57 protein-coding genes and 1 tRNA gene (1 of these 58 running past the window's edge) are annotated in these 54,241 nt (G+C 72.2%); 28 read left to right on the top strand and 30 right to left on the bottom strand.

What is annotated here, in order from left to right; genetic code table 11:
* Positions 1–64: 64 nt before the first annotated feature.
* Positions 65–697 (top strand): histidine phosphatase family protein, encoded by a 633-nt coding sequence (locus ASF37_RS05505; protein ID WP_055962107.1) that lies wholly within the window; start codon positions 65–67, stop codon positions 695–697.
* 15 nt (positions 698–712) lie between these two features.
* Here the strand turns inward: ASF37_RS05505 and ASF37_RS05500 are convergent, their stop codons facing one another.
* Positions 713–1,198 (bottom strand): cell division protein CrgA, encoded by a 486-nt coding sequence (locus ASF37_RS05500; RefSeq protein ID WP_082480632.1) that lies wholly within the window; start codon positions 1,196–1,198, stop codon positions 713–715.
* A gap of 56 nt (positions 1,199–1,254) precedes the next feature.
* Between ASF37_RS05500 and ASF37_RS05495 the strand changes: the two genes are divergently transcribed.
* On the top strand, positions 1,255–1,998 hold the full coding sequence (locus ASF37_RS05495; RefSeq protein ID WP_082506415.1) for a DUF881 domain-containing protein: 744 nt from the start codon (positions 1,255–1,257) through the stop codon (positions 1,996–1,998).
* A gap of 7 nt (positions 1,999–2,005) precedes the next feature.
* Here ASF37_RS05495 and pknB read toward each other — a convergent pair whose 3' ends face one another.
* Genes pknB through ASF37_RS05465 form a run of 6 tightly spaced genes read right to left on the bottom strand, consistent with a single transcriptional unit; the run spans position 2,006 to position 9,165 of the window.
* Positions 2,006–3,778, bottom strand: a complete 1,773-nt coding sequence (gene pknB / locus ASF37_RS05490; protein ID WP_056579420.1) for a Stk1 family PASTA domain-containing Ser/Thr kinase — start codon at positions 3,776–3,778, stop codon at positions 2,006–2,008.
* Between the two features lie 27 nt (positions 3,779–3,805).
* Positions 3,806–5,275 carry a penicillin-binding protein 2 gene (locus ASF37_RS05485; protein ID WP_055962097.1) on the bottom strand — a complete coding sequence of 490 codons (1,470 nt, stop codon included), beginning with the start codon at positions 5,273–5,275 and terminating at the stop codon, positions 3,806–3,808.
* Positions 5,272–6,651, bottom strand: coding sequence for an FtsW/RodA/SpoVE family cell cycle protein (locus ASF37_RS05480; RefSeq protein ID WP_055962094.1), 1,380 nt, complete (start codon positions 6,649–6,651; stop codon positions 5,272–5,274). The genes ASF37_RS05485 and ASF37_RS05480 overlap by 4 nt, the downstream gene beginning before the upstream one ends.
* Before the next feature lie 3 nt (positions 6,652–6,654).
* Positions 6,655–7,950 (bottom strand): PP2C family serine/threonine-protein phosphatase, encoded by a 1,296-nt coding sequence (locus tag ASF37_RS05475; protein WP_082506414.1) that lies wholly within the window; start codon positions 7,948–7,950, stop codon positions 6,655–6,657.
* 4 nt (positions 7,951–7,954) lie between these two features.
* On the bottom strand, positions 7,955–8,443 hold the full coding sequence (locus tag ASF37_RS05470; RefSeq protein WP_055962090.1) for an FHA domain-containing protein: 489 nt from the start codon (positions 8,441–8,443) through the stop codon (positions 7,955–7,957).
* Positions 8,443–9,165 (bottom strand): DUF3662 and FHA domain-containing protein, encoded by a 723-nt coding sequence (locus ASF37_RS05465; RefSeq protein ID WP_055962086.1) that lies wholly within the window; start codon positions 9,163–9,165, stop codon positions 8,443–8,445. The genes ASF37_RS05470 and ASF37_RS05465 overlap by 1 nt, the downstream gene beginning before the upstream one ends.
* Positions 9,166–9,457: 292 nt before the next feature.
* Here ASF37_RS05465 and ASF37_RS05460 point away from each other — a divergent pair.
* A tRNA-Leu gene (locus ASF37_RS05460) sits at positions 9,458–9,540 on the top strand.
* A 242-nt stretch (positions 9,541–9,782) separates the two neighbouring features.
* Positions 9,783–9,953 carry a hypothetical protein gene (locus ASF37_RS05455; protein ID WP_156364908.1) on the top strand — a complete coding sequence of 57 codons (171 nt, stop codon included), beginning with the start codon at positions 9,783–9,785 and terminating at the stop codon, positions 9,951–9,953.
* Positions 9,954–10,094: 141 nt separating this feature from the next.
* Here ASF37_RS05455 and ASF37_RS17095 read toward each other — a convergent pair whose 3' ends face one another.
* The 5 genes from ASF37_RS17095 to ASF37_RS05435 form a co-directional block, all read right to left on the bottom strand.
* Positions 10,095–10,256 carry a hypothetical protein gene (locus ASF37_RS17095; protein ID WP_156364909.1) on the bottom strand — a complete coding sequence of 54 codons (162 nt, stop codon included), beginning with the start codon at positions 10,254–10,256 and terminating at the stop codon, positions 10,095–10,097.
* Between the two features lie 67 nt (positions 10,257–10,323).
* Positions 10,324–10,632, bottom strand: a complete 309-nt coding sequence (locus ASF37_RS05450) for a hypothetical protein (RefSeq protein WP_055966044.1) — start codon at positions 10,630–10,632, stop codon at positions 10,324–10,326.
* A gap of 12 nt (positions 10,633–10,644) precedes the next feature.
* Positions 10,645–11,037: a universal stress protein gene (locus ASF37_RS05445; protein ID WP_055961890.1), complete on the bottom strand. Its 393-nt coding sequence runs from the start codon at positions 11,035–11,037 to the stop codon at positions 10,645–10,647.
* A complete protein-coding gene (locus ASF37_RS05440) occupies positions 11,034–11,690 on the bottom strand; it encodes a class I SAM-dependent methyltransferase (RefSeq protein WP_056579418.1) in 657 nt (218 codons plus the stop codon). The genes ASF37_RS05445 and ASF37_RS05440 overlap by 4 nt, the downstream gene beginning before the upstream one ends.
* Positions 11,691–11,715: 25 nt before the next feature.
* Positions 11,716–12,096, bottom strand: a complete 381-nt coding sequence (locus ASF37_RS05435) for a DoxX family protein (RefSeq protein WP_056557299.1) — start codon at positions 12,094–12,096, stop codon at positions 11,716–11,718.
* A gap of 243 nt (positions 12,097–12,339) precedes the next feature.
* Between ASF37_RS05435 and ASF37_RS05430 the strand changes: the two genes are divergently transcribed.
* Positions 12,340–12,960 carry a LysE family translocator gene (locus ASF37_RS05430; protein ID WP_055966039.1) on the top strand — a complete coding sequence of 207 codons (621 nt, stop codon included), beginning with the start codon at positions 12,340–12,342 and terminating at the stop codon, positions 12,958–12,960.
* A 3-nt stretch (positions 12,961–12,963) separates the two neighbouring features.
* Here ASF37_RS05430 and ASF37_RS05425 read toward each other — a convergent pair whose 3' ends face one another.
* Positions 12,964–13,437, bottom strand: a complete 474-nt coding sequence (locus tag ASF37_RS05425) for an NUDIX domain-containing protein (protein ID WP_055961884.1) — start codon at positions 13,435–13,437, stop codon at positions 12,964–12,966.
* An 85-nt stretch (positions 13,438–13,522) separates the two neighbouring features.
* Between ASF37_RS05425 and ASF37_RS05420 the strand changes: the two genes are divergently transcribed.
* From ASF37_RS05420 to ASF37_RS05415, 3 genes are all read left to right on the top strand, one after another.
* Positions 13,523–14,443, top strand: coding sequence for an NADP-dependent oxidoreductase (locus ASF37_RS05420; protein ID WP_200914466.1), 921 nt, complete (start codon positions 13,523–13,525; stop codon positions 14,441–14,443).
* 121 nt (positions 14,444–14,564) lie between these two features.
* Entirely contained in the window at positions 14,565–14,732 is a 168-nt protein-coding gene (locus tag ASF37_RS17090; RefSeq protein WP_156364910.1) for a hypothetical protein, read from the top strand.
* A gap of 118 nt (positions 14,733–14,850) precedes the next feature.
* Positions 14,851–15,162, top strand: a complete 312-nt coding sequence (locus ASF37_RS05415) for a DUF4235 domain-containing protein (RefSeq protein WP_055966037.1) — start codon at positions 14,851–14,853, stop codon at positions 15,160–15,162.
* A gap of 85 nt (positions 15,163–15,247) precedes the next feature.
* Here the strand turns inward: ASF37_RS05415 and ASF37_RS05410 are convergent, their stop codons facing one another.
* Positions 15,248–15,808, bottom strand: a complete 561-nt coding sequence (locus tag ASF37_RS05410; protein WP_055961876.1) for a DJ-1/PfpI/YhbO family deglycase/protease — start codon at positions 15,806–15,808, stop codon at positions 15,248–15,250.
* 32 nt (positions 15,809–15,840) lie between these two features.
* Positions 15,841–16,137: a WhiB family transcriptional regulator gene (locus ASF37_RS05405; protein ID WP_055961873.1), complete on the bottom strand. Its 297-nt coding sequence runs from the start codon at positions 16,135–16,137 to the stop codon at positions 15,841–15,843.
* Positions 16,138–16,422: 285 nt separating this feature from the next.
* On the opposite strand from ASF37_RS05405, the gene ASF37_RS05400 reads away from it, so the two are divergent.
* From ASF37_RS05400 to ASF37_RS05390, 3 genes are all read left to right on the top strand, one after another.
* The gene (locus ASF37_RS05400; RefSeq protein WP_200931183.1) at positions 16,423–17,301 is read left to right on the top strand and encodes a MerR family transcriptional regulator; all 879 of its coding nucleotides are present in this window, start codon (positions 16,423–16,425) and stop codon (positions 17,299–17,301) included.
* A gap of 37 nt (positions 17,302–17,338) precedes the next feature.
* Positions 17,339–18,142: a crotonase/enoyl-CoA hydratase family protein gene (locus tag ASF37_RS05395; protein ID WP_055961864.1), complete on the top strand. Its 804-nt coding sequence runs from the start codon at positions 17,339–17,341 to the stop codon at positions 18,140–18,142.
* A gap of 89 nt (positions 18,143–18,231) precedes the next feature.
* Positions 18,232–18,993, top strand: a complete 762-nt coding sequence (locus ASF37_RS05390) for a class I SAM-dependent methyltransferase (protein WP_055961861.1) — start codon at positions 18,232–18,234, stop codon at positions 18,991–18,993.
* A gap of 78 nt (positions 18,994–19,071) precedes the next feature.
* Here ASF37_RS05390 and ASF37_RS05385 read toward each other — a convergent pair whose 3' ends face one another.
* Both ASF37_RS05385 and ASF37_RS05380 read right to left on the bottom strand, forming a co-directional pair.
* The gene (locus ASF37_RS05385) at positions 19,072–20,202 is read right to left on the bottom strand and encodes a glycerophosphodiester phosphodiesterase (RefSeq protein WP_056557083.1); all 1,131 of its coding nucleotides are present in this window, start codon (positions 20,200–20,202) and stop codon (positions 19,072–19,074) included.
* 62 nt (positions 20,203–20,264) lie between these two features.
* Entirely contained in the window at positions 20,265–20,792 is a 528-nt protein-coding gene (locus tag ASF37_RS05380; protein WP_055961854.1) for a TetR/AcrR family transcriptional regulator, read from the bottom strand.
* 146 nt (positions 20,793–20,938) lie between these two features.
* On the opposite strand from ASF37_RS05380, the gene ASF37_RS05375 reads away from it, so the two are divergent.
* A complete protein-coding gene (locus tag ASF37_RS05375; protein WP_055961851.1) occupies positions 20,939–22,513 on the top strand; it encodes an MFS transporter in 1,575 nt (524 codons plus the stop codon).
* Between the two features lie 19 nt (positions 22,514–22,532).
* Entirely contained in the window at positions 22,533–24,122 is a 1,590-nt protein-coding gene (locus ASF37_RS05370; RefSeq protein WP_056579409.1) for an FMN-binding glutamate synthase family protein, read from the top strand.
* Positions 24,123–24,142: 20 nt separating this feature from the next.
* Here the strand turns inward: ASF37_RS05370 and ASF37_RS05365 are convergent, their stop codons facing one another.
* On the bottom strand, positions 24,143–25,036 hold the full coding sequence (locus ASF37_RS05365) for a LysR family transcriptional regulator (RefSeq protein WP_082506481.1): 894 nt from the start codon (positions 25,034–25,036) through the stop codon (positions 24,143–24,145).
* Between the two features lie 72 nt (positions 25,037–25,108).
* Here ASF37_RS05365 and ASF37_RS05360 point away from each other — a divergent pair, with 72 nt between their 5' ends.
* A complete protein-coding gene (locus ASF37_RS05360; RefSeq protein WP_082495320.1) occupies positions 25,109–26,005 on the top strand; it encodes an EamA family transporter in 897 nt (298 codons plus the stop codon).
* Positions 26,006–26,042: 37 nt separating this feature from the next.
* Here ASF37_RS05360 and ASF37_RS05355 read toward each other — a convergent pair whose 3' ends face one another.
* The gene (locus ASF37_RS05355) at positions 26,043–26,591 is read right to left on the bottom strand and encodes a TetR/AcrR family transcriptional regulator (RefSeq protein WP_056580430.1); all 549 of its coding nucleotides are present in this window, start codon (positions 26,589–26,591) and stop codon (positions 26,043–26,045) included.
* 46 nt (positions 26,592–26,637) lie between these two features.
* Between ASF37_RS05355 and ASF37_RS05350 the strand changes: the two genes are divergently transcribed.
* From ASF37_RS05350 to ASF37_RS05335, 4 genes are read left to right on the top strand one after another with little or no spacing between them, the layout of a single operon-like run.
* Positions 26,638–28,263, top strand: a complete 1,626-nt coding sequence (locus ASF37_RS05350) for a carboxyl transferase domain-containing protein (RefSeq protein ID WP_056579405.1) — start codon at positions 26,638–26,640, stop codon at positions 28,261–28,263.
* Between the two features lie 7 nt (positions 28,264–28,270).
* Positions 28,271–30,142 carry a biotin carboxylase N-terminal domain-containing protein gene (locus ASF37_RS05345; protein WP_056579403.1) on the top strand — a complete coding sequence of 624 codons (1,872 nt, stop codon included), beginning with the start codon at positions 28,271–28,273 and terminating at the stop codon, positions 30,140–30,142.
* Positions 30,139–31,098: a hydroxymethylglutaryl-CoA lyase gene (locus ASF37_RS05340; RefSeq protein ID WP_235499954.1), complete on the top strand. Its 960-nt coding sequence runs from the start codon at positions 30,139–30,141 to the stop codon at positions 31,096–31,098. The genes ASF37_RS05345 and ASF37_RS05340 overlap by 4 nt, the downstream gene beginning before the upstream one ends.
* Before the next feature lie 56 nt (positions 31,099–31,154).
* Positions 31,155–32,579 (top strand): NAD(P)/FAD-dependent oxidoreductase, encoded by a 1,425-nt coding sequence (locus ASF37_RS05335; protein WP_056557096.1) that lies wholly within the window; start codon positions 31,155–31,157, stop codon positions 32,577–32,579.
* Here the strand turns inward: ASF37_RS05335 and ASF37_RS05330 are convergent.
* A complete protein-coding gene (locus ASF37_RS05330) occupies positions 32,576–34,150 on the bottom strand; it encodes a methyltransferase domain-containing protein (protein ID WP_056579402.1) in 1,575 nt (524 codons plus the stop codon). The two genes, ASF37_RS05335 and ASF37_RS05330, sit on opposite strands and share 4 nt — an antisense overlap.
* A gap of 65 nt (positions 34,151–34,215) precedes the next feature.
* Here ASF37_RS05330 and ASF37_RS05325 point away from each other — a divergent pair, with 65 nt between their 5' ends.
* Positions 34,216–34,785, top strand: coding sequence for a helix-turn-helix domain-containing protein (locus tag ASF37_RS05325; protein WP_056579400.1), 570 nt, complete (start codon positions 34,216–34,218; stop codon positions 34,783–34,785).
* An 18-nt stretch (positions 34,786–34,803) separates the two neighbouring features.
* Here the strand turns inward: ASF37_RS05325 and ASF37_RS05320 are convergent, their stop codons facing one another.
* Entirely contained in the window at positions 34,804–35,802 is a 999-nt protein-coding gene (locus ASF37_RS05320) for a DMT family transporter (RefSeq protein ID WP_056557105.1), read from the bottom strand.
* A gap of 39 nt (positions 35,803–35,841) precedes the next feature.
* Between ASF37_RS05320 and ASF37_RS05315 the strand changes: the two genes are divergently transcribed.
* Both ASF37_RS05315 and ASF37_RS05310 read left to right on the top strand, forming a co-directional pair.
* Entirely contained in the window at positions 35,842–36,381 is a 540-nt protein-coding gene (locus ASF37_RS05315; protein WP_056579397.1) for a CGNR zinc finger domain-containing protein, read from the top strand.
* Positions 36,378–36,998: a GyrI-like domain-containing protein gene (locus ASF37_RS05310; RefSeq protein WP_056579396.1), complete on the top strand. Its 621-nt coding sequence runs from the start codon at positions 36,378–36,380 to the stop codon at positions 36,996–36,998. Before ASF37_RS05315 ends, ASF37_RS05310 begins: the two co-directional genes overlap by 4 nt.
* 101 nt (positions 36,999–37,099) lie before the next feature.
* Here the strand turns inward: ASF37_RS05310 and ASF37_RS05305 are convergent, their stop codons facing one another.
* Entirely contained in the window at positions 37,100–37,780 is a 681-nt protein-coding gene (locus ASF37_RS05305) for an EcsC family protein (protein ID WP_055961816.1), read from the bottom strand.
* A gap of 77 nt (positions 37,781–37,857) precedes the next feature.
* Here ASF37_RS05305 and ASF37_RS05300 point away from each other — a divergent pair, with 77 nt between their 5' ends.
* From ASF37_RS05300 to ASF37_RS05290, 3 genes are all read left to right on the top strand, one after another.
* Positions 37,858–38,817, top strand: coding sequence for a phosphotransferase (locus ASF37_RS05300; RefSeq protein ID WP_055961813.1), 960 nt, complete (start codon positions 37,858–37,860; stop codon positions 38,815–38,817).
* A 17-nt stretch (positions 38,818–38,834) separates the two neighbouring features.
* Positions 38,835–39,524, top strand: a complete 690-nt coding sequence (gene aat / locus ASF37_RS05295; RefSeq protein WP_082482085.1) for a leucyl/phenylalanyl-tRNA--protein transferase — start codon at positions 38,835–38,837, stop codon at positions 39,522–39,524.
* An 85-nt stretch (positions 39,525–39,609) separates the two neighbouring features.
* Complete coding sequence (locus ASF37_RS05290) at positions 39,610–39,882, top strand: HU family DNA-binding protein (protein WP_200914486.1); 273 nt, start codon at positions 39,610–39,612, stop codon at positions 39,880–39,882.
* A 111-nt stretch (positions 39,883–39,993) separates the two neighbouring features.
* On the opposite strand, the gene ASF37_RS05285 is transcribed toward ASF37_RS05290, so the two are convergent.
* A complete protein-coding gene (locus ASF37_RS05285; protein ID WP_235493094.1) occupies positions 39,994–40,299 on the bottom strand; it encodes a rhodanese-like domain-containing protein in 306 nt (101 codons plus the stop codon).
* A gap of 117 nt (positions 40,300–40,416) precedes the next feature.
* Between ASF37_RS05285 and ASF37_RS05280 the strand changes: the two genes are divergently transcribed.
* The gene (locus tag ASF37_RS05280) at positions 40,417–40,860 is read left to right on the top strand and encodes an ATP-binding protein (RefSeq protein ID WP_162239939.1); all 444 of its coding nucleotides are present in this window, start codon (positions 40,417–40,419) and stop codon (positions 40,858–40,860) included.
* A 47-nt stretch (positions 40,861–40,907) separates the two neighbouring features.
* Positions 40,908–41,753 (top strand): DUF5926 family protein, encoded by an 846-nt coding sequence (locus tag ASF37_RS05275; RefSeq protein ID WP_056579394.1) that lies wholly within the window; start codon positions 40,908–40,910, stop codon positions 41,751–41,753.
* 10 nt (positions 41,754–41,763) lie between these two features.
* Here the strand turns inward: ASF37_RS05275 and ASF37_RS05270 are convergent, their stop codons facing one another.
* The gene (locus ASF37_RS05270) at positions 41,764–42,219 is read right to left on the bottom strand and encodes a hypothetical protein (protein ID WP_055961790.1); all 456 of its coding nucleotides are present in this window, start codon (positions 42,217–42,219) and stop codon (positions 41,764–41,766) included.
* 135 nt (positions 42,220–42,354) lie between these two features.
* Between ASF37_RS05270 and ASF37_RS05265 the strand changes: the two genes are divergently transcribed.
* Together ASF37_RS05265 and ASF37_RS05260 are read left to right on the top strand one after the other, a co-directional pair.
* Complete coding sequence (locus ASF37_RS05265) at positions 42,355–43,857, top strand: cytosine permease (protein WP_056579392.1); 1,503 nt, start codon at positions 42,355–42,357, stop codon at positions 43,855–43,857.
* Entirely contained in the window at positions 43,854–44,375 is a 522-nt protein-coding gene (locus ASF37_RS05260) for a cysteine hydrolase family protein (protein WP_056579390.1), read from the top strand. Before ASF37_RS05265 ends, ASF37_RS05260 begins: the two co-directional genes overlap by 4 nt.
* Before the next feature lie 3 nt (positions 44,376–44,378).
* On the opposite strand, the gene ASF37_RS05255 is transcribed toward ASF37_RS05260, so the two are convergent.
* The 6 genes from ASF37_RS05255 to ASF37_RS05230 all read right to left on the bottom strand — a co-directional run.
* Positions 44,379–45,569, bottom strand: a complete 1,191-nt coding sequence (locus ASF37_RS05255) for an arginine deiminase (RefSeq protein WP_056557119.1) — start codon at positions 45,567–45,569, stop codon at positions 44,379–44,381.
* A gap of 249 nt (positions 45,570–45,818) precedes the next feature.
* Positions 45,819–47,153 carry an HNH endonuclease signature motif containing protein gene (locus ASF37_RS05250; protein WP_056579387.1) on the bottom strand — a complete coding sequence of 445 codons (1,335 nt, stop codon included), beginning with the start codon at positions 47,151–47,153 and terminating at the stop codon, positions 45,819–45,821.
* Positions 47,154–47,316: 163 nt separating this feature from the next.
* The gene (glgB, locus tag ASF37_RS05245; protein ID WP_082506410.1) at positions 47,317–49,221 is read right to left on the bottom strand and encodes a 1,4-alpha-glucan branching protein GlgB; all 1,905 of its coding nucleotides are present in this window, start codon (positions 49,219–49,221) and stop codon (positions 47,317–47,319) included.
* Between the two features lies 1 nt (position 49,222).
* A complete protein-coding gene (locus tag ASF37_RS05240; protein ID WP_162237324.1) occupies positions 49,223–50,650 on the bottom strand; it encodes an aminoglycoside phosphotransferase in 1,428 nt (475 codons plus the stop codon).
* Positions 50,647–52,380 (bottom strand): maltose alpha-D-glucosyltransferase, encoded by a 1,734-nt coding sequence (treS, locus tag ASF37_RS05235; protein WP_200931209.1) that lies wholly within the window; start codon positions 52,378–52,380, stop codon positions 50,647–50,649. Before treS ends, ASF37_RS05240 begins: the two co-directional genes overlap by 4 nt.
* A 151-nt stretch (positions 52,381–52,531) precedes the next feature.
* Positions 52,532–54,241, bottom strand: the 3' portion of a protein-coding gene (locus tag ASF37_RS05230; protein ID WP_055961763.1) for a maltotransferase domain-containing protein. It continues 261 nt past the right edge of the window; the window shows 1,710 of its 1,971 coding nt (coding positions 262–1,971); its start codon lies off the right edge, out of view — the gene reads right to left on this strand; its stop codon occupies positions 52,532–52,534.

Here is a 54,241-nt window from a genome sequence, read left to right as displayed (position 1 = left end):
GGCCCACTTCGCAGCGCAAGTCACCCGGGCGGCTCCCGGCCCGCCGACCCGCTAGCCTTCCGAGGTGGGCGCCCTCCATCTGATCCGGCACGGCCAGGCCTCCTTCGGCAGCGACGACTACGACCAGCTGTCCGAGCGCGGCACCCGACAGGGCTCCTGGCTCGGCATGGCGTGGGAGGCGTCGGGCTTCCGCCCCGACTGGTCGGTGGCGGGGTCCATGAAGCGGCACGCCCAGACCGCGGTGGCCGCGCTCGACGCGATCGACGGCGACCTGTACGACGTCGACGCCGGCTGGAACGAGTACGACCACCTGGCGCTCGCCGGCATGGACGTCACCCCGACGACGGACCTGCGCGCCTTCCAGCAACAGCTCGACGCCGCCCTGGGTGCGTGGGTGAGCGGGGCGCCGTCGTCGGTGGAGACGTTCGCCGAGTTCTCCGAGCGCGTGCTGCGTGCCCTCGACGCCGCCGTGGCCGAGGCCGGGACGGGACGACGGGTGGCGGTGTTCACGTCCGGAGGACCGATCGCGCTCGTCGCCTCGCACCTGCTGGCCGGCGACGCGTCACTGTTCATCACGCTCAACCGGGTGATCGTGAACGCGTCGGTCACGACCCTGATCGTGGGGCGTGGAGGCACCCGGCTGCTCACCTACAACGAGCACGGGCACGTGCCCGCGGACCAGGTGACCTTCCGGTAGCGATCCCGGGGGAGGTCACTCCCACTTCATCGCGAACCCGAAGGCCGCGACGATGAACCCCATGCCGATGACGATGTTCCAGTCGCCGAGGTCGGAGTAGACCGGGATCTGGATGTCGGTGCCGGAGATGACGTAGAAGACCACGATCCAGAGCAGGCCGACCAGGGCCGAGGCGATCATCAGCGGCGCGGCGTACCGGTTGCCGGTGGGCGCGCCCGGCTCGGGCTCCGGGCGGGTGCGGGCGGCCACGGACGACGCGGCGAAGGCGAGGACGGCGGCGACGGCGAAGTTCCAGCCGCCCAGGCGGAAGAGGCCGGGGATCGCGCCGACGTTGGGGAAGGAGCGGTCCGAGACCGTGAAGAAGGCGCCGACCGCCCACGCGATCGCCACCACGAGCAGCAGCAGGGCGAGCGGGTGCAGCCAGCCACCTCGGGGGGTGCGGACCTTGCTCGGGTTGCTGTTCTTGGCCACGGGGATCTCTTTCGGCTGCCTACGGGACATTCTGGGCTAGCGTAGTCGCCGACGTGGTCGTCGTCGGACTGGGGAGAGGGACACGCATGTCAGGGTCGCGTGCGCGGTCGCAGGTCCGGTCCCGCCGGGGCTGGTCGGTGGCGGTGCTGCTGGTGTGCTCGGTGGCCGGCCTGACCGCAGCTGCCGCCCACGCGACGTCGGACGGCGAGGACCTGCGCCCGGCCGGTGGCGACATCGCCTCGCTCGTCTCCGACCGCACGCTCCGGGTGGAGCAGCGCCAGCAGCAGGCCGACGACCTGCAGCGCGAGATCGACGACGTCCTCGACGCCGCCGACCGCAGCAGCGGCATCGACGCGGTGACCCGACAGCTGCGGTCGCTGCGCGACGTCGCAGGACTCAGCACGGCCCGCGGGCCGGGCCTCAGGGTCACGCTCGACGACGCACCGCGCACCGCGGCCACCTCGGGGGTCGACCCCAACTACCTCGTGGTCCACCAGCAGGACCTGCAGGCGTTCGTGAACGCGCTGTGGGCCGGTGGGGCCGAGGCGGTGAGCCTGCAGGGTCAGCGGCTGGTGTCCACCACGGCGATCGTGTGCGTCGGCAGCACGGTCATCATCGACGGCCGGCCCTACTCCCCGCCCTACGTCGTCGAGGCGATCGGCGACCGTCCGGGCATGACGTACTCGCTCGGCACGTCGCCCGAGGTCGTCAACTACGAGCGCTACGTGACCAAGTACCGACTGGGCATGAAGGTCGAGTCGAGCGACGACCTCGTGATCGGTCCCTACACCGGCACGACCGCGCTGCAGCACGCGCGCCCGCTGGCCTGACCCCGGGCTACTGGCCCAGCCCGTCGGCCACGCCGTCGGCCCCGGCATCGGCGTCGGCCTCGCCGTTCGCGTCGGCGTCACCGTTGCCCGGCCCGCCGTCGTCGCCGGGGTTGCTCGACACGGTGATCTCGATCGACGACCCCGGCGGCACGGTCTGCCCGGCCGGTGTGGACTGGCCGGTCACCTCGTCCTCGGGGGCGCTCGACGACGGGTCCTCGGTGACCGAGACCTCGAGGTCGAGGTCCTCGAGCGCCTTCTGTGCCTCGTCGCGCGACATCCCGATGACGTTGGGCACGGTGACCTCGCCCTCGGACACGATCACGGTGACGGTGGCCCCGACGTCGACGCTCTGGCCGGCCGGGGGGTTGGTGTTGATGACGGTGTCCTTGGACTCGTCGGAGGCCCGTTCCTCCTTCTTGACCTTCAGGCCCTCGCCCTCCAGGGCGTCCTTGGCCTCGTCGTAGTTCAGCCCGACGACGTTGGGCACCTGGACCTGCTCGGGTCCGGACGACACGATCAGCTCGATCTCCGAGCCGTCGGGGGCCATGGAGTCGCCCTCGGGGGTCTGGGAGACGACGTCGCCGCTCTCGACGTCGGCGTCGGGACGTTCCTCGGTCGTGACGGTGAACCCCTCGCCCTCGAGGGTGCGCTGGGCGGCCACGGCGTCCTGGCCGACTACGTCGGGCACGCGCACCTGGGCCGGGTCCTCGGTGTCGTTGCCGGCGAGCAGGAAGTACGCGAGGCCGGCGATGATCAGCGCGGCGAGGATGCCGAGCGCCCACCACAGGGCCTTGTTCTTCTTCTCCTCCTCCTCGTCGTCGGCCACGGCGGGCTGGGTGCCCGTGGCGGCTGCGGCGGCGACGGCAGGGGCCACGGCGGTGGCCGCCGGGATGGCCGAGGTGGCCTGCGTGGGAGCGTCGACGTGCTGGCCGGCGATGGCGCGCTCGAGGTCCTTGCGCATGTCGGCGGCCGACTGGTAGCGGTCGTCGGTGCGCTTGGCGAGGGCCTTGGCGACGATGTGGTCGACCGGCTGCGACACGTCGGGGTTCAGCTGCGACGGAGGACGGGCCTCCTCGCGGACGTGCTGGTACGCCACCGACACGGGGCTGTCGCCGACGAACGGCGGGCGCCCGGTGAGGAGCTCGTAGAGCAGGCAGCCGGTGGAGTAGATGTCGGAGCGGGCGTCGACGGTCTCGCCGCGCGCCTGCTCGGGGGAGAGGTACTGCGCGGTGCCGATGACGGCCGCGGTCTGCGTCATGGCGCTGGAGGAGTCGGCGATCGCGCGGGCGATGCCGAAGTCCATGACCTTGACCTGGCCCGACGGCGTCAGCATGACGTTGGCCGGCTTGATGTCACGGTGGATGATGCCGGACCGGTGCGAGTAGTCGAGCGCGCTGAGCACGTCGGCGGTGATCGACAGCGCCCGCTCGGGCAGGATCTTGCGGTCGTCGCGCAGGATCTCGCGCAGCGTCTGGCCCTCCACGTACTCCATGACGATGTACGGGATGTGGTTGCCGTGCTTGTCGGTGGAGTCGCCGGTGTCGTAGACGGCGACGACGGCCGGGTGGTTCAGGGCGGCCGCGGACTGGGCCTCGCGCCGGAAGCGGGCCTGGAAGGTGTCGTCGGAGGACAGGTCGGCCCGCAGCTGCTTGATCGCCACGGTGCGGCCGAGACGCAGGTCGCGGGCCACGCGGACGTCGGCCATGCCGCCGCGCCCCAGCAGTCCGCCGAGCTCGTAGCGCTCGCCGAGCAGGATGGGCTCGTCGGGGGTACCGGTCATGGTGTCACTCTCCCTGAGGGGTCGAAGTCACTCACCGAGCACCGCCTCGATGACGGAGCGTGCGATGGGGCCGGCGAGACGTCCGCCGGCGATCTCGTTGCGGGCGGTGTCCGAGGACTCCACGACCACGGCGACGGCGACCTTGGGGTCGTCGGCCGGGGCGAGGGCCACGAACCAGGCGTAGGGGGGACGGTCCGCGGTGGACTGCGCCGTCCCGGTCTTGGCGCCGACGTCGACGCCGGGGATCTGGGCCGAGGTGGCCGTCCCGGACTCGACCGTCGCGACCATCATGTCGCGCAGCTTGGCGGCGTTGTCGGAGGTCATGGCCTCGCTGAGCTCCTCGGGCTCGAGGGACTCGATGACCCGGAGGCTGGGCGAGCGCACGGTCTTGACCACCTGCGGCTTCATGACGACACCGTCGTTGGCGATGCCGGCGCCGACCATGGCCATCTGCAGCGGAGTGGCCGCGACCTCGAACTGGCCGATGCCGCTCTGGGCGAGCTGCGGGGCCTCGAGGTCGGTGCCCTCGACCGTGAAGCGGCTGGCGTTGTTGCGCAGGCCCTCGATCGGGTCGGTGCCGAAGCCGAACTTGCGTGCCTGCTCCTCGAGCTTGTCCTGGCCGATCTTGCCGGCGAGGTCGCCGAAGGAGACGTTGCAGGAGACCTGGAGGGCGCGCTCGAAGGTGATCTCGTCTCCGCCGCAGTTGCCACCGTTCTCGTTGGGCAGCGTGTAGTCGATGCCGGGGAACGACAGGCGCGCGCCGCCCTTGACGTCGTCGTCGGGCTCCAGGCCCAGCTCGTCGAGCGCGGCCGCGGCGGTGACCAGCTTGAACGTGGAGCCGGGGGGCAGGATCTGCTCGGTGGCCCGGTTGGTGAGCGGGTCGTCGTCGTCGCCCTGCAGCTTCTCCATGGCGTCGGCGACCTCGCCGAAGTCGTGGCTGGCCAGGGCGTTGGGGTCGTAGGACGGCTGGCTGACCATGGCGAGCACCTCGCCCGTCTTCGGGTCGAGCGCGGCGACGGCGCCCTTCGTGTCCTTGCCGAGGGCCTCGAGCCCGCTGGCGGCCACCTTCTGCGCCTGGGGGTCGATGGTCAGCTCGACGCTGCCGCCCTGGGGCTTCTTGTTGGCGAACAGGTCGATCACGCGGCTGACGAACAGCCGGTTGTCGTTGCCCGAGAGCACGCGGTTCTGCGACCGCTCGAGGTTCTCGCTGCCGTACAGGTAGGAGAAGTAGCCGGTGAGCGGTGCGTACAGCTCGGCCTGCGGGTAGGTGCGCTGGTACTTGTACTGGTCGTCGCTCGGCTCGCTCTCGGCGATCGCCTCGTCGCCGACGAGGATGGCGCCGCGGTCGCGCGAGAAGTCGGCGTCGATGACGCGCTTGTTGCCCTGGCGGTCGTTGAGGTCCGTGGCCTGCACGAACTGGACCACGTTGACGTTGATGAGCAGCGCCGCGAACAGCACGAGGCACGCGACGGCGAGGTTGCGGATGGGCTTGTTCATGACAGCTTCACCACCTGGGTCTCCTCGTCGTGGTCGAACTGCGACACCTCGGGCGCGGGGCGCCGCGTCTGGTCACTGATGCGCAGGAGCAGCGCGATGATGGCCCAGTTCATGACCACCGACGATCCGCCTTGGGCCATGAACGGCGTCGTGAGGCCGGTGAGCGGGATGAGCCGCGTGACGCCGCCGATGACGACGAAGATCTGCAGGGCCATCGAGACGGCGAGGCCGGCCGCGAGGAGCTTGCCGAACGCGTCGCGGCAGGTGAGGGCGATGCGCATGCCGCGCTCGACCACGAGCCCGTAGATCACCAGGATCGCCATGAGCCCGGTGAGGCCGAGCTCCTCACCCATGGCCGCCGCGATGAAGTCCGAGAACGAGAACGGCGTGAGCTGGGGACTTCCCTGGCCCCAGCCCGTGCCGAGGATGCCGCCGTAGGCCATGCCGAACAGGCCGTTGATGATCTGGCCGTTGCGGTCGGGGTCGGCGAACGGGTCGAGCCAGGCGTCGAAGCGCACCCGGACGTGACCGAACGCCAGGTAGCCGAAGTAGGCGCCGACCACGAACAGCCCGCCGCCGACCACGAGCCAGCCGGGGCGCTCGGTGGCGATGTAGAGCATGACCACGAAGAGGCCGAAGAAGAGCAGCGAGGAGCCGAGGTCGCGCTGGAAGACGAGGATGCCGATGCTGATGAGCCAGCCGACGCCGATGGGCCCGAGGTCGCGGCCGCGGGGCAGGTCGATGCCGGCGAAGCGGCGTCCCGCGAGGGCGAGCGCGTCGCGCTTCACGACCAGGTAACCGGCGAAGAAGATGGCCAGGCAGATCTTGGCGGCCTCGCCGGGCTGGAAGCTGAAGGGCCCGAGGTTGATCCAGATGCGGGCGCCGCGGATGTTCTGCCCGATCACCGGCAGCAGGGGCAGGACGAGCAGCGCCAGGGCGAGGAAGCCGAAGGTGTACGTGTAGGCCTGCAGACGTCGGTGGTCGCGCACCACGAGCAGCACCACGGCGAACGCGACGATCCCGAGGGCCGACCAGATGAGCTGGGAGTTCGCGAGCGGCGCGTAGTTGCCGCCGAGGCACAGGTCCTCGCACCCGAGGTCGATGCGGTAGATCATCGCCAGGCCGAGACCGTTGAGGCAGATGACCAGCGGCAGGAGCACGGGGTCGGCGTAGGGCGCGACCTTGCGGACGAACAGGTGGGTCGCGATGGCGGCGACCACGAGGCAGCCGGCCAGCTTGACGGCGCCCGCCGGGATGCGTCCCTCCGAGCCGAGGCCGACCGCGCAGTAGGCGGCCACGCCGATGCAGATGGCGAGCAGCGTGAGCGTCAGCTCGGCCCCGCGGCGCTTGCGCGGGACGAGGGTGGGGGTGGTCATGACCTAGGCCCCCTGCTCGTCGTCGGCCGAGGCGCTCGCGCTGGGCGTGGGGGACGGCGACGGAGTGGGCTCGGGCACGACGGCGAGGTCGCGCAGGTTCTCGACGATCTGCTCGGCGTTGGCCCGGCTGTCGGCCTCGAGCCCGCCCTCGACCTGCTCGGCGCGGAACGCCGGCAGGGTGTCGAGCTCGATGTCGGTGACCTCGTCGACGCGCTGCAGCGTGACGAGCGGGATGTCGGCCTGCACACCGCGGTAGATCGTGACCTTGCCGTCGGACGCCGCCACGTAGTACTGGTCCTGCGTCCACTGGTAGGCGTAGAAGAGTCCCGCGGCGATCGCCCCGACGACCACGGCGAGCGCCACGAGCCGACGCACCCAGCGCCACTTGCTGGGCGGGACCGGCGCGTAGCGCAGCTCCTCGGGGTCGGGCTCACGCTCGCGCTTGGCCTCGCCGCGGGTGCGGGACTTGCCGGTGCCGCCGGAGGCCTGGCCGGTCCGCGGTCGCGGTCCGCCGGACGCCGCGCCGACCAGCTGCGGCTGGCCGTCGGACGACGACAGGTTCTCGTCGGGCTCCCCGTCGTCCTCCACGAGCTCGCCGATGACGACCGTGACGTTGTCGTACCCACCGTTCTCGAGGGCCGTGCGGACCAGCTCGGAGGCGGCGGCGTCGATGGTCTCCGAGGACAGGAGGCGCTCGATCGTGGCGTCGTCGACCATGTCGGACAGGCCGTCGCTGCACAGCAGGAAGCGGTCGCCCAGCTGGCCCTCGAACCAGTCGAAGTCGGCCTCGTTGTCGTCGCGGCCGAGCATGACGCGCAGCAGGAGCGAGCGGTGCGGGTGCACACGCGCCTCCTCGGGCGTCAGCTTGCCCTCCTCCACGAGGCTCTGCACGAAGGTGTGGTCGGTGCTGATCTGGGTGAGCTCGCCGTCGCGCAGCAGGTAGGCGCGGGAGTCGCCGATGTGGGCGGTGGCGAAGCGTTCGCCGTCCCACAGCATGGCCTCGAGCGTGGTGCCCATGCCCTCGACCGAGGGGTCGTCCTGCACCAGCTCGCCGAGTCGGTGGTTGGCGTGGGCGACGGCCTTCTCGAGGGCCTCGAGCGGGTCGATGTCGGGCAGCTCGCGGTCGAGCTGGCGGATGACGTTCATGGCCTCCGCGGAGGCGAGGTCGCCGGCCGCTGCGCCACCCATGCCGTCGGCGACGGCGATGAGCCGGCCGCTCGCGTAGCCGGAGTCCTGGTTCATCGAGCGGCGCAGGCCGACGTCGGTCAGCGCGACGTAGCGCAAGGTCAGGGAGGTCATCGCCCTACTTCCGCAGCTCGACGATCGTCTTGCCCAGGCGGACCTGCAGTCCGAGGCCGACGGGCGTGGGTGAGGTGATGCGCTGGCTGCCCAGGTAGGTGCCGTTGGTGGAGCCGAGGTCCTCGACGAACCACTGCTCGCCGTTGGTGGCGAAGCGTGCGTGGCGCGTGGACACGTAGTCGTCGTCGAGGCGGATGGCGGCGTCGGTGCCGCGGCCGAGCAGCACCGGGCCCTCGCCGAGGGGGACGCTCTGGCCGGAGTTGGGACCCGACACGACCTGCAGCTTGGTGGGCGCGCCGCGCGGGGTGCGCTGCTTCTTGCCGCCCTTGGTCGGCTTGGGCGCCGCCGCGGCCTTGGGCTGGCGCTTGGCCTTGGCCGCGGGGGCCTTCGCGCCGAAGATGTCGGAGCGGATGACGGAGACGGCCGACAGGACGAACAGCCACAGGACGGCAAGGAAGCCGATCTTGATGAGGGTGAGGGTCAGGTCCGACATCAGGCCTCGCTCGTCGTGATGCGGATGGTGAGGGTGGTGTTGCCGAGGCGGATCTCGGACCCGTCGCGGACCGACGCGGTCTGCACGCGCTGCCCGTTGAGGATGACACCGTTGGTGGACTGCAGGTCGGTGACCGTGACGCTCGTGTTGCCGCCGGACTCGTGGACCTTGATGTCGGCGTGCCGGCGCGAGATGCCCGGGTCGTCGATGCGCAGGTCGGCCTCGCTGCCGCGCCCGACGACCACGCCGGGCGGGGTGAGGGGGTGCTTGAGGCCGTTGACCTCGAGCACCACCTGCGAGCTGCGGACGGCGGTCTCGGTCATCCGCTGGCCCTCGACGGGGCGGACCGACGCGTTGGTGCGGCTGCGGACGCGGAACCGGCCGGTGCCGAGCTCGGTCGCCATCACCAGCTGGATGCTGAGCGGGCCTGCCAACGTGTACCGCTGCTCGGTCACGTGCTCCTGGACGAGCGTGGCCAGCTCGGTGGTGAGCGTGTCGCCGAAGGGCGAGAGCCGCTCGTGGTCGACGGCGGACAGCTCGACCGTGAAGTCGTTGGGGACCAGCATCCGCTGGCGCGACAGCACGTGGGCGGAGTTGTCGACCTCGCGCTGGATGGCGGCGGCGATCTCGACGGGCTGCACGGCGCTGCGGAACGCGCGGGCGAACGCACCGGTGACGGCGCCTTCGAGTCGCTGCTCGAAGCGGCTCAGCACTCCTGCCATCAGGTGTCGCTCCTGCCGGTCGGTTCGCGGGTGTCGTCGGTGGTCCCGACGATCGTATCGGCAGGGCCGCAGCACGCGAACTCGCACGCGAACGCATTCCACCCCGTCATCGGCGGATTCGCAGCATCAGGCCCTTCGGACCGCCCCCATCGGTGGATGTTCGACCCCGGCGGCGCCTCTGCAGTCGAGGATCCACCGATGACGGCGACGGTGGGCGGGTGCTCCGCGCCCCGCGGGCGATCGGCCCGCACGCCTCCTGTTAGACTCGGCGATCGGTTCCTCCGGGAACCATGCGCGAGTGGCGGAACGGCAGACGCGCTGGCTTCAGGTGCCAGTGTCCGCAAGGGCGTGGGGGTTCAAATCCCCCCTCGCGCACACGACAGGACCGGGCCCCGACAGCACTGCTGTCGGGGCTCGTTCGTTGCTGGGGCCCGGTGCTGGCGTGTGCATCGATGGTGCGGGGATTTGAGGAGGAGGTCGCTCAGCGACCGACGGAGTCCCCCCTCGCGCACACCGAACGACCGAGCCCCGGCAGCACTGCTGCCGGGGCTCGTTCGTCGCTGGGACCCGAGTAGACCGGACTCGTGCGCGGTGAGGGCTGAACTACCGTGGCGGGCATGGGAGTCTTCTCGCGGACCAGCGCCTTCTTCGGCGTCGATCGGGTGGCAGTTCTCGCGGGCTTCCGCCTGACGACGCGCGGGGTCAGGATGCCCACCTGCCTCACCTGCGGTGCGGTCGTCGCCTACGAGTCGCAGGCCGAGCACTCCGAGTGGCACCAGCGTTCCTGAGGTCGTCGGCGAGCTGACGTGGCGAGCGGGCCGGGGGGCCGTCCACGGGCGCTCGGCACCGGACGTCACCGAGCCTTTCGGCGACGTGCTGGACGGCTGAGGCTCTCCGCGAGGGCGGTTGCCCGGGTGGGCGGTGATCGACTACTTCCGCCGGCGGCTGTTGTTGTAGCTCGGGACGGACAGTGACAGCAGGCCCGCGGCGAGGAGAAGCAGGGCGATGGTCGTGGTCCCGCTCACGAGGCTCACGATGCCGGCGACCACGAAGAGGAGTCCGGCCACGTACCAGAGGGTGGGGCTGTTCATGGCGTCACGCTAGGACCGGGTGCCGGGGGGGCGCCACACGACGACGTCGCTGCGGCGGGCGCACTCGTCAGTCGTCGAGTGCGTCGAGCTGCTCCAGCGCTTCGCGGGCCCGGGCGCGGCGGGCGTCGGGGTGGTCCTCCCACCAGCGCGGGCCGCGCTCGCCGAGGCCGTGCTTCGCGAGCCCGACGCGACGACGCGCGGCGGCCACGGCCTCGTCGTCACCGTCCTTCTTCGCCACGCGGACTCCGGAACGGCCGCGGCCGAGGTGCGACGTGAGCGCCTCGACCACGTCGTCGGGCAGGCAGGGGTCGGTACGGCGCCACCGCCGGCCCTTGACCACGAAGAAGTGGTCGTCCTCCACCGGTCCGTCACCCACGGCCACGTCGTCTCAGTGCGGGACCTTGACCGCCACGACCGGGGCGTCGGCCTCGAGCAGGATGCGCTGGGACGTGCTGCCGAGCACCAGCTTGCCCACGGGGGAGCGGCGACGCTGACCGATGACCACGAGCGAGACGTCGTCGGCCTTCGCGTGGTCGAGGATCGAGTCGGCGGCCCCGCCGGCGCCGCGGAAGTGCACGACCTCACCGGTCACGCCGTCCTCGGCCAGGCGCGACTCGAGCGCGTCGATCTGCTGCTCCTCGGAGATCGCCTCGTCGGTGTCGGCGCCGGGCGTGGCCACCACGACCACCCGCGAGCCGTCCCTCTTGGCCTGGGCCAGGGCCCACGCCAGCGCGGCCTCGCCCTCGGGGGTCGGGACATATCCCGCCACGATCGTGCTCATGTCATCTCCTCGTCGTCGACGTCCCCCACCGTAGTCGCCGTGGCCACGGCGGTCGTGACGAAAGCCCACGGGCGTCCCATCGGCGGGACCGGGAGGTAGCCCTGGTCGAGCCGGTTCGTCGCGAACCCGGCGCGCTCGAGTATCTCGACGGGGTCGCGCGTCAGGTGGCAGCCCCCGAACGACCGCTGCTGCACGCCGTCGAGCCGACGCTGCCAGCGCACGACGCCCGCGTCGGGAGCGAGCCCGTGCTCGGCCAGGTGCAGGGCGCCGTCCGGGCGCAGCACACGACGAGCCTCGGCCAGGACGGCGGCCGGGTCCTCGACGGTGCAGAGCGTGAACGCGACCAGGACTGCGTCGACCGACCCGGTCCCGACGTCGACCCCGGATCCGTCGATCCCCACACGCCGGACCGCCGCCGAGCAGTCGCCGCGCCGCCCGGCGGACAGCTCCCACGCCACGTCGGAGGGCTCGACGGCCAGCAGCTCGTCCACCGCCGGGGGCAGGAAGCGACAGCTGGTGCCCGAACCGAAGCCGATCTCGAGCACACGGCCGCGCAACCCGCGGGCGACCCGCACGCGGACGTCGTCGAGCTGCGCGTCACCGCAGGCGCGGTCGACGATCCGTGGCACCACGTGCCGGTCCCACCAGCCCATGGGCCACCGTAGGCCGCCGCGGGAGTCAGGCGGGGCGGGGGCGCGCGAGCAGGGCGTCGACGCTCCAGCGTCCGGGCCCGACGAGCGCCAGCAGGAAGGCCGCGGCCGCCAGCACGATCACGAACTCGGCGCCACCGTCGGCGACGAGAAACGCGTCGCGGTGGGCGAACCAGGCCGCGCCCAGCATGGCCACGCCGAGCAGCGGTGCCACGACCGTGGTCAGTGCGCCGGCGACGAGCAGGACGCCGCCCGCCACCTCCAGCGTGGCCAGGAGCACGGCGGTGACGTCGGCCAGCGGCACGCCCATCTGAGCGAACCCGTCCTGCGTGCCACCGATCCCGGCCGACCACTTCTGCCAGCCGTGCACGACGAAGACGACGCCGACGACCACCCGCCCGAGGAGCAGGCCGGCGTCGCGGGCGACGGCGGGCCGGTGGTGGTCGAGCGTGCGAGCGAGGCCGGACGTGCCCGGGTCGATGTGGACTGCGTGGACATGGGACCCCCGAGGTCGTGTGGACGGTACGAGAGGTGGGACGAACGGCCCGCCCCGACCGTTCCGGGGACCGGTGTGAGCCGGGTCGCGTCGACGCAGGCCTCAGCCCCCTCGGTAGCGGTCACGACCACGGTCGCGGGGCCCTACGCTCGTCCCGTGGCCACGTACCTCTCCTTCCTGGCGTTCGCGGCGCTGCTCGCCGTCGCGCCGGGACCCGACACGTTCCTGACCCTGCGCGCCAGCGTCGTGGGCGGACGTCGGCGCGGGATGTACACGGCCGCCGGCATCACGGCCGCCGGTGCGGTCCAGGGACTCCTCGCCGCGATGGGACTGGGTGCGGTGCTCGCTGCCTCCGAGCCGGTTTTCCTCACGATCCGGTGGGCCGGGGTCGTCTACCTCACGTGGCTCGGGGTCACGGCCCTGCGCTCGGCCCTGCGCCGCGACGGGAGCGCCTGGGCCGTCGGCTCGGGCCGCGCCCAGGTGCGGCGTCGCACCGCCGTGCGCCAGGGCTTCGTCTGCAACATCACGAACCCCAAGGTGCTCGCCTTCAACCTCGCGGTGCTGCCGCAGTTCGTGGGCCGCGACCAGGGCGTGGCCGTGCTCGCTGCCTATGCGCTGACCCTCGTGGCGGTGGGCGCCGTGGTGCTGCTCGTGGTCGTGCACGGGGCGTCCGCCGCCGCGTCACGGATCGCCCGTCCGGGGTTCCGACGCGGCATCGACGGCGGCACGGGCGTGGTCATGCTCGGCTTCGCGACCGCCCTGGCCGCCGAGTCCTGAGGCTCAGGCCCCCGACCAGCCGAAGGTCGTCGGACCGTCCTCGAGGGCGGCGGCCACGCGACCGCGCATGTCGGCGGTCATGTCCGGCAGGTCGTCGAGGGCGAACCAGCGCGCGTCGGTGTTCTCGCCGTCGGCGGGGTGCGGCTCGCCCGAGACCCACCGCAGGCCGAAGGTGATGTCCGTGTACTGGGTCCGGTCGCCGTTGGCGTAGACGACGACGTCGGTGACCCCCACGCGCGCGACCCGCACCGGCTCCGCCTCGACGCCGGCCTCCTCGAGGGTCTCCCGCACCGCGGCGTCGGCAGGCTCCTCGCCGGGGTCGATGATGCCGGTGACCGGTGTCCACGTGCCGTCGTCGGCCCGGCGGACGAGCAGGACCTCGTCGCCGCGCGTGGTCACCGCCGTGACGCCGGGGAGCCACAGCGGGTCGGTCCCGATCTTCTCGCGAAGGGCGAGGATGAAGTCCGGGGTGCTCATGGGACGAGGGTAGGCGGCACGACTCCCTCCGGGGCGCGGATGGAATGGTCCGCCGCCGTGGTCCGTTGACCATGACATGCGTGCCATGACCTATGCCCAGTACGGAGACGACGACGTCCTCGAGCTCACCGACCAGCCGACCCCCAAGGTCGGACCGGGTGAGCTGCTCGTGGAGGTGCGAGCGGCCTCCGTGAACCCCGTCGACTGGAAGCTCATGAGTGGTGGCCTCGACGCCCTCATGGACGTCCGGTTCCCCGTGGTCCCGGGCTGGGACGTCGCCGGTGTCGTGGCCCAGGTGGGCATCGACACGCCCGAGTTCTCCGTGGGCGACGAGGTCGTGGCCTACAACCGCAAGGACTACGTCCACGGCGGGACCTTCGCCGAGTACACGACGGTCCCGGTGCGTGCCGCCGCCCGCAAGCCGGTCGACGTGTCGTGGGAGGAGGCCGCGTCGCTCCCGCTCGCCGGGCTCACCGCCTTCCAGGCGCTCGAGCGGCTCGAGGTCGGCCCGGAGGACACGGTCCTCGTGCACGGTGCCGGCGGAGGCGTCGGCTCGTTCGCGGTGCAGCTGGCCGCGCGGGCCTTCCGCGCCCGGGTGATCGGATCGGCGTCCAGCAGCCAGCACGACCGCATCCGCGAGCTCGGTGGGGAACCGGTCGAGTACGGCGACGGCCTGGTCGAGGCCGTGCGCGGGCTCGCCCCCGACGGCGTCTCCGTGGTGCTCGACCTCGTCGGCGGCGTCGTGGACCAGACCACGGCGCTGCTCGAGGAGGACGGCCGTCACGCCTCCATCGCCGACGACGCCGTGCTCGGTGCCGGCGGCGCCTGGTTGTGGGTGCGCCCCGACGCCGACGACCTGGGTCGGCTCGTCGGGCTGGTCGACGACGGCACGCTGCGCATCGAGGTGGAGGACACCTACCCCCTCGAGGAGCTTCCCGCGGCCTTCGCCCGCAGCCAGGAGGGTCACGTGCACGGCAAGCTCGCCGTGCGCGTCAGCACCGACTGACCCCTTCGGCTCCTTCCCGTGCGCCGGGTGGGCCCGCAGGCCCACGTCGGTTGAGCCGCTCGACCCTCGCATCGTCCTGTCCGGACGCGACACAGTGGATGCGACGACGAGAGGAGACACCGTGGAGCGCATCGCCGCACCTGCCCACCGCAGGTCCGAGATCGAGCGACGCCGACGCCAGGTGCGCCGCGTCGTCGCCACGGCCGCGCTCGAGGCCGCCCTCACCCATCCGGCGACGGCGGGACACCGTCGCCGGCCGACCGTGCTCTCCGGACACGGTCGTTCCTGAGGCCGCGTCGTCGCCCTCCTCCAGGGGGCGGCGACGCGTCCGGTCCGCGACGCCCGTCCGCATCGGGGGGACGGGCGTCGTGATGCGGATCGAAGCGTCCGTGGCTACCGTCGGGACCATGCCGTCCAGTGCCCCGCAGAAGAAGCCCAGCACCTCCGCCAAGGTCCTCTACCGGCCCGTCGGGCTCGTGAGCTCCATCCTCGGCGGCCTGTTCGCCAGCATGATCTTCAAGCAGGTCTGGAAGCGGGTGAGCCCCTCGACGGACGCCAGCGGCGACGTCCCCGGTCCGCTGCAGAGCGAGTACCCGTTCAAGGAGATCATGCTCGCCGCCGTGCTCCAGGGCGCGATCTACGCCGCCGTCAAGGCCGTCATCGACCGCCAGGGCGCGCGCACCTTCGAGAAGGTCACCGGGGAGTGGCCCGGCTCCTGAGGTCCGACCGACCCGCACGACGAGGCGCCACCCGCTCCATGGAGCAGGTGGCGCCTCGGTGCTGTCCGGGTGGGCGTCGGGGGCGTCAGCCCGCGAAGACCTCGACGAGCTTCGCGTCGAACGCGGGCAGGTCGTCGGGGTTGCGCGAGGTGACGAGGTCCCAGCCGTTCGCCGGGCAGTGCACGACCTCCGCGTCCTTCCACGTGCCGCCCGCGTTGCGGACGTCGGTGGTCAGCGACGGGAACGACGTGAGCGTCTTGCCCGGCAGCACGCCGGCCTCGACGAGGATCCAGGGCGCGTGGCAGATCGCCGCGATCGGCTTGCCCGCGTCGACGAACGCCTTCACGAGCGCGACGGAGTCGGCGTCGGCACGCACCTTGTCGGCGTTCACGGTGCCACCGGGCAGCACGAGCGCGTCGTAGTCGGCCGCCGAGGCGTCGGCCACGGCCACGGTGGCCTCGAAGGTGGCGTCCTTGTCGACGTCACCGACCATGGACTGCACCGTCGAGGCCTCGGGTGCCACGTGGACCGGAGTCCCGCCGGCGTCGAGGACGGCCTGCCACGGCTGCTCGAGCTCGGGCTTCTCCACCCCGATCTGGGCGGTGAGGAAGGCGACGGTCTTGCCGTTCAAGGACGTGTCGGACATGTCTGTCCTCCTGTTCGTTGGGGGGCGACGTCTCAGGCGACGTCGGTGGTGCGGGGGCGACGCTCGAGGATCTCGCGGCGCTCGGCCTCGCTCAGTCCGCCCCAGACGCCGTACGGCTCCTGGACGGTGAGCGCGTGCTCGCGGCACTGCTCGATGACCGGGCAGCGGGCGCAGAGCGCCTTCGCCGCCTCCTCGCGTCGGGCCTTCGGTGTGCCGCGCTCGGCCTCGGGAGAGAAGAACCCCTCCGGGTCGACGTCGCGACAGAGGCCGTCGTACTGCCACTCGTAGGTCTCCTGCAGTGGCATGGGGAGTCGTTTGATGCTGACCATGATCGTGCCCCTTCTCGGCGGACGTCGGAAGCTCCGACCTGTCTCACCTCGATGGGCCCGAAGCGGTGTGCTCCACCTCGAACGCAACTTCTTCACAACCTATCCAGGTGGCTCCCCGAATGGCAACCCTGCGCAAGAGGCCTACAGTGGCAGCAAGGCCCGACGCGGCCGGGAGGTGACGTGGTGAAGGACTCGCCGGGACGTCCCGACGAACCGCGCCCGACGGCCGGGGAGTGGGTCGACGTCGCTCACGCCGGAGGCGATCTCACGTGGGGCGTCGGCGCCGTGTCCTCGCGACTTGGCGTCGCTGCCTCCACGCTCCGCACGTGGGAGCGCCGCTACGGGATCGGTCCCAGCCATCGCACCCACGGTGGTCACCGTCGCTACACCGAGCGCGACATCAGTCGGGTCGAGCTGGTTCGACGCATGGTGGCCCGAGGGGTCTCCGCCCAGGACGCCGCCCGCGTGGCGCGCCACCTCGACCGCGACGACCTGTCGTCGGCCCTGCGGGGCGAGTCGCCCAGCCAGACCGACCTGGCGACCGACGACCTGCTCGACTCGTTGCTGGCCGCCGCCACGGCGGCGGACGAGCAGAGACTCCACGACCTGCTGCTCGCCATGCTGGCCGGCACGCCGGTGCTGGAGGTCTGGCGTGACGTGCTGTCGCCGACCCTCTGCCGACTGACCCACGAGGTCTCCCGCGGCGCGGTCACGCCCGAGTCCCAGACCCTCGCCCGGAAGGCCGTGCTCGAGCACCTGCACGACGTCCGCGGCACCCAGGACGCTCGTCGTCGCAACGGGGTCAAGGCGCAGGTGCTGCTCGCGACGTTCGTCGACGAGGCGAAGGCGCTGCCGTTCGTCGCCTGGGGGGCGGCGCTGGCCCAGGCCGACATCGGCCTGCGGATCGTCGGCCCCGACGTCGACCTGCGCGAGGTGCTCGACCTCGCCACGCACCTGTCGCCCTCCGTCGTGGTCACGTGGGGCGCCCCCGCGGAGTCCGCGTCGCTCGTCCGTCGTCACCTCGACGCCGGCCAGTCCGGCTCGTTCATCCGGGCGTCCGGCGCCTGGCCCGACGAGATGAGCATCCGGTTCGGCCTGGAGGCCCCCGAGATCCCCACCGACGTCCACGGTGCGGTCCGGCAGGTCCTCGACCGCGTCCGCTGACGGTCGGCCCGGCACTACCGGCGGGTAACCTGAGGTCATGACCAGTGCCGCCGTCACCACCCGCATCGAGGGCCACCTCGCCTACGTGAGCCTCAACCGGCCCGAGAAGCTCAACGGGGTCGACTTCGAGGTGCTCGACGGGCTGCTCGAGGCCGCGGCCGAGCTGCGCCGCAACCGCGAGGTCCGCGCGGTCGTGCTCCAGGGTGAGGGCAGCTCCTTCTGCGCCGGACTCGACTTCGCGACGGTCAGCCCGCAGAGGAAGAAGGTCGCCGCGTTCTTCCTCACGCCTCCGTGGCGGGCGACGAACGGGTTCCAGCAGGCGCTCTGGGCGTGGCGGGAGCTCCCCGTGCCGGTCATCGCCGTGACGCGCGGCCACGTGTTCGGGGCGGGGATCCAGCTGGCCCTCGCAGCCGACTTCCGGTTCACGACGCCCGACGCGCAGTGGTCCGTGCTGGAGGCCAAGTGGGGCCTGGTGCCCGACATGAGCGGGACGGTCCCCCTCGTCGAGCTGGTGGGCGCCGACGTCGCCAAGCGGCTCGCCATGACGGGCGAGGTCGTGAGCGGGTCGGAGGCGGTGGAGATCGGCCTGGCGTCCGGCGTGGCCGACGACCCGCTGAAGCCGGCGCTCGAGCTGGTCGACGCGATCGTCGCCCGCTCGCCCGACTCGGTCGCCGCGACCAAGAAGCTGCTCAACGGTGTGCGGCTCGGCGGTCTGCGGTCGGCGTTCCGGCGTGAGCGGGTCTACCAGCTGCGGATGTTCCGCTCGCCCAACACGGCCATCGCTCGCCGTGCCGGGATGAAGCGTGAGACCCCCGAGTTCGGCCCCCGCACGTTCGACTGAACCCGACCGAGCACAGCAACCCAGCGGTTCGGGTCCTGCACCCGTCGGCGCCGGTCGGGCCGCTGGCTGCCGTTGTTAGGCTGACGCGCGTGACGGACGAGAAGCGCAAGAAGGTCGCCGACCAGTACGACCGCGGCTACGACTACACGACGTACTGGGACAACCGCGACTACGAGCACGCTGCCGAGGAGGCCGCGATCCGACGCCTGCTCGACGGCCGGCACTTCGGTCGCGCGGCCGACGTGGGCGGCGGCTTCGGCCGTCTCTGCCTGCTGCTGCGCGAGTACGCCGACCACGTGACGCTGGCCGAGCCGAGCCGCACCCAGCTGGAGGCCGCCGAGCGCGTCCTCGCCGGCACCGACATCGCCCAGGTGCAGATGCAGGCCGACGACCTGCAGTTCGACGACGCCTCGCTCGACCTGCTGACGATGGTGCGGGTCATGCACCACATCCCCGAGCCGTCGACGGAGTTCGGCGAGATCGCGCGCGTGCTCAAGCCCGGCGCGACCGCGCTGATCGAGGTCGCGAACTACGGCCACTTCCTGAACCGTCGCCGGTTCAAGAAGCAGGGCACGCCGCTGCCGAAGGAGCCGGTGAGCATCCGCACCGCCACGGCCGAGGAGCCCGACGCGATCGCCTTCGTCAACCACAACGTCGACACCGTGGTCGCCCAGCTGTCCGACGTCGGCCTCGGTCTCGAGCGCAAGCTGTCGGTCTCGAACCTGCGCAGCGAGAAGCTCAAGAAGGCTCTCCCCACGCGGCTGCTCGTGTCGGTCGAGAAGGCGCTGCAGGAGCGGCTCGCCGCCAACGACTTCGGCCCCAGCATCTTCCTGGAGCTGCGCCGCCGCTGAGCGGCACCACCCGACGCGAACGACGACGGGCCGGTCCTTCCTCGGAAGGGCCGGCCCGTCGTGCGTCTCGATGAGGTGTCAGCGGCGCTTGACCCAGGCGGCGCGAGCCGCGACCGCGGTGTCGGGGTAGTCGGCGAAGACCCCGTCCACGTCGGCCTCGAAGTAGCGGCGCAGCTCGGTGGCCACGTCTCCGCGGGCGTTGGGGTCGGACCCGGTGCGCAGGTCCGTCGGCAGGAACCGGTTCTCGTCGCGGATCGTGTAGACGGCCACCTTGAGGCCGGCGCGGTGCGCGTCGTCCACGAGCGACGTCGGCTCGGTGTGGGCGCCGGAGGCGTCGCGGGGGATGACCTGGCTCTTCTCCGGGCCGATCCACCGGGCGTAGCGGGCCACGTCGCGCAGGCCCTCGGGCGTCAGGAGGTCCGCGTAGGTGGTGCTCCTGCCCTGCGCGACCAGGTCGTACGGAGCGCCGGACCCCGACGTGAGCTGCACCAGGGGGACCCTCGTCCAGCGAGCCAGCTCGCGGAGGTTCGACGTCTCGAACGACTGGATGACGACCGGCGCGTTGCGGCGGTCCCACCCGGCCTGGCGCAACGACCGCACGAGGGGCTTGGACAGGTCGAGGCCGATGGACCGGAAGTACGTGGGGTGCTTGGTCTCCGGCGCCACCGAGATGGTGCGGCGTCCGCGGCTCTCGCGCCGGGCCAGCTCGATCACCTCGTCGAACGTGGGGACCTCGTAGCGACCGTCGTAGACGGTGTTGCCGGGACGGACCTGGGGCAGGCGCTCGATGGCGCGCAGCGTCTTCAGCTCGGCCAGGGTGAAGTCCTCGGTGAACCAGCCGGTCACGTCCACGCCGTCGATGACCTTCGTGGTGCGCCGGTCCGCGAACTCCGGGTGGGAGGCGACGTCGGTGGTGCCGCTGATCTCGTTCTCGTGGCGGGCGACGAGCACGCCGTCCTTCGTGCTGACGAGGTCGGGCTCGATGACGTCGGCGCCCTGACGGATGGCCAGCTCGTAGGCGGCGAGGGTGTGCTCGGGCCGGTAGCCGGAGGCACCGCGGTGCGCGAACACCGTGATGCTGCGGGTGGGCTTCTTCGGTCCCTGCGTGGTGGTCGGCTTGTCGACGACCGGAGCGGAGGGTGCGGCGACGGCCACGCTCGGCGTGGCGATGATGCCGGCTGCGGCGATGCCGATGGCGAGGAGCTTCATGACTCCAGGGCAACCGCTGCGGGTGAACGCCGGGCGACGTGCGTCCGCCGGGCGCGTGACGGTCAGAGGGCGTCGAGGCGGCGCAGCACGTCGCGCACGTGCCCGAGGGCGTTCTTCTCGGCCAGACCCGTCGTGTCGTCGAAGTACAGCCCGTCGCCGATCAGCTGGATGGTGCGGGCCAGCGACTCGTCGCCGAGGTGCTCGCGCAGGACGACGAACCAGCCCTCGCGCAGGTCGGCCAGCGCGTCGGAGGCGCGTGCGTCGTTCTCCTGGGCGATGCGTCCGGCTGCGATGAGGGCGCGGTCGAAGTCGCTGCCGGAGTCGACCGAGGTCTCGAGGTAGTAGTCGACCGGACCCTTCGGAGCACGGCTCATGGCGTCGGCGTCGCGGGCTCCCTGCTCGCGCAGGCGGGTCAGCATGCCGTCGACCAGCTCGTCCTTGCTGTGGAAGTGGTAGAGCAGGCCGCCCTTCGACACCTCGGCGAGCGCGGCGACGGCGTCGAGCGTGGCTGCGCGGCTGCCCTGCGTGACCAGGAGCGTCTCGAAGGCGTCGAGCACGCGGTCACGGGTGGAGCGTTCGGCCGACGGCATGGCGCGAGCCTACCTGCGGCGGTGCGACGAGGATCACCGCCGCGCAGCACCGGAGAGGGTGGTGACTGTACCGGCTGGACGGTATAGTGGTGCTCGGCCCGGACGACCGTCCGGGCCGTTCGCCGTCCGCCGGAAGGAGGCCCGCCATGACCACCATCGATCCCCGCTCGAGCTCGACTGCCCCGTCATCTGCACCACTGCCCGAGGTGCCCCCCGTCCGTGCGGGCCTGCGCGAGTGGTGTGCCCTCGCCGTCCTGATGATCCCGGTGCTGCTCGTCTCGGTCGACAACACCGTCCTCAGCTTCGCGCTGCCCTCCATCAGCACCGAGCTGCGCCCGACCGGCAACCAGCTGCTGTGGATCGTCGACGTCTACGCACTGATGCTCGCCGGTCTGCTCATCGCGATGGGCAGCATCGGCGACCGCGTGGGCCGGCGCCGTCTGCTGGTCATCGGCGCGGTGGGCTTCGGCGCGGCCTCGCTGGTCGCGGCGTACGCGAGCAGCGCCGAGACGCTGCTCGTCGCCCGTGCGCTGCTGGGCTTCTTCGGCGCCACGCTCATGCCCTCGACGCTGTCGCTGATCCGCAACGTCTTCCACCACGCCCAGGACCGGCGTCTGGCCATCGCAGCCTGGGCCGCCATGTTCTCCGGTGGCGCCGCCCTGGGCCCGGTGCTCGGCGGGTACCTGCTCGAGCACTTCTGGTGGGGCTCGGTCTTCCTCATCAACGTGCCGCTCATCGTGCTGCTCGTCCCGCTGGCCCTGTGGCTCGTGCCCGAGTCCAAGGACCCGAGCCCCGGCCCGCTCGACCCGACCTCGATCGTGCTGGCGGTCGTGGCGATGCTGCCCGTCGTCTACGGGATCAAGCACCTCGCCAAGGCCGGCATCGACGACGTGACGCTCGGCTCGTTCGCCCTGGGCATCGCTGCCGGCGCGCTGTTCGTGCGTCGCCAGCAGCGCAGCGCCTCGCCCATGCTCGACCTGTCGCTCTTCCGCAACCGGGTCTTCAGCGGTGCGCTCGCGGCCAACCTGCTCAGCCTGATGGGTCTGACCGGGTTCCTGTTCTTCGCCGCGCAGCTGCTGCAGCTGGTGCTGGGCATGTCGCCCATGGACTCGGCCATGGTGCTCCTCCCGGGTCTCGTCGTGACGATGGCCGCCGGCTTCCTGGCCGTGCGTCTCGTGCGCCGCTTCCCCGTGCGGGTCCTCGTGAGCCTCAGCTTCGTGGCGTCCTCGGCCGGCTACGCCGTGGCGGCCTTCACCGGCCACCCGACCGTCGCGACCGTGCTCGTCGCCTTCGTGGTGATGGGGGTGGGCATCGGCCTGGCCGAGACGCTCACCAACGACCTCGTGCTCGCGGCGGTGCCCCCGCACAAGGCGGGGTCGGCGTCGGCGATCTCCGAGACCGCCTACGAGATCGGCGCCGTGCTGGGCACCGCCGTGCTGGGCAGCATCCTCACGGCCACCTACCGCGCCGAGCTGACCGTGCCGGCCATGCTGCAGCACGGCGAGCGCGACCACGCCTTCGAGACGCTCGGCAGCACGCTCACCATGGCCGAGCGCTACCCCAACGAGATGGGGGCGGCGCTCGCCGAATCGGCACGGGCTGCCTTCGACCTCGGGGTCCAGCGCACGTCGGGGCTCGCGATCGGCATCGCCCTGCTCGCGGCGCTGGTCTCGTGGCGCACGCTCAAGCACGCGCCGGCGGTCGAGGGCGTCCAGCACTGATCCGTGCCAGCATGACGGCATGATCCGGTGGCTCGCGGTCCTCGCGCTGGTGGTGGCGGCTGTGGTCGGGTGGGTGCTCGCACTCGGGACGTCCGCGCTGTGGTGGTGGGCTGCGGCCCCGCTCGCCGTGCTGGCGGCGACGGGGCTGCACGACCTGCTGCAGCGTCGGCACAGCATCCTGCGCAACTACCCGGTGCTCGGGCACGCCCGCTTCGCGATGGAGCGGCTGCGGCCCGAGATCCAGCAGTACTTCATCGAGTCCAACACCGGTGGCACGCCCTTCGACCGCGAGACCCGGGACCTCGTCTACGACCGGGCCAAGGGCAACCACGGCGAGGAGCCGTTCGGCACCGAGCGCGACGTGAACGCCGTGGGCTACGAGTTCGTGGCCCACTCGATGCGGGCCCGCACCAAGCCCGACGTCCGCCCGACCGTGCGGCTCGGTGGGCCGGAGTGCACGCAGCCCTACGACATCGCCCTGCTGAACGTGTCGGCCATGAGCTTCGGGTCGCTGTCGGGCAACGCGATCGAGGCGCTCAACGGCGGTGCGGCGCTGGGAGGCTTCGCCCACGACACCGGCGAGGGTTCCATCTCCCGGTACCACCGCAGGCGCGGCGGCGACCTCATCTGGGAGATCGGGTCGGGCTACTTCGGGTGCCGGACCGAGGACGGTGGCTTCGATGCCGCGAGGTTCGCCGAACGGGCGGTCGACCCACAGGTGAAGGCGATCTCGATCAAGGTGTCGCAGGGCGCCAAGCCGGGCCTGGGCGGTCTGCTGCCCGGCGCGAAGGTGAACGACGAGATCGCCGAGGCGCGAGGCGTCGCGATCGGCACCACGGTGGTCTCCCCGCCCACGCACCGTGCGTTCGACACGCCCCTCGGGCTGGTCGACTACGTCTCTGAGCTGCGTCGGCTCAGCGGCGGCAAGCCGGTGGGGTTCAAGCTGTGCATCGGCTCGCGGCGGGAGTTCCTGGCGGTCTGCAAGGCCATGGTCGAGCGCGACAGCACTCCGGACTTCATCATCGTCGACGGCTCCGAGGGCGGGACGGGGGCCGGGCCGGTCGAGTTCGAGGACCACGTGGGCATGCCGCTCACCGAGGGCCTCATGTTCGTGCACAACGCCCTGGTCGGGACCGGGCTGCGCGACCGGGTCAAGATCGGCGCGAGCGGCAAGGTCGCGACCGGGATCGACATCGTGAAGCGGATCTGCCAGGGCGCCGACTTCACGCTGGCGGCCCGCGCCATGATGTTCGCGGTCGGGTGCATCCAGGCCCAGACCTGCCACACCAACACCTGCCCGGTGGGCGTCGCGACGCAGGACCCGTGGCGCGCCCGGGCCCTCGTGGTCGACGACAAGGTGCACCGGGTGCGCGACTTCCAGGCCAACACGGTCAACAGCGCACAGCAGATCGTCGCGTCGATGGGGCTGGACTCCTTCGACGACCTCACCCCGCGCAAGCTGTTCCGGCGCGTCGACCCGCAGGTGACCCAGACCTACGCCGAGCTCTTCGAGTGGCTCGAGCCCGGCGCCCTGCTCGCCACGCCGCCGGAGGGCTGGGTGAGGGACTGGAGCACGGCCTCGCCGGAGACGTTCGAGCCGAAGCTCTAGCGCCGCCGCGGATCGCCGGTTCAGACCTCGACGTCGACGAGGAGGTCGTGGAGCAGTCGTCGTGCGGGGTGGTCGGTGGTGGCGCGCCGCCAGACGAGCTGGACGCGTCGCTCGGGCACCGGGTCCACGACGGGCACCGTGACGACCTCCGGGGGCAGGGGCCCGCGACCCATCCGTGGGACGAGCGCGACGGCCACGCCCGCAGCGGCGAGCGCGAGGTGCGAGGCGTACTCGTGGTCGATGTAGCGCAGCTCGGGCCGCAGCGCGTGACCGGCGAACATGGCCACGAGCCAGTCGTGGCAGATGCTGCCGGCAGGCGTGCACACCCACTGCTCCTGCACCAGGTCGCGCGGGGTCACCGACGTCCGGGTGGCGAGCGGGTGGTCGCGGTGGACCACGAGGTCGGCCCGGTCGGTGAGCAGGGGCGCCGCGTCGACGCCCGGGGGGATCTCGAGGTGGACGGACTCCCAGTCGTGCACGAGCCCGGCGTCGGCGGTGCCCCGTGCCACCTGGAGCACGACGTCGCGCGGGTCCGCCTCGACCACCGTGACCCGCAGCTCCGGTGCCTCGACGGCCAGGCGGGCGAGCAGGGGTGCCACGAGTCCGCGGTTCGCCGTCGCGAACGTGGCCAGGTGGAACGGCCCCTGGGGGCGGCTGCCGTCGCGCCCGAGGTTCGACAGCGACTCCAGCTCGTCGAGCACCGCCGACCCACGCTCGGCGAGCAGTCGGCCGACGTCGGTGAGGACGACGCCGCGTCCCACCCGCTCCAGCAGGGGACGGCCCTGCTGCCGCTCCAGTCGCTTGACCTGCTGGGAGACCGCCGACGGCGTGTAGCCCAGGGCGTGGGCCGCGGCCACGACGCTGCCGTGCTGGTGCACGGCGAGCAGGGAGCGGAGGGCGCTCAGGTCGATCATGCAGGAACCGTACATGGAATCGTGAAGAAAGCATCGCTGGACGTACACGGTCTTGACCACCAGACTGGCTCGGTGACCCGTCGTGACAGCCTCCTCGCCGTGCTCGTCGCCGTCCTGTGGGGCGGCAACTTCGTGGCCATCCACCTCGGCCTCGAGGGCGGTGACGGTGAGGACGTCCCCCCGTTCCTGTTCCTGGCGATCCGCTTCGTGCTGGTGGCCCTGCCTCTGGTGTTCCTGGTCCCGCGGCCGAAGGCGTCGTGGCAGGCCGTGGTCGCCGTGGGCGCGTTCATGAGCCTCGGCCAGTTCGGCCTGCTGTACCTCGCGCTCGCCACCGGCATGCCGGCCGGTCTCGCCTCGCTGGTGCTGCAGGCCCAGGTGGTGCTGACCATCGTCATCGCGGCGGTCGCCCTCGACGAGCGGCCGAGCCGGCGCCAGGCGGCCGGGGCCCTGGTCGGCACGGCGGGGCTGGTCGTCGTGGCGGTCGGCTTCGGCGCCGGTGCGTCGATCGTGCCCCTCGTCGTGACGGTGGGCGCCGCGCTGTCATGGGCGATCGGGAACGTCGTCGCCCGTGCGGCCAAGGTCGAGTCCGGACTCTCGCTCGTGGTGTGGTCGGCGCTCGTGGTCCCCCTGCCGTGCCTGGCGGTCTCGTGGGTCGTCGACGGCCCCGACGTCATGGTCGAGGCGATGGCCGGTTTCGGCTGGGCGGCGCTGCTGAGCACCCTGTACACCGTGGTCGGCGCGTCGCTCGTGGGCTACACGATCTTCAACGGCCTCATGGCGAAGCACCCCGCGTCGTCGGTGGTGCCGTACATCCTGCTCGTGCCCCCGGTCGGGATGCTCAGCGCCTGGCTCGTGCTGGGGGAGGTGCCGAACGTGCTCGAGGCGGTGGGTGCCCTGGTCATGCTGGTGGGCGTGACGGTCGCGGTGACGTCGAGCCGGCGACCCGCCGTGGTGGCGGCCCCTTCCTGATCGCCCCCTCCTGACGGTCCAGCGGCGCGACCGGGCGTCAGCCGAGCAGCGCGGCCCGCGCCATCCGTGCGAGCAGGACCCGCAGGTCGGCCTCGGCGATGCGCGCGCTGTGCGGGGTGGAGTTGAGCAGGCCGAACGTCGCCTGCACGGCGGCGCGGGCGGCGGTACGGGTGAGGTCGTCGCGGAGCGTGCGCACGACGTCGACCCACACGTCGACGTAGGCCAGCTGCAGGGCTCGCACCTCGGCACGGGCGTCGGCGTCGAGGGAAGACCACTCGCGCTCCTGCACCACGATGTAGGCGGGGTGGGTGACGGCGAAGTCGATGTGCCAGTCGATGAGAGCGTCGAGCCGACCCGGTCCGTCGGGTGCGGCGGACACACGTGCCCGACCGGTCTCCAGCAGCTCCGTGCTGATGTCGACCAGCGCCTGGGCGAGCACTGATTCCTTGCTGCGGAAGTGCTTGTAGATGGCCGGGCCCGAGATCCCCGACGCCGCGCCGACGTCGCCGACGCTGACGCCGTGGAAGCCGCGGGCGGCGAACAGCTCGACCGCGCTGCGGGCGATCTCGCGACGGCGGTCGGACATGGCACGACCGTACCGCATCTGGTTAATGGGTGTTAACCTCAGGCGCATGAGCACCGGCTCCCCCTCCACGCTGCGCGACCTCGTCGACGAGCTGCACGAGCGCACCGCCCGCGTCCGCCGGGGCGGCAGCGACGCCTCGCGCGAGCGGCACGTCGCCCGCGGCAAGCTCCTTCCGCGCGACCGGGTCGACCGTCTGCTCGATCCTGGCTCGCCGTTCCTCGAGATCGCGCCCCTGGCGGCCTACGGGATGTACGGGGGCGACGGGCCTGCGGCTGCGGACGAGTACGCCGTGCCGAGCGCGTCGATCATCACCGGCATCGGCCGCGTGGCCGGCCGTGACGTGATGGTGGTGGCCAACGACGCCACCGTGAAGGGCGGCACCTACTACCCGCTCACGGTCAAGAAGCACCTGCGCGCCCAGACCGTGGCGCTGCAGAACCGGCTGCCCTGCGTCTACCTCGTCGACTCCGGGGGCGCCTTCCTGCCGATGCAGGACGAGGTGTTCCCCGACCGCGACCACTTCGGCCGCATCTTCTTCAACCAGGCGCAGCTGTCGGCGCGCGGCATCGCGCAGGTGGCGGCCGTCATGGGCTCGTGCACGGCCGGCGGTGCGTACGTGCCGGCGATGAGCGACGAGTCGGTCATCGTCAAGGAGCAGGGCACGATCTTCCTCGGCGGGCCCCCGCTCGTGAAGGCCGCGACGGGCGAGGTCGTGACGGCCGAGGACCTCGGTGGCGGCGACGTGCACGCCCGCACGTCCGGCGTCGTGGACCACCTGGCCGACGACGACGCGCACGCCCTCGACATCGTCCGCTCCATCGTCGGCACCCTGGGTCCGGCCCGCACCCACCTGGAGCCGCAGCCGGCGCTGCCGCCGCGCGAGGACCCCGAGACGCTGCTCGACGTCGTGCCCGTCGACGGACGCACGCCCTACGACGTGCGCGAGGTGATCCGCCGCGTCGTCGACGACTCGCGCCTGCACGAGTTCAAGCCCCTCTACGGCGACACGCTCGTGTGCGGGTTCGCGCACGTGGAGGGCTACCCCGTCGCCATCGTCGCGAACAACGGCATCCTGTTCAGCGAGTCGGCCCTCAAGGGTGCCCACTTCGTGGAGCTGGCCAACCAGCGCGGCATCCCGCTGCTGTTCCTGCAGAACATCACGGGCTTCATGGTCGGCCGCGAGTACGAGAACGGCGGCATCGCCAAGGACGGCGCGAAGCTCGTCACCGCCGTCGCGTCCAGCGTCGTGCCGAAGCTGACCGTGATCATCGGTGGCTCGTTCGGTGCGGGCAACTACGGCATGTGCGGCCGCGCCTACGACCCCCGCTTCCTCTGGACCTGGCCCAACGCGCGGATCTCGGTGATGGGCGGCGAGCAGGCCGCGTCGGTGCTTGCCACGGTGCGCCGTGACGGCATCGAGGGGAAAGGCGGCGCGTGGTCCGCGGAGGACGAGGAGGCGTTCAAGGCGCCGATCCGCGACCAGTACGAGGTGCAGGGCAACCCCTACTACGCCACCGCGCGCCTGTGGGACGACGGCATCCTCGATCCGCGCGAGACCCGCCGGGTGCTCGGGCTCGCCCTCCAGACCTGCGCGAACGCGCCCGTGCCGTCGTTCGCCGACCGACCCGACCTGGACGGTGGAGCCCCCGGCTTCGGCGTCTTCCGGATGTGATCCCCGCATGACCACCCTCCAGACCGTCCTGATCGCCAACCGCGGCGAGATCGCCCGCCGCGTGGTCCGTGCGTGCCGGACCGCCGGCCTGCGCAGCGTCGCCGTCTTCACCGACCTCGACGCGCACGCGCTCCACGTGGAGGAGGCCGACGAGGCCGTGCGCATCGGCTCCTACCTCGACGTCGAGGAGGTCGTGGCCGCTGCCGTGTCCTCCGGTGCCGACGCCGTGCACCCGGGCTACGGCTTCCTGTCCGAGAACGCCGCCTTCGCGCGTGCCGTGGAGGCCGCCGGGCTCGTGTTCGTGGGTCCGTCGCCCGACGTCATCGAGCTGATGGGTCGCAAGGACCGGGCCCGCGAGGTCGCCGAGCGGGCCGGCGTTCCGGTGACCCCGCGGTACGAGACCGACGACGTCCCCGCCGACGCCTACCCGGTGCTCGTGAAGGCCGCGGCGGGCGGTGGCGGCAAGGGCATGCACGTGGTGCGCCGCCCCGAGGACCTCGCCGACGCCGTGGCCACCGCTCGTCGAGAGGCGGCGTCGTCGTTCGGCGACGACACCCTGCTCGTCGAGGCCTACGTCGAGGGCGGCCGCCACGTGGAGGTGCAGGTCTTCGGCGACGACCACGGCACCGTCGTGCACCTCTTCGAGCGCGACTGCTCCGCGCAGCGTCGCCACCAGAAGGTCGTCGAGGAGGCGCCGGCCCCGGGTCTCGATCCGGCGCTGCGCACGTTGCTGCACGACTCGTCCGTGGCGCTGTGCCAGGAGGTCGGCTACGTCGGCGCGGGCACCGTCGAGTTCCTCGTCGCGGACTCCCCCGAGGGGCAGACCGCCTACTTCCTCGAGATGAACACGCGCCTCCAGGTGGAGCACCCCGTGACCGAGCAGGTGACGGGCCTCGACCTCGTGCAGTGGCAGCTCGACGTCGCGGCGGGCCTGCCGCTGCCCCTCGCGCAGGACGAGGTCACGTGCACCGGCCACGCCGTGGAGGTGCGCGTGTACGCCGAGGACCCGTACACCGGGTTCCTCCCGCAGGCCGGGCACGTGCTCGACGCGCGCTGGGGCTCTGTCGATCTGCCGCCCACGGCCCGGCACCCCCGCCGGGCCGAGGTCCACGCCTCGATCGAGGGGGAGGCGGTCGTCTCGTCGGCGTACGACCCGATGCTGGCCAAGCTCGTCGCCCACGGGCCCGACCGCGACGCCGCGGTCGACGCGCTGCTCGACGTCGTCGACGCCTCTGCGGTGGAGGGCATCGAGACGAACCTCGGCTGGGTGCGGCGGCTCGTCGACTCGCCGGAGTTCCGCGCCGGCGAGGTGCACACCGGCTGGCTCGACGCCTACGAGGGCCCGCTGCTGGAGCGGCCGTCGGTCGCGCCCGAGGCGCTGCGATCCGCGGCGCTGCTGCTCGGCGAGGCCGACGACGAGTCGCCGTTCGGTCGCGGCGACGGCTGGCGCTCGGCCGGTCCCCCCGTGCCGCTGACGGTGCACGTCGCCGAGCCCGACGGCACGACGCACGACGTCGTCGAAGATCCCGGTCTCGCGCATGCCGACGCGACCGCGCGGGGGCGCCGCGTCTGGGCCACCTGGCAGGGGCAGACGTGGGTGCTCGAGGCCGCCGACGCCATGCGACGCTCGTCGGTGGCGGCCGCCGGCACCGCCGACGTCGTCTCGCCCATGCCTGGTGCGGTCGTGGCGCTCGACGTCGCGGTCGGCGACGCGGTGACGGCGGGTCAGCGGCTCGGCGCCGTGGAGGCCATGAAGATGGAGCTCGCACTCGTCGCCCCCCACGACGGCACCGTCACCCACGTGGGCGCCGCCGTCGGCGACCAGGTGGCGATGGGCCACGTCGTGGTGCACGTGGAGCCCAGGGCGGACGACGCATGACGCTCCCGGAATCCCCTGCCGCCCAGGGCCCGGCACCCCTGCCGATGGTCGTGCCGGAGCGGGGTCTCCCCGAGCGCGTGACGATCTACGAGGTCGGTCCGCGCGACGGCCTGCAGAACGAGAAGGCGGTCGTCCCGCTGGAGGTGAAGGCCGCCTTCGTGCGGCGCCTCGTCGGTGCCGGGCTGCCCGTCGTGGAGGCCACCAGCTTCGTCCACCCACGGTGGGTGCCGCAGCTGGCCGACGCGGCCGACCTGGTCGAGGCCCTGCGAGAAGGACCGCGGTTCGAGCACCCGGTGCTCGTGCCCAACGAGCGCGGCCTCGACCGAGCGCTGGAGGCCGGGTGCAGCCACGTGGCCGTGTTCGCCAGTGCCACCGAGACCTTCGCGGCCAAGAACCTCAACAGCGCCCTCGACGCCCAGATGGCGATGTTCGAGCCCGTCGTGCGACGTGCCCGCGAGGCCGGCGCCGACGTCCGTGCCTACGTGTCGATGTGCTTCGGCGACCCCTGGGAGGGTCCGGTCGACCCCGACGTGGTCGTCCGCGTGGGCAGCGACCTGCTCGAGCTGGGTGCGGTGCAGCTGTCGCTCGGCGACACGATCGGCGTCGCGACCGCCGGTCAGGTGGGCGACCTCGTGCGTCGGTTCGGGGCGGCCGGGGTGGGGCCCGAGCGGCTGGCCCTGCACTTCCACGACACCTACGGCCAGGCCCTCGCCAACGTCCACGCCGGGCTGCAGGCCGGCGTCACGACCTTCGACGCCTCGGCCGGTGGCCTCGGCGGGTGCCCGTACGCGCAGAGCGCGACCGGCAACCTGGCCACCGAGGACCTGGTGTGGTTCCTGACCGGTCTCGGCATCGAGCACGGCGTCGACCTCGACGCGCTCGTGGCCACCAGCTCCTGGATGGCCGAGCAGCTGGGCAAGCCGCCGGCCAGCGCCGTGGTCCGCGCCCTGTCCTGAGCCGTGCAGCCGTTCGGCCGGGCTGCGGGCGTCTGGGGCGGTGACAGGATGGAGCCATGACGTCGGCGGTGGTGGTGGGCAGTGGACCCAACGGGCTCGCGGGCGCCGTGCGCCTGGCGCAGGAGGGTCTCGACGTGACCGTCCTCGAGGCCGCCGACCGGGTCGGCGGTGGGACGCGCACCAGCGAGCTGACCGTGCCCGGGGTGCTGCACGACGAGTGCTCGGCGTTCCACCCGATGGGCGTCGCCTCGCCCTACCTCGCGTCCCTGGAGCTCGAGCGGAACGGCCTGCGCTGGCTCTGGCCCGAGGTCGACCTCGCGCACCCGCTCGACGACGGTCGCGCCGGGGTGGTCAGCCGCGACATGGAGCGCACGGCAGCCTCGCTCGGCGCCGACGCGCGCTCGTGGAAGAAGCTGTTCGGCCCGATCACGCGAGACTTCGACGACCTGCTCGCCGACGTGCTGCGTCCCGTCGTGCACGTGCCGTCGCACCCGCTCACCCTCGCCCGCTTCGGGCTCCAGGCGGCCCTGCCGGCGAACGTGCTGGTCCGTCGCTTCGACGACGAGCCCGCCCGCTCCCTGTTCATGGGCGTGGCCGCGCACGTGTTCGGTCGGCTCGACACGCCGCTCAGCGCCTCGGTGGGTCTCATGCTCGGCGCCGCGGGCCACCGCTACGGCTGGCCGGTCGCCGAGGGTGGCTCGGGATCGATCGCAGCAGCGCTGGTCGCCCGTCTGGAGGAGCTCGGTGGCACCGTGCGCACCGGCGTCGAGGTCACGAGCATGGGCCAGCTGGCCGAGGAGATCGGCACCCGACCCGACGTGATCCTGCTCGACACCTCGCCGCGCGGCGCCCTGGGCATCGTCGGCGACGCGATCCCGCCCCTCGTGGCCCGGCAGCTGCGGGGCTACCGCTACGGTCCGGCGGCGTTCAAGATCGACGTGGCGATCGACGGCGAGATCCCGTGGACCAACGACGAGGTCCGCCGCGCCGGCACCGTCCACGTCGGCGGGTCCGCAGCCGAGATCGTCGACGCCGAGGGACGCACCGCGCGGGGAGTCATGCCGGACCGTCCCTTCGTGCTGCTCGGCCAGCAGCACCTCGCCGACCCCAGTCGCTCGCGCGACGGGATCAACCCGATCTGGGCGTACGCGCACGTCCCGCACGCGTGGCCGGGTGACGCGACGGACCTGATCCTGGGCCAGGTCGAGCGTTTCGCCCCCGGCTTCCGTGACCGGGTCGTGCAGGTGGTCTCCAAGGGCACGGCGCAGCTCGAGGCCGGCAACGCCAACTACGTGGGTGGCGACATCGGCACCGGCGCCAACACGTGGCGCCAGATCCCCCTGCGCCCCCGCCCCACGCTCGACCCGTACTCGCTCGGCGTCGACGGCGTGTACCTGTGCTCCGCCGCCACCCCGCCCGGCGGTGGCGTGCACGGCATGGGCGGCTTCAACGCCGCCGAGGCCGCCCTGCGGCGCCTCTAGGTCGCCCGCGTCGCGACGAGGATGCTGTCGCGGACGGTGTGGGCGCCCATGCCGGTGTGGGTGCGCTCGACGACCTCGGTGCGTGCGTCCCACCCGTCGCCGAGGGCCGGCAGCAGCGCCTCGGGCACGAAGAGGTCGTCGCGGTCGCGGATGCCCGCCGGCACGTCGCCCGGGTGGTGCCCCACGACGAGCAGCGTGCCGCCCGGCGCCACCGCCGCCGAGAGCCGGCGCACGACGTCGAGCATCGGCTCGGGCGGCAGGTGCACGTAGTGCGCGGTCACGAGGTCCCAGCGCTCGTCGCCCGGCTCCCAGGTGCGGATGTCGCCCACCCGGAACGACGTCCGCTCGGCCACCCCCGCCTCCTCGGCGTGCTGCCGCGCCCGGTCAAGACCGGTGGGCGAGAAGTCCATGCCCGTCACGTCCCACCCGTGCTGGGCCAGCCAGATGACGTCGGCACCCTCGCCGCAGCCGACGTCGATCGCGCGGCCCGGCGTGAGCTCCGACGCCTTCACCGGGACCTGCGGGTTCACGCGACCGCTCCAGACCGGAGCCGCCTCGCCGTACCGCTCCTCCCACGCCTCGGGCTCGCGCATCGCGGCGCGCGCGGCCTCCACGGCGGTGTCGGTGTCCTCGGCGACGAGCTGGGCGTTGAGGAGGGCGCCGGTCTGCATGCCGGCCGCGGCCGCGCCGATGACGGTCGCCATCGGTGCGGCGGCGTTGCCGACCGCAAGAACGCCGGGCACGGGGGTCGCCCCGGTCGCGTCGACCTCGAGACCCACGGCCATCGGGGTCCCGTTCATCTCGACCTGCGCCGTCGGCACGCCGAGCAGGTCGGCGACGTCGGTGCGGGCGCGTGGGAACGACGCGACGGCGATCGCGTCGAGCTCGACCACGGTGCCGTCGGCGAGGCGGACGCCCGAGAGTCGGTCATCGGTCACCAGCACCTCGACCACGACGTCGTCGACCACGCGGTGGCCCTTGGCCCGCAGCGGCTCACGCTGCCCGTGGTCCAGTGCGACGCCGTTCGCCAGGACGGTCAGCTGGTCGGTGAGCTGGCCGAACAGGCCGGCCTGGTGCAGGCCCAGGGGGCTGGTCAGCAGCACGCCGACGCGCTGGTCGCGCACCTCCCAGCCGTGGCAGTAGGGGCAGTGCAGCACGTCACGCCCCCACCGCTCGGCCAGGCCGGGGACGTCGGGCAGCTCGTCCACGACCCCGGTGGCCAGCACCACGCGGCGCGCCACGAACCGGCTCCCGTCGTCGACGGCGATGGCGAACGAGGGAACCGCTCCGGGGAGCGCCTCCGCGCCGGTGACGCGACCGCGCACGACGGTCGCACCGTAGGACTCGACCTCCTCGCGACCGATCCGGGCGAGCTCGAGCGGCGGGGTGCCCTCGCGGCCGAGGTAGTTGTGCATGTGGTCGGCCGGGGCGTTGCGCTGCTCGCCGGCGTCGACCACCACGACGGAGCGTCGCGAGCGGGTGAGGACCAGCGCGGTGCTCAGACCGGCGGCACCTCCGCCCACCACGACCACGTCGACGGCGGTGGTGTCAGGAGTGGAGTTCAGGCTCATGGGACGAGCCTGCCCCGCGCGTGCTGACTTGACAAGCAGTGTTGCCGTAATGGCAAACTGCTCCGATGGGAGCCTCCGACCTCGGCGACGTGCTGGCCGGCGTCGGCCCGCGCCTGCGCCAGCTCCGCCTCGAGCAGGAGGCCACGCTCACCGACCTGGCCGATCAGACCGGGATCTCCGTGAGCACCCTCTCGAGGCTGGAGTCCGGGCAGCGCAGGCCGACGCTGGAGCTTCTCCTGCCGCTGGCCGCCGCCCACGGCGTGGCCCTCGACGAGCTGGTCGACGCACCCGAGACCGGCGACCCGCGGGTCCGTGCCCGCCCGGTCGTGCGGCACGGGCGCACCTTCGTGCCGCTCACGCGACGCCCCGGCGGGCTCCAGTCCTACAAGATCGTCATGCCGCCCGAGCCCGGCGCGGAGCCGACCCTCCAGACGCACGAGGGCTACGAGTGGATGTACGTCCTGTCCGGGCGGGTGCGCCTCGTGCTCGGCACCCGTGACCTGACGATCGGGCCGGGAGAGGTGGTGGAGTTCGACACCCGGACCCCGCACTGGGTCTCCTGCCCCGGGCCCCACCCCGCCGAGGTGCTGGCCATCTTCGGCCCCCAGGGCGAACGGATGCACGTGCGCACCTGAGTCGGTCGACGTGGAGGGTCAGGCGCCGGGCGGGACCGGCTCGACGGTCGGACCGACCGACGTCGCGACGCTGCGCTCGCCCAGCTTCACGAGCACCACGCCGGCGAGCACCAGTGCGCCACCGACCAGCTGGGCCGGACCGGGCAGCTCGCCGAGCAGCAGCCAGGCGAAGACGACGGCCAGCAGCACCTCCGACAGCGCCACGAACGACGCGACCCGCGAGCCGAGCCGCCGACCGGCCGCGATGCCGGTGACGTAGGCGAGGGCGGCGGTCACCACGCCGAGCAGCAGCACCGGCACCCACCAGTCGACGGTCGCGCCACCCAGGGCCACGTCGCGGGTGGAGGCCGTCATGGGCAGCACGCCGACGAGGCCCCCGAGGCCGAGCACCGCGGTGCCCACCATCAGCCCACCGCCGGCGAGCGCGAGCGGCGGCACCGCCACGCGGTCGTCGGCCGAGACCAGGAAGTAGGTGGCGGCGCCGACCGTCGCGCCGAGCGCCCAGAGCACGCCGATGCCGTCGAGCGAGACTCCGGAGACCACGCCGAGCACGAGGGCCAGGCCGCCCATGGCCACCACGGCGCCGGCCACCGTGAGCCGACCCGGGCGCTCGCCCCGCGCCACCCACAGGAAGAGCACGACGGCGACCGGTGCCATGTACTCGACGAGCAGCGCCACGCCCACCTGGAGCGTCTGCACGGCGTAGAAGAAGCACAGCTGGGCTCCGGCGACGGCGAGGATCCCGTAGACCACCACGGCGGGCCCGGCGGCCCGGGCGCGGTGCCACCGTCCGCGCATCGCGAGGGCGGCGGGCACGGCCACGACGAGCGCGGCCACGCCCATGCGGATCGTCGCCGCGGCGCCCGCGCTCCAGCCGGTGTCGAGCAGCCCGCGAGCGAGCGACCCCGAGAGCCCGAAGGCGGCGGCCGAGACGAGCGCGAAGACCAGGCCGCTCGAGGTGTGGCCGGACCCGGAGGTCGACGACCGTCGAGTGCCGTCAGGAGCGTAAGTGGTCATGGCTCATGACGGTAGGGCGTCGTGGCATAAGGTGTCAACATGGTTTTCGCTCCTGACACCGAGGCGAACCTCGTCGCGGCCGTCGAGCTCGTGAACACGGCGTCGGATCCCGACACGCTGACCTCGGTGAGCGCGCTCGACGCGTACTACGCCCGGCACGGCTACACCGGCCGGCACGACCGCGACCGCGCGGAGCTCGACGCCGTCCGTGCTCTGCGTGCCGACCTCCGTGCGCTGTTCACGGCCTCCGTCGTCGACGCCGTCCGTCGGGTCAACGCCCTGCTCGACGAGCACCCTGCGCGGCTGCGGCTGGTCAACCACGGCCGCCTCGGGCACCACCTGCACGTCGCCGACGACGACAGCCCGCTCCCGTCCCGCATCGGCGTGGAGACGGCCGTGGCCTTCGCCGACGTCGTCAGCGCCGGCGAGCTGTCGCGGTTCGGCGTGTGCGCGGACGACGGCTGCGACGGCATCGTCCTCGACCTCACCCGCAACCGGTCACGGCGCTTCTGCAGCACCACGTGCGGCAACCGGTACGCGGCCGCGGAGTACCGGGCCCGCCAGCGGGAGCAGGAGTGAGCCTCGACCGGAAGACCGAGCTCGACTGCTACCGCGCCCGGAAGGGCGAGTTCCGCGTGGTCGACGTCCCGTCGCTGACCTACCTCGCGGTCGACGGCCGGGGCGACCCGAACACCTCGCCCGCCTACGCCGAGGCGCTCGGCGCGCTCTACCCCGTCGCCTACACGCTGCGGTTCGCCGGCAAGGCGCTCGGTCACGACGAGGTGGTCATGCCGCTCGAGGCGCTCTGGTGGTCCGACGACATGGCCACGTTCACGACCTCGCGGGACAAGAGTCGATGGAGCTGGACGGCGATGATCCTGGCGCCGACCTGGGTCGACGACTCCGCCCTCGCCGACGCCGTCGCCGCTGTGACGCGGAAGAAGGATCGGCCGGTCGGGCTGGAGCGGGTCACGCTCCGGACGCTCCACGAGGGCCCGTGCATGCAGACGCTCCACGTCGGTCCGTACGACGACGAGGGACCCGTGCTCGCCCGCATGCACGACCACGAGATCCCGGCCGCCGGACTACGGATGACGGGCCACCACCACGAGATCTACCTCGGTGACCCGCGGCGCACCGCGCCGGAACGGCTTCGCACCATCCTGCGTCAGCCCGTGGAGCGCGGCTCGGACTGATCGGACGGTGCGGATTCCACCGTCTCGGCGGCCTGAGGGTGGAATCTCCACCTCTCGATGCACGTGGGGCTCGTTCGGTGGAGAAGTCACCGCGCGGGGGGCTAGGCGGAGCGGATGTTGCGGTCGCGCAGCTCGCGGGCGGCGTACTGCCCGATCTGGCGCGTGGCCCAGCCGTCGCTGCCGGCGCCCACGGCGCCGCCGATGAGCGGGACGCGCCGCGCGACGAGGGTCACCGCCCGACGTCCGACGGTGCGCGTGACCAGCTCGGCCGTGACCTCCTGGGAGATGATCCGGTCGAGCTCGGGAGAGTGCATGGGCGACGTCGCGAGCGTCATCGGCGCCGAGGGCAGCTTGCCCGAGCGCAGCAGGTCCTTGACGGCGTCCTCGCCGAGCATGCAGACCAGGATCGCGTTGCGGACCCGCGGGTCCTCGAGGTCGTAGCCGCGCAGCGCCGCGATGCCGGCCACCATGTGGGCCTGGACGAGCGTCACGCCGACGACGTTGGCCGGGACGGCGACCGCCACGGCAGCGATGCCGCCGAGGTTGGTCACGAAGCCCTGGGCACCCGCGAGCGCCGTGTGGCGACGGACGTGGCGCGCGATCGCCTGCTCCACGTCGCCGTCGCTGTCCACGAGGTGCGCGTCCGCGGCCTTGCGCGCCGACGGGAGCGGTCCGAGACCGTCGATCGCCCGGTCCAGCACCTGGCGGACGAAGCCGCCGGCGACCTGGGGTGCGATCTTGTTGGTGGCGGCCACAGCCGCCTTGCCACGTAGTCCTGCCATGCCCTCATCCTAGGGACGCGGGCCTCGGCCGCCCGCCGAACGTGGGCGTGGACGGCGGGTGGCCCTACGCTCACCCCATGGACCAGGCGTTCAGCCAGCGGGTCACCTCGCGCGGCTGGCTCGACGAGGCGCACGCCTGGGTGCACGAGCGCGCCGAGGAGGCGGGGCACGTGCTCGCCGGACCCATCCAGCAGCCCCGCGTGCGGCCGTGGTCCACCCAGCTGGTCGTGCCGACCGACCGTGGACGGCTGTGGTTCAAGGCGAACTGTCCGTCGATGGCCTTCGAGCCCGCCCTGCACGAGCTGCTGGCCGGGATCGCCCCCGACCAGGTCGCGGCGCCACTCGCGATCGACCCGGGCCGCGGCTGGATGCTCACGGTCGATCGTGGCGAGACCCTCGGCGACTCGCGCGAGCCCACGCTCGCCGACTGGCGGGGCGTGCTGATCGCCACCGCGCGCCTGCAGCGCCGCCTCGCCGACCACCGCGACGACGTCCTCGCCACCGGCGTCCCGGACTGTGCCCCCGTCACCGTGCCCGACCGGTTCGACGCGCTCCTCGACCTGCTCCGGTCGGTGCCGGCGGACCACCCGTCGTTCGTGGACGCCGAGACCGCGGAGCGGCTGGCCGCGCGACGCGACGAGCTGGTGGAGGCCGTCGCCCGGCTGGCGACGTCGGCGATCCCCGTGACGGTCCAGCACGGCGACGTCCACCCCTGGAACGCCTTCGCCGACCTGCGCGTCTTCGACTTCGGCGACCTGCAGTGGGCGCACGCCCTCGAGGTCCTGAGCGTCCCGTACGGCTGGATCACCTCGCGCACCGACATCGCGTGGGACGAGGTCATGGCCACCTACGCCGAGATGTGGTCCGACGTGGCGAGCCCGCGTGACGTCGCCGAGCTCTACGCGGCCACGGCGTTCACCCAGGCCGTCAACCGCGCGCTCACCTGGTGGGAGTCCCTCGAGACCGCGACGCCCGAGGAGTGGACCGAGTGGGGCGACGCCCCGCGGCACCACCTGCTCCGGGTTCTGGAGGCCTGACCGATGGGCCCGGCCCGATGAGCCCGACACCCCTCCCGCGGTCGATGTGGGAGTTCCACCCCGACGAGTGGCCCGACGGCGACTGCGTGGCCGCGGGCGCCGACCTCGACCCGTCCACCGTGGTGGAGGCCTACCGGTGCGGGGCCTTCCCGATGCCCCACGACGACCGCCTCTACTGGTGGTCGCCGACGGAGCGCGGTGTCCTGGAGCCGTCGGCCCTGCGGGTGTCGCGGTCGTTGCGCCAGTCGGTCCGGCGCTACGAGGTCACCGTCGACACCGCCTTCGCCGAGGTCGTCGACGCGTGCGCCGACCCGAGCCGGCCCGGGGCGTGGATCGACCAGGGCGTCCGCGACGCGTACGTGCGCCTCCACGAGCTGGGCTGGGCCCACTCGGTCGAGACGCGCGACGACGACGGCGCGCTCGTGGGCGGGCTGTACGGCCTGTCGGTGGGGCGGCTGTTCGCGGGGGAGTCGATGTTCCACCGCGCCCGAGACGCCTCGAAGGTGGCCCTCGTCGCGCTGGTCGACCTGGTGGGGCCCGACGCCCTCGTCGACGTGCAGTGGTCCACCCCGCACCTGGAGTCGCTCGGCGTCGTCACGTGGCCGCGCGAGCGCTACCTCGACGCCCTCCCGGCGCTCGTGGACGCCCCCGGACCGGCCTGGGAGTCGCTCCGAGGCCCGATATCACGGGGACGAGGCACGCCGTAGGGCCCGGGGTGCCGCGGAATGTCGGTGTTTCCTCCCTAGACTGACAAGCGCACAACATCCGAATCTCCTAGGAGTCCCCGTGGCTATCTCCCGCAGCGACCTCGTCTCGGCTCTCGCCGAGAAGGCCGACACCACCAAGACGACCGCCGACGACGTGCTCAGCGCGCTCGCCGACGTTCTCATCGACGCCGTCAGCAAGGGCGAGAAGGTTGCCATCCCCGGCATCCTCTCGGTCGAGCGCGTCTCCCGTGCCGCGCGCACGGGCCGCAACCCCGCGACCGGCGAGACCATCGACATCCCCGCCGGCTTCGGCGTGAAGGTCAGCGCCGGCTCGAAGCTGAAGGCTGCCGCCAAGTGAGCTAGGGCGTGCACCGCACGCCCGGCAACGCCACGGCGAGGCCCCCGGACCACACGGTCCGGGGGCCTCGCCGCGTCCGGGCCCTGGCGTGGGCCGAGACGTGGAGCCGGGTCAGGTCGTCGGCCGCCCTGCGGCCTCCCACGCGTCCATGCCGCCGGCGAGGTTGACGACGTCGTGGCCCTGCTGGGACAGCCAGGCCGTCGCGCGGGCCGAGCGTCCACCCAGGTGGCAGACCACGAGCGTGCGGGCCTGCGGGTCGAGCTCGCCGACGCGCGTCGGCAGGTCGCCGAGCGGCACGTGCGTCGCGCCGTCGACGTGCCCGGCGTCCCACTCGTGCTGCTCGCGCACGTCGAGCACCACGAGGTCGTCGGGCAGGGGGTCGGGCAGGTCCTCGACGGTCGTCGTGGGGACGTCCACAGGTCTCACTCCTCGTCTGGTGGGGCGTCCCGCCCGTCCCACCGGCATCGTCCGTCTCGGGAGGCGAGTGGGGCCAGGGGGTGGAAAACCAGGGGGGACATGGTTACTTTGGACTATATGCGTGCAGAGGGAGAGAGCGGAGCCGGCGCCACACCGGCGTTGTCACGCCCCTCCGCGACCGTGCGACTGCCGTTCGAGCCGTCCACGCCGAGCATGGCGCGCACCAAGCTCGCGGGCTTCCTGACCGTCCATCGCGCCAGCCCCGGCACCATCGACGACGCCCTCATCGTGCTGAGCGAGATGGTCGCGAACGCCGTGGCCCACGGCCGGCCCGCCGCCGACGGCACCATGGAGATCGGCTGGACGATCGACGTCGATCGCCAGCTGCTCGAGATCAGCGTGCACGACGGCGGCGAGGGCGCCTCGCTCGAGCCGATCGACTTCGACGAGGACTCCCTCAGCGGTCGTGGCCTGTCGATCATCAACCGGGTGGCCGACCGCTGGTGGGTCGACATGTCGGCCGGAACGCGCGTGGGCGCCGAGCTCGCCCTCGACCACTGACGACCCTCTCCTCCGCAGACCTCGGCCCGGCTCGTTAGGGTGCGGCCATGGGAAAGAAGTCGCGCCGCACCAAGGCCCCGAAGCCTGCCCGCATGCCGTTCGTGGCCCGCACGTTCGAGGGACTGCCCGGGGAGGGTGACTGGATCGCGCTGCGCGAGTTCGTGCCCGCAGCCACGGCCACGGTCACGCTCAACGGCGGCGAGCAGGTGCGCGTGTGCTCCCTGCTCCCCGGCAGTGGGGCCGGCATCCGCCGTCCCGACGGCGAGATCTGGCTCGGTCTGCAGGTGCTGCACAACCACGGCGACGTGAGCCGCGACCTCGCCGGCACCATCGAGACCGCCCGCGAGACCGAGCCCGGCAACCCCGTCCCCGTGCGCGACCCCGGCGTGGGCGACCGGCTGCAGCAGGTCGTGGACCCGGCGTCGTCGTTCGACGTCGAGGTGCACGACGGCTTCGACTTCTGGGTGGAGGGCACCGATGCCGAGGGCTCCGACGCGCTCGCCCAGGCCAACGAGTCGGTCTCGCCGACCGAGCGTCTGACCTCCGTCGAGGCCGCCTACTGGGTGCGCATGGCCGACAAGCGCTACCTGCGCTGGGTGGTCACCAAGAACGAGGACACGGTGCTCGACGGCTTCGCCCGGCTGGCCGCCGCCGGTGAGGAGACGCTGGGCGAGGGCACCAAGCTCATCGGCATGTTCCGCGCGCACGGCCTGCTCGTGCCGGTGTGGGAGATGGACCCCGCCGTGGTCGACGACGGCGCTGCGGCCCTCGACGCCCCCCTCGCGGCGCTGTCCGAGCGTCTGGACGCCGCCATCGCCGACGACGCCCCGCTCACGTCGGAGCAGCGCAACGCCCGCTCCAACCTGACGAGCCGCCAGCTCACCATCCGCTGAGCCGGGCGGGTCAGCAGGAGCCGAAGACGGGGGTCGTGCGCACGGAGCTCCCGCGGGTGCTGGGGTAGCCGGAGACCTTCCACGACACCACGGCCTTCGCGCGCCACTGACGACCGGTGAGTCCGGCCGAGTACGCCGGGGAGCCGACGGTGTCGAGCACCGCGTAGCCGTCGGGGTCGGCGTCGTAGGAGACGGTGCTCCACGACCCGCCACACGTGCGGCGCTGCAGGGTGAGCTCGGTGACCGCGCCGACCTTGGGGTCGCCCTTCGACCAGGCGAGGCCGATCGCGCGGACGTTCCGGTCACTCGCGTCCCACTTCAGGCTGACGCAGCCGGCGCGCAGCGTCTGGTTGGAGAAGCAGGACTCCTTGGTCACGTCGACGGGGTTGGACGCCGCCGCCGGACCGGCGGTGGTGGCGAGGGCGACGGCGGCCGAGGCGGTCAGGGCGAGGAGGGTGCGCTTCATGGGAGTCTCCGAGGGGGGATGGGCTCCGGGGGCCGGTGCCGGTGAGCGAGGCTAGGCCGCCCGGACTGCTGGGCACCCGGGCCCGTGGGCCCGATGGTGGGCCCACGTCGAGCCCGACCGTGGGACGCTGGGTGCATGAACGAGCAGCCCACCGCAGGTCCGTCCGGTCTCGAGGCCGTGCGGCGTGCCGGCATCGAGGTCGCCGGCATCGAGGTCATCGACGAGTCCGACCGCACCGCCAAGCCGTCCGACCTGTTCTGGCCGTGGTTCGCGGCCAACGTGTCGGTGTTCGGCATCTCCTACGGCAGCTACGTGCTGGGCTTCGGCCTCTCGCTGGTGCAGGCCGTCCTCGTGACCGTGCTCGGCGTGGTGGTCTCCTTCGCCGCGTGCGGTCTCGTGGCCATCGCGGGCAAGCGAGGGTCGGCGCCGACCATGGTCCTGAGCCGCGCGCCCTTCGGCGTCGTCGGCCAGAAGGTGCCCGGCGTGTTCAGCTGGCTGATCTCCATCGGGTGGGAGACCTTCCTCGCGATCATGGCGACGCTCGCGACGGCGACCATCTTCCGGGAGCTCGGCTGGGGCGGTGGCACCGGCACCAAGGTCGTGGCGTGCGTCGTGATCGCGGCGCTGATCGTCGCGGCGTCGGTGGCCGGCTACCACCTGATCATGCGAATGCAGTCGGTCCTCACGTGGCTGACCGGGGCCGTGACCATCGGCTACATCCTGCTGACCTTCGACCAGATCGACCTCGACCGCGTCACGGCGCTGCCCGGCGGCTCGGGCCAGGCCGTCGTCGGCGCCTTCGTCATGGTGATGACGGGCTTCGGCTTCGGCTGGATCAACATCGCCGCGGACTGGTCGCGCTACCAGCGGCGTGACACCCCTGGTTCGCAGATCGTGCTGTGGAACACGATCGCCGGCGCTCTCGCCCCGGTGGTCCTCGTGGTCTACGGCGTGCTGCTGGCCGGATCCTCGGACACCCTCAGCGCGGGCATCGTGGACGACCCCATCGGCACCCTGGCGTCCGTCCTGCCCACGTGGTTCCTCGTGCCCTTCCTGGTCGCGTCGGTGCTGGCCCTCGTCTCGGGTGCGGTGCTCGGCATCTACTCCTCGGGCCTCACCCTGCTCAGCCTGGGCGTGCGGATCCCCCGCCCCGCCGCTGCCGGCATCGACGGCGTGATCCTGACGCTCGGCACCGTCTACGTCGTGTTCGTGGCGGAGACGTTCCTCGGCCCGTTCACGAGCTTTCTCATCACGCTCGGGGTCCCCATCGCCGCCTGGGCCGGCATCATGATCGGCGACATCGCGCTGCGTCGGCGCGACTACGACGACGCCGCCCTGTTCGACGCCTCCGGCCGCTACGGAGCCGTCGACTGGACGTCGGTGGGCACCATGCTCGTGGCCTCGGTCATCGGCTGGGGGCTGGTCGTCAACCAGGTCTCGGGCACCGCGTGGAACGACTGGCAGGGCTACCTCATCCAGCCGTTCGGCCTGGGCACCCGCCTGCCCGACGGTGCCGGCTGGGACGGTGCCTGGCCGTACGCCAACCTCGGCGTCCTCGTGGCCTTCGCCCTCGGTCTGGTGGTCACGCTCGTCGCCCGCCGCTCCGTGGTCCGCCGCCAGGAGGCGCTGGTCCCGTGATCGACCGCTGGCTGGTCGTCGTGGACCCGCAGCGGGTGTTCGCCGACCCGGACTCCCCGTGGGGGTCGCCGATGTTCGCGGACACGGTCGAGCCGATCCGGGCGCTGGCCGCCGCTCTGCCCACGATCGTCACGCGATGGGTCCCGGCCCCGGACGCCGAGCGCATCGGGTCCTGGCGCACCTACTTCGACGCATGGCCCTTCGCCGATCGGCCGCCCGACGACCCGATGTTCGACGTCGTGCCCGACCTGGCCGACCTCGCGGCCGAGGCCACGGTCGTGTCCGCGCCGACGTTCGGCAAGTGGGACGCGGTCCAGGCCGTCACCGGGTCCGCGCCGACGCTCGTGGTGGCCGGGGTGTCCACCGACTGCTGCGTGCTCTCGACGGTGCTCGCTGCCGCCGATGCGGGCGCGACCGTCGAGGTCGTGGCCGACGCCTGCGCAGGCTCCTCGCCGGAGAACCACCGCCGCGCCCTCGACGCCATGGCGCTCTACAGCCCGCAGGTCACGATCGTCTGAGGGTCAGTCGCGCAGGATCGGGCAGCTCATGCAGCGCGGGCCACCGCGCCCCGACCCGAGCTCGGAGCCGCTGATCGCGACGACCTCGATGCCGTGCTCCTCGAGCCGGGCGTTGGTCTGCTCGTTGCGCTCGTAGGCCACGGCGAGACGGGCGTCGATCGCGAGGGTGTTGTTGCCGTCGTCCCACTGCTCGCGCTCGGCCGTGACCGGGTCCAGGCCGGTGTCGATGCGGTGCAGCGCCTCGATGCCCATCGCCTCGGCCGCGGCCTCGAAGAAGGACCGCTCGGCACCCACCACCAGCGTGCCGTCCTCGTCGTCGCTCGCCGTGACGGCGATGGCGCGCAGCTCGTCGGCCATGTTGGGGTAGATGACCACGCTATCGACGTCGACCATGGTGACGATCGTGTCGAGGTGCATGGTGGCGCGCTCCTGCGCGATCGGCACCGCGAGCACCGTCCGTGCGAGCCCGGTGGAGAGCACCGTCGAGGCGAACCGCTCGAAGCCCGCCGGGGTGGTGCGCTCGCCGACGCCGACGGCGATGACGCCAGGGGCGAGCAGCAGCACGTCGCCGCCCTCGAGGTGCTCCAGGTGCGGGCCGTGGACGCGCTCGGCGCCGGCGAACCGCGGGTGGTGGGTGTAGATCAGCCCGGTCAGCTGCGTCTCGCGCACGCGGGCCGGCATGGCCAGGCTGGTCACGGCCACCCGGTCCGGCAGCCACACCGAGGAGTCGCGCGTGAACAGCAGGTTGGGCAGCGGGTCCACGAGGAAGTCGTCGGGGCGCAGCAGGCTCGTGACGATGCTGCGGTGCGCGATCTCGTCGTTGCGCAGGCCGGCGGTGACGACCGCGGCCAGCTCGTCGGCAGGCAGGTCGGTCAGCGCCGACACGAGGTAGCGGCGCAGGCTGTCGCCGAGGTGCAGCGTGGCCGTGGTGCTGGCGATGATCTCGGCCCGCGCCTCGGGCTGCTCGAGCGTCTCGACGAGCAGCTCCACGAGGTACAGCACCTCGACGTCGTGGTCGCGCAGCGCCTGCGCGAACGCGTCGTGCTCGTCCTGCGCGCGCCCCAGCCACGGGATGCCGTCGAACAGCAGCGAGTCGTTGTTGCGTGGCGTCAGCCGCGCCAGCTCCTGGCCCGGCCGGTGCAGCATGACCGTCCGCAGACGTCCGACCTCGCTCGATGCACCCCACGTCGTCATGGTCGTCAGCCTAGGTGCAGCCGGCCGGGTGGTCGCGGCACAGTGCCGCGCCGCCGATCCCGACCCCGATGGTCGAGCATCCGGGACCATCCACCGAACGCCTCGGAGATCCGTGAGCACCCCGGTGGTCGAGTGCCTCCACGAGCGCCAGCGAGGGGAGGTGTGTCGAGACCACTCCAGGCGGCTTAGTGGCAGCCGGGCAGCACGAGTGCCCCGACCGATGGGTCGGATGTCGTCGTTGGTCGGGTGTCAGGGTCGCCAGCGGTGGTTGCGTTGCCAGGTGTCGGAGCCGGGGAGCTTCCACTCGACGTGGCCGTCGTCGGGGTTGATGCGTCCGATCCAGCCTTGGTCGTGGGCTCGGTGGTGGTGGAACGGGCAGAGCAGTGCGCCGTCTCTGATGTCGGTGGTCTTGGAGGTGGCGTAGGGGTTGAGGTGGTGGGCCTCGGTCCATCTGGCGTCTCGGTCGCAACCGGGTGTGGTGCATCCGCCGTCTCTCTTCTCCATGGCTCGGCGCGAGGCCCGATTGAAGTACCGGTTCGCTGATCCGAGGTCGAGCGGGAGTGGCTTGCCGTTGAGGACCATGGGCACGATCTGCGCCGAACACGCGAGCCGGCGGGCTTCGCCGGCCGAGATCCGGGTGCCGTCCGACAGCCCGGCGGCCTTGACGCCACCCATGAGCGTCTCGAGGTCGAGATTCACGGTGACGACCGCGCTGACGCCGCCTTTGGACGGGAGCTGGTCGGCGGGGAGGTGCTCGATGAGGGTGGTGAAGGCGTGGCCGAGGCGCTGGGGGTAGGTCTGGCCGAATCCCACCTCGTCCATCTCGCCGGTGGCGGCGTTGACGGTGCCGACCTTCTGGTGGGGTGCTGCGAGTGCGTCGAGGGCGGTCTTGAGCATGGCGCCCTGTGCTTCGGGGAGGGTGAAGCTGCCGGTGACGGTGCCGTCGTTGTTGTCCCACATCGAGAAGCTCGTCTTCGCCCGGGCCGCCTCTTCCTTCTTGCGGAGGATCTCGTCCTCGTCGGCGTCGACCTCGTCGACGGTCTTGCGGTAGGTCTCGGTGATCCGAGCCGCCCGCCGGCGCAGGTCCTTCAGAGTCAGCCGCTGCGCGTCCTTCAGCAGGGTCTCTTCGCACCGCTCACGCTGTTCTGAAGTCACGTCGTCGGGAAGCTTGGCCAACGCGCGGGAGATGAGGTCGGCCTGCTTGGTGCTGATCACCCCGGCGGCGAGCGCGTTCTCGATGAGGGTGGTCTGCTCCTCGATCCGCTGCGCGGTGTTCACCAACGCGTCGGCGCCGCTGCGGTCCCCACCGAAGTCGAACGAGATCGTGGCCCCGGTCGAGGTGCCCGTTCCCGGGCGCGGTCCGTCACCGTTCGCCGCGGCCTTGCGGGCCTTCTCCAGCACGCGTGCGGCGGCCATCTTGTGCGCGGCGACCTGGGACTCCAACCGGGACAGCTCACCGATCAACCGTCGGACCTCGCCGGTCTCGAGCCCGTCCCACGCACTCGTGGGCACCGCGGAGAACGACTCACGCGCGGAACGCACGCACGCCGGCACCGGGTGGGTGTCGAGTGCGGCGACGCTCATGATTCCTCCTGCTGATCTACTCCCATTCTAGAGGCAGGATCAGGCATGAAACAAGCACATGTTCGAATACAAGCAGAACGTCCCGGCGGTCCACAGACCTTCGGCCCCACTCCGTGCGGAGCGGGGCCGAAGGGTGGTGCGCAGGGCGCGGACCGGGCCCGACCTACTGCTGCTCGGGCACCAGCCAGAGCACCCCGGCCGGGGGCAGCTGGACCTCGGCGGATGCCGCGAACCCGTGGTGCGGAACCATCTCGGCCTCGACGCTGCCGAGGTTGCCGACGCCGGAGCCGCCGTAGGACTCGGCGTCGGTGTTCAGCACCTCGCGCCACGTGCCGGGCAGGGGCAGGCCCACCCGGTAGTCGTGGTGAGGGCTGCCGGAGAAGTTGGCCAGGCAGGCCAGCTGCGAGCCGTCCGAGCCGATCCGCAGGAAGCAGATGACGTTGCCCTGGGTGTCGGAGGCGTCGATCCACCGGAAGCCCTCGGGACGCGCGTCGGCCGTGAACAGGGCCGGGGTGTCGCGGTAGGTGAGGTTGAGGTCGCTGACCAGCTCGAGCACACCGGCGTGCAGCGGGTCCTCCAGCGCGTGCCAGTCGAGACCGCGCGACTCGGCCCACTCGCCCTCCTGGCCGAACTCCCCGCCCATGAACAGCATCTGCTTGCCGGGGTGCGCCCACATGAAGGCCAGCAGCGCGCGCACGCCGGCCGCCTTGTTCCAGGCGTCGCCGGGCATCCGGCCCCACAGCGAGCCCTTGCCGTGCACGACCTCGTCGTGCGAGAGGGGCAGGACGAAGTTCTCGGTCCAGGCGTAGTCGATCGCGAAGGTCATCTCGCCGTGGTGGTACGAGCGGTGCACGGGGTCCTGCCCCAGGTATGACAACGTGTCGTGCATCCAGCCCATGTTCCACTTGAAGCCGAAGCCGAGACCGCCGGCGTCGGTGGGCGCGCTGACGCCGGGCCACGCGGTGGACTCCTCGGCGATCATCATCACGCCGGGGTGGTGCTTGTAGACCGTGGCGTTGAGCTCCTGCAGCAGCTGCACGGCCTCGAGGTTCTCGCGGCCGCCGTGCTTGTTGGGCACCCACTCGCCGTCGTTGCGCGAGTAGTCCAGGTAGAGCATCGAGGCGACGGCGTCGACGCGCAGGCCGTCGAGGTGGAACTCCTCGAGCCAGTAGAGCGCGTTCGCCACGAGGAAGTTGCGCACCTCGTTGCGGCCGAAGTCGAAGACGTAGGTGCCCCAGTCGGGCTGCTCGCCGCGCCGCGGGTCGGGGTGCTCGTACAGCGGGGTGCCGTCGAAGCGGGCGAGGGCCCACTCGTCCCGCGGGAAGTGCGCGGGCACCCAGTCGACGATGACGCCGATGCCGCGCTGGTGCAGCTCGTCGACGAACCACCGGAAGTCGTCGGGGGAGCCGAAGCGCGACGTGGGGGCGTAGTACGACGTGACCTGGTAGCCCCACGAGCCGCCGAAGGGGTGCTCGGCCACGGGCATGAGCTCGACATGGGTGAAGCCCATCTCGACGAGGTAGTCGCCGAGCTCGTCGGCCAGCTCCCGGTAGGACAGCCCCGGTCGCCACGACCCGAGGTGCACCTCGTACACGCTCACCGGCGCCTCGAGCCACGCGGTCGCGTCGCGTCGGGCCACCCATGCATCGTCGCGCCAGCGGTGCTGCGGCTCCACGACGACGGACGCGGTGGCCGGGGGGACCTCGGTGCCGAAGGCGAGCGGGTCGGCCTTCTCGTGCCACGCACCGTCGGGACCCTGGAGGCGGAACTTGTAGCGCGCGCCCGCGCCGACGTCCGGGACGAAGAGGTCCCACACGCCCGAACCGCCGAGGGCCCGCATCGCCTGGGCCCCGCCGTCCCAGCCGTTGAAGTCGCCGACGACCTGCACGGCCTGCGCGTTCGGCGCCCAGACGGCGAAGGAGGTCCCGCCCACCGGCCCGGACGGGCCCTCGTGCGTGCGCACGTGCGCACCGAGGACCTCCCAGAGCCGCTCGTGGCGGCCCTCGGCCACCAGGTGCAGGTCGAGGTCACCCACCGCGGGGGGCCAGCTCGTCGTGGACTCGCTCATGTCACTCACCCTCACGCAGGATCCGGGCGATCGACCCCAGCGGGACGCTCGACCAGTCGGGTCGGTTGGCGTGCTCGTAGGACACCTCGTAGACGGCCTTGTCGAGCTCGAGGCCGCGCAGCAGGTCGGCGTCGTCGCGTGGATCGCGGCCGGCCGCCTTGGCGTAGCCGTCGCAGAACGCCAGCCGGTTGTGGCGCGCCCAGGCCGCGGCCCGCTCGGTCTGCTCCTCGTCGGCGGGCTGGCCCACGAGCAGCTGCTGGGCCGCGTAGTCGAACGAGCGCAGCATGCCGGCGACGTCGCGCAGGGGCGAGCGCAGCGCCGACCGCTCGGCCAGGCTCGAGGCGGGCTCGCCCTCGAAGTCGAGCAGCAGCCAGCCGTGGACGGTGCGGAGCACCTGGCCGAGGTGCAGGTCGCCGTGCACGGGCTGGAGCGGCAGGGTCAGCTCGATGCCGTGCAAGCGGTGGAACGCCTCGCGGATCCCGTCGACGTGGGGCGCCAGGTCGTCGACCTCCGCAGCGACGCGGTCGAGCCGTGCCTCCATGGCCGCCACGGTGCGCTCGAGGTCGTCGTCGGCCGCCGGCTCGGTGCCCAGGGCACGGGCGAGGTCGGCGTGCACGTCGGCCACGGCCCGGCCCAGCCGGTACGCCTCCCCGGCGAAGTCGCCGCCCAGGTCGCCGGGCGGCAGGCCGGAGTCGTCGGCCATGAAGTCGCGGACGCTCGTGGTGGCCATGACCCAGCCGTCGGCGGCGTCGGGCAGGAACCGTTGCAGCATCCCGAAGCTGACCTCGTCGTCGCCGATCCGTCCGCTGATCGCACCGAGCGGCTCGGCCACGTGCGCGGAACCCACCTGCCGCAGGGCGCGGTGCAGCACGAGGTCCTTGTTGACGCCCGGGGTGAGCTTGCGGAACAGCTTGAGGATGTACTGGCCGCCGTAGACGAGCGACGTGTTGCTCTGCTCCGAGGAGATGGGGTGCGCGCGCAGGCCGGTGGTCAGCTCCACGCCGGGCTCGGGGTCGAAGCGCAGGTCACCGACGCGCTCGCCCGCGGCGACGTGGTCCAGCAGCACGCCCGTGAGGTCGGCGTCGCCGCTGGCCTCGTACCAGACGGGACCGTCGCCGGCGGGGATCGCCGCCGCCGCCGGGACGTCGGGCAGTCCGTCGCTGCGTCGACCGAGGAGCAGCTGGTAGGCCTCGGTCCGGTCGCCCTGCTGCACCTCCACCACGAGGTGCACGAGAAGGGGCTCACCGGGCAGGACCACGGTCCAGTCGACGGTGCGCGTGCCGGTGACGGGTCGGTCCTTGCCGCCGAACCACCGCTGCGCGGGAAGCCAGTCGGGCAGGGCCGCCACCACGCGGTCGACGTCGGAGGTCCCGACCTCGTGGCCCTGGTCGGGAGTGCCCTGGTCGGGAGTGCTCACGGGATCGCTCATGTCATGCTCCTTCGTTCGCCCTCGTCGCCGAGCTCGGACAGCTGGAACCAGTAGAAGCCGTGGCCCGGCAGGGTGAGCAGGTACGGCAGCTCACCGACGCGGGGGAAGCGGACGCTGCCGGTCAGCTCGACGGGGGTGCACCCCTCGTGCTCGCCGAGCTCGAGCTCGACGGGCTGGGGGAAGCGGGACAGGTTGTTGACGCAGAGCACGACGTCGCGTTCCCCGTCGGGACGGGTCCACACGCGCTGGTAGGCGAGCACGCTCGGGTTCGAGCCGCCCAGGTCGGTGAAGTCGCCCTCGGCGAACGCGAGGTGCTGCTTGCGCACCTCGATCATGCGTCGGGTCCACGACAGCAGCGAGGCGCTGTTGCCCATCTGCGCCTCGACGTTGACCGCCTCGTAGCCGTAGGTCGGGTCCATGATCGGCGGCAGGTACACGCGGCCGGGGTCGGACCGCGAGAAGCCGGCGTTGCGGTCGGGGGACCACTGCATGGGCGTGCGGACGGCGTCGCGGTCGCCGAGCCAGATGTTGTCGCCCATGCCGATCTCGTCGCCGTAGTAGAGGACGGGCGAGCCGGGCAGGCTCAGCAGCATGGCGGTGAACAGCTCCAGCTGGTTGCGGTCGTTCTCCAGCAGGGGCGCGAGCCGTCGGCGGATGCCGATGTTGGCCTTCATGCGTGGGTCGCGCGCGTACTCGCGGTACATGTAGTCGCGCTCGTCGTCGGTGACCATCTCGAGCGTCAGCTCGTCGTGGTTGCGCAGGAAGATGCCCCACTGGGTGCCCGACGGGATGGGCGGCGTCTGCGCCAGGATCTCCGAGATCGGGAAGCGCGACTCGCGCCGCACCGCCATGAAGATGCGCGGCATGAGCGGGAAGTGGAAGGCCATGTGGCACTCGTCGCCGCCGACCGCGGGGTCGCCGAAGTACTCGACGACGTCGGACGGCCACTGGTTGGCCTCGGCCAGCAGCACCCGACCGGGGTACTCGCGGTCGATCGTCGCGCGCACCTCGCGGAGGTACTCGTGCGTGCGGGGGAGGTTCTCGCTGCTCGTGCCCTCCTCCTCGAACAGGTAGGGCACGGCGTCGAGGCGGAAGCCGTCGATGCCGAGGTCGAGCCAGAACCGCAGGACGTCGAGCATGGCCTCGCGGACGGCGGGGTTCTCGAAGTTCAGGTCGGGCTGGTGGCTGAAGAAGCGGTGCCAGAAGAACTGGCCGCGCACGGGGTCGTACGTCCAGTTCGACGTCTCGGTGTCGACGAAGATGATGCGCGCGTCGCTGTACTCCGTGCCGTCGTCGCTCCACACGTAGAAGTCGCCGTACGGGCCGTCGGGGTCCTGCCGCGACGCCTGGAACCACGGGTGCGCGTCGGACGTGTGGTTGAGGACGAGGTCGGTGATGACGCGGATGCCGCGCCGGTGCGCCTCCTCGAGCAGGTGCACGAAGTCGTCGACGGTGCCGAACTCCGGCAGCACGGCGCGGAAGTCGCTGATGTCGTAGCCGCCGTCGCGCAGGGGGGAGGCGTAGAACGGGGGGAGCCACAGGCAGTCGACGCCCAGCCACTCGATGTAGTCGAGCTTGTCGGCCAGGCCGCGCAGGTCGCCCGTGCCGTCGCCGTTGGAGTCGTTGAACGCCCGGACCAGCACCTCGTAGAAGACGGCGCGCTTGAACCAGTCGGGGTCGGCGGGCACCTGCTCGGCGTGCTCGAAGTCCTCCGAGCTCGGCTCGGTCATGGTCCCGTCGGCCTCGACGCTCTCGCCGGTGTGGGGGGTCTGCTCCAGTCCGTCGAGGGCGGAGTCCACGAGGAGGGGGTCCGGTGCGGTGTCCTGGCGGGTGGGGTCGTCGGTCATGCGATCACCTCGGTGGGATCAGGGGGAAGGGATGTCATCGGGACGTGACGTGCACGACGTGCGCGCACGTGCGCGCGGGGTCGAGGCGCACGTAGTTGGCCGCGCCCCAGTCGTAGGTCTCGCCGGTCACCTCGTCGTGGGCGACGAGACGCGCGTCGTGGTCGAACCCGAGCTCGTGCAGGTCGAGGAACAGGGTGCCCTCGCGCGCCTCGTGCGGGTCGAGCGAGAGCACGACGACGACGGTGTCGCCCGTGGCGGGGTCCTGCTTGGACCAGGCCAGCAGGGCGTCGTGGTCGACGTGGTGGAAGTGCAGCGTGCGCATCTGCTGCAGCGCCGGGTGAGCACGGCGGATCTCGTTGAGCCGGGTGAGCCACGGCTCGAGGGAGCGGCCCTCGGCCAGGGCCCCGGCGAAGTCACGCGGGCGCAGCTGGAACTTCTCGGAGTCGAGGTACTCCTCGGCACCCGGTCGCAGCACCGCGGACTCGAACAGCTCGTAGCCGGCGTACACGCCCCAGGTGGGGGCCAGCGTCGCCGCGAGGGCGGCGCGCAGGGCGAACATGCCCGGTCCCCCCACCTGCAGGTGCGCGGGGAGGATGTCGGGCGTGTTGACGAAGAGGTTGGCGCGCCCCTCGTCCCAGTGCTCGCGCAGGTCCTCTCCGAACTCGGTGATCTCCTGCTTGGTGGTGCGCCAGGTGAAGTACGTGTAGCTCTGCGTGAACCCGAGCCGGGCCAGGCCCCACAGACGCGCGGGGCGGGTGAAGGCCTCGGCAAGGAACAGCACGTCGGGGTGGTCGGCCTTGACCGACGCGATCAGCCACGCCCAGAAGTCCGGCGGCTTGGTGTGCGGGTTGTCGACGCGGAAGATGCGCACCCCCCGCTCGACCCAGTGCAGGGTGACGCGCAGCATCTCGGCGTAGATGGCGTCGCGGTCGAGGTCGAAGTTGAGCGGGTAGATGTCCTGGTACTTCTTGGGCGGGTTCTCGGCGTAGGCGATCGTGCCGTCGGGCAGCGTCGTGAAGAACTCGGGGTGCTCGGCCACCCAGGGGTGGTCGGGCGCCGCCTGCAGGGCGAGGTCGAGCGCGACCTCGAGGTCCAGCTCGCGGGCGCGCTCCACGAACGCGGCGAAGTCCTCCTCGGTGCCCAGCGCGGGGTGGATGGCGTCGTGACCGCCCTCGGCCGCGCCGATGGCCCACGGCGAGCCGACGTCGTCGGGGCCGGGCGTGAGCGTGTTGTTGGGTCCCTTGCGGTTGTCGCGGCCGATCGGGTGGATCGGGGGCAGGTAGACCACGTCGAACTTCATCGCGGCGACGCGGTCGAGCTCCTTCGTGGCCGTGGCGAACGTGCCGTGCACGGGGGTGCCCTGGGCGTCGACGCCACCGGTGGAGCGGGGGAAGAACTCGTACCAGGAGCCGAACGCGGCGCGCTGCCGGTCGACCCAGACGTGCCGCTCGGGCCCCTGGGTGACGAGGTCGCGGACGGGGTGCTCCTGCATCGTGCGGCGGACGTCGTCACCGAGAGCGGGCCCGACCCGTGCGCCGAGCGGCAGGGTGTCGTCGCGCAGGGCCGACGCCGCGCCCAGCAGCGCCTTCTGCTCGGCGCGACGGTCCTTGCGGTCCGCGACCTGCTCGAGCAGACGTGCAGCCAGCTCGAGGTCGTTGGCGAGCTCGGCGGGGGTCTGCCCGGCGGCCAGCTTGGCGTCGAGGGCGTGCGCGGTGGTGGCCCACGGGTCGCTCCACGCATCGAC

Source organism: Aeromicrobium sp. Leaf289 (genome assembly GCF_001423335.1).
Classification (GTDB): domain Bacteria; phylum Actinomycetota; class Actinomycetes; order Propionibacteriales; family Nocardioidaceae; genus Aeromicrobium.
The sequence above is the reverse complement of the archived record's forward strand: the minus strand, read 5'-3'. Positions and strand labels throughout refer to the sequence as shown.

Coding starts and splice junctions, on each gene's coding strand:
- ASF37_RS05440 (WP_056579418.1), bottom strand. CDS start 11,690: ATGGGCTGGTGGGACCGGCACGTGGTGCCACGGATCGTCGACCGCGCC.
- ASF37_RS05315 (WP_056579397.1), top strand. CDS start 35,842: ATGGTTTTCGCTCCTGACACCGAGGCGAACCTCGTCGCGGCCGTCGAG.
- ASF37_RS05395 (WP_055961864.1), top strand. CDS start 17,339: ATGACCAGTGCCGCCGTCACCACCCGCATCGAGGGCCACCTCGCCTAC.
- pknB (WP_056579420.1), bottom strand. CDS start 3,778: ATGACCGGTACCCCCGACGAGCCCATCCTGCTCGGCGAGCGCTACGAG.
- ASF37_RS05280 (WP_162239939.1), top strand. CDS start 40,417: ATGCGTGCAGAGGGAGAGAGCGGAGCCGGCGCCACACCGGCGTTGTCA.
- ASF37_RS05340 (WP_235499954.1), top strand. CDS start 30,139: ATGACGCTCCCGGAATCCCCTGCCGCCCAGGGCCCGGCACCCCTGCCG.
- glgB (WP_082506410.1), bottom strand. CDS start 49,221: ATGAGCGAGTCCACGACGAGCTGGCCCCCCGCGGTGGGTGACCTCGAC.
- ASF37_RS17095 (WP_156364909.1), bottom strand. CDS start 10,256: ATGAACAGCCCCACCCTCTGGTACGTGGCCGGACTCCTCTTCGTGGTC.
- ASF37_RS05330 (WP_056579402.1), bottom strand. CDS start 34,150: ATGAGCCTGAACTCCACTCCTGACACCACCGCCGTCGACGTGGTCGTG.
- ASF37_RS05275 (WP_056579394.1), top strand. CDS start 40,908: ATGGGAAAGAAGTCGCGCCGCACCAAGGCCCCGAAGCCTGCCCGCATG.
- ASF37_RS05425 (WP_055961884.1), bottom strand. CDS start 13,437: ATGAGCACCCCGGACTTCATCCTCGCCCTTCGCGAGAAGATCGGGACC.
- ASF37_RS05350 (WP_056579405.1), top strand. CDS start 26,638: ATGAGCACCGGCTCCCCCTCCACGCTGCGCGACCTCGTCGACGAGCTG.
- ASF37_RS05300 (WP_055961813.1), top strand. CDS start 37,858: ATGGACCAGGCGTTCAGCCAGCGGGTCACCTCGCGCGGCTGGCTCGAC.
- ASF37_RS05415 (WP_055966037.1), top strand. CDS start 14,851: ATGCCGTCCAGTGCCCCGCAGAAGAAGCCCAGCACCTCCGCCAAGGTC.
- aat (WP_082482085.1), top strand. CDS start 38,835: ATGAGCCCGACACCCCTCCCGCGGTCGATGTGGGAGTTCCACCCCGAC.
- ASF37_RS05385 (WP_056557083.1), bottom strand. CDS start 20,202: ATGAAGCTCCTCGCCATCGGCATCGCCGCAGCCGGCATCATCGCCACG.
- ASF37_RS05500 (WP_082480632.1), bottom strand. CDS start 1,198: ATGTCCCGTAGGCAGCCGAAAGAGATCCCCGTGGCCAAGAACAGCAAC.
- ASF37_RS05465 (WP_055962086.1), bottom strand. CDS start 9,165: ATGGCAGGAGTGCTGAGCCGCTTCGAGCAGCGACTCGAAGGCGCCGTC.
- ASF37_RS05255 (WP_056557119.1), bottom strand. CDS start 45,569: ATGACGACGTGGGGTGCATCGAGCGAGGTCGGACGTCTGCGGACGGTC.
- ASF37_RS05270 (WP_055961790.1), bottom strand. CDS start 42,219: ATGAAGCGCACCCTCCTCGCCCTGACCGCCTCGGCCGCCGTCGCCCTC.
- ASF37_RS05250 (WP_056579387.1), bottom strand. CDS start 47,153: ATGAGCGTCGCCGCACTCGACACCCACCCGGTGCCGGCGTGCGTGCGT.
- ASF37_RS05345 (WP_056579403.1), top strand. CDS start 28,271: ATGACCACCCTCCAGACCGTCCTGATCGCCAACCGCGGCGAGATCGCC.
- ASF37_RS05365 (WP_082506481.1), bottom strand. CDS start 25,036: ATGATCGACCTGAGCGCCCTCCGCTCCCTGCTCGCCGTGCACCAGCAC.
- ASF37_RS05485 (WP_055962097.1), bottom strand. CDS start 5,275: ATGAACAAGCCCATCCGCAACCTCGCCGTCGCGTGCCTCGTGCTGTTC.
- ASF37_RS05470 (WP_055962090.1), bottom strand. CDS start 8,443: ATGTCGGACCTGACCCTCACCCTCATCAAGATCGGCTTCCTTGCCGTC.
- ASF37_RS05335 (WP_056557096.1), top strand. CDS start 31,155: ATGACGTCGGCGGTGGTGGTGGGCAGTGGACCCAACGGGCTCGCGGGC.
- ASF37_RS05305 (WP_055961816.1), bottom strand. CDS start 37,780: ATGGCAGGACTACGTGGCAAGGCGGCTGTGGCCGCCACCAACAAGATC.
- ASF37_RS05495 (WP_082506415.1), top strand. CDS start 1,255: ATGTCAGGGTCGCGTGCGCGGTCGCAGGTCCGGTCCCGCCGGGGCTGG.
- ASF37_RS05455 (WP_156364908.1), top strand. CDS start 9,783: ATGGGAGTCTTCTCGCGGACCAGCGCCTTCTTCGGCGTCGATCGGGTG.
- ASF37_RS05405 (WP_055961873.1), bottom strand. CDS start 16,137: ATGGTCAGCATCAAACGACTCCCCATGCCACTGCAGGAGACCTACGAG.
- ASF37_RS05355 (WP_056580430.1), bottom strand. CDS start 26,591: ATGTCCGACCGCCGTCGCGAGATCGCCCGCAGCGCGGTCGAGCTGTTC.
- ASF37_RS05325 (WP_056579400.1), top strand. CDS start 34,216: ATGGGAGCCTCCGACCTCGGCGACGTGCTGGCCGGCGTCGGCCCGCGC.
- ASF37_RS05375 (WP_055961851.1), top strand. CDS start 20,939: ATGACCACCATCGATCCCCGCTCGAGCTCGACTGCCCCGTCATCTGCA.
- ASF37_RS05320 (WP_056557105.1), bottom strand. CDS start 35,802: ATGACCACTTACGCTCCTGACGGCACTCGACGGTCGTCGACCTCCGGG.
- treS (WP_200931209.1), bottom strand. CDS start 52,380: ATGACCGAGCCGAGCTCGGAGGACTTCGAGCACGCCGAGCAGGTGCCC.
- ASF37_RS05370 (WP_056579409.1), top strand. CDS start 22,533: ATGATCCGGTGGCTCGCGGTCCTCGCGCTGGTGGTGGCGGCTGTGGTC.
- ASF37_RS05410 (WP_055961876.1), bottom strand. CDS start 15,808: ATGTCCGACACGTCCTTGAACGGCAAGACCGTCGCCTTCCTCACCGCC.
- ASF37_RS05380 (WP_055961854.1), bottom strand. CDS start 20,792: ATGCCGTCGGCCGAACGCTCCACCCGTGACCGCGTGCTCGACGCCTTC.
- ASF37_RS05420 (WP_200914466.1), top strand. CDS start 13,523: ATGACCTATGCCCAGTACGGAGACGACGACGTCCTCGAGCTCACCGAC.
- ASF37_RS05265 (WP_056579392.1), top strand. CDS start 42,355: ATGAACGAGCAGCCCACCGCAGGTCCGTCCGGTCTCGAGGCCGTGCGG.
- ASF37_RS05445 (WP_055961890.1), bottom strand. CDS start 11,037: ATGAGCACGATCGTGGCGGGATATGTCCCGACCCCCGAGGGCGAGGCC.
- ASF37_RS05240 (WP_162237324.1), bottom strand. CDS start 50,650: ATGAGCGATCCCGTGAGCACTCCCGACCAGGGCACTCCCGACCAGGGC.
- ASF37_RS05480 (WP_055962094.1), bottom strand. CDS start 6,651: ATGACCACCCCCACCCTCGTCCCGCGCAAGCGCCGCGGGGCCGAGCTG.
- ASF37_RS05475 (WP_082506414.1), bottom strand. CDS start 7,950: ATGACCTCCCTGACCTTGCGCTACGTCGCGCTGACCGACGTCGGCCTG.